Raw genomic sequence first — 53,943 nt, 5'->3', positions numbered from 1 at the left:
TGTCCAGTCCCGTTTGATCATAAACGCGTTTGACGAATAATTCAGGTCGCTTCTGCTGCCACTCCTTAAGCGCGAGGATGGGCGTTTTGCTGCCGATGGCGCGTTGCGGGATATGGTGGTTGTACAGCTTTAGATAGTTCTGCAAAGTGGCTTGCAGGTCGGCCCGGCTATCGAAACGGGTTTGCTGCAGTAGCTCATTGATACGACCATTGAAGCGCTCGACCATGCCGTTGGTTTGCGGGTGGCGCGGCGGTGCCAGGCGATGCTCGGCAGGAAGCGCCGCGCAAGCCACGTCGAAGGCGTGCTTGCCGCTGGGTTTCTTGTCTTTGGTAGTGAAGCGGTCGGTAAATTGCGAGCCGTTGTCGGTGAGGATCTTGCTGATCTTGATGGGCGAAGCCAGCTTGAGTCGACGCAGGAAATCGACGCTGCTGGTCTCGGTCATGTCGCCGTAGATGTGCATGAAGACCCAGCGCGTCGCGCGGTCGATGGCGACGAACAGATAGCGGCGTGAGGTCTCGTCCGGCATCTGCGGCAGATACTTGATGTCGATGTGAATGAAGTTTGGTTCGTAGTCCTTGAAGGTCTTCTTTGGCGCGATCGTTTCGCCCTCGGCCCTCGGGATCACATCCTCCAGCCGCGCCATGCCTTCGCGCTTGAGAAGACGGGCGATGCCAGAGCGGGAAACGTCGGCATTGATGTACTGCTTTGTGATGAACAGCAGATCGTCGAGCGGCAGATAGAGCGACTGGCGCAGTGCCAGGACGATGGCTTCCTGGGCCGCACTCAAGGTCGTATGCAGCGTGTGCGCACGGTGGGAGCGATCCTGTACATCATCGCGCCCCAGCCACTTCTGGGCCGTTGCCCGTGTGACGTTGAAGACCCTGGCCGCTTCCCTGGAAGAGAGGCCGGAATCCTTGATCTCCTGGCGAATTTTCGGGGTGGTACGGGCCTGCGGGTGAATGCGTGAACTCATGCTGCCAACTGCTCCTGGTGCGTTTGAATGCCGGGACTGCTGAACCCAGCAATCAACTCGCTCAGCATAGCTTTTGCACGGAACAAAGGCCAGCTGCGCCGAGGCACATGATCACACGAAACTAAACACATAGGCCTACCTCTTCCCTTCGGGGCAACAGCGGTTTATTGCTCGATTTGAGTAGCTGCCGGCCTGCGCCGGCGCGTGCCGGTTCCTCATTATGAGTACCTGGCGTAGGCGTCTGGCTTGAATAAAACCGCGAGCTGAGGCCCCAGATTGAAGCCCCGTAGGCCTACCTCTTCCCATCGGGGACACAGCTGTTATTGCTCGATTTGAGCAGCTGCCGGCCCGCGCCGGCGCGTTGCCGGTTCCTCATTATGAGTAGCTGGTGTAGGCGTCTGGCGTGGGTAAAACCGCGAGCCGAGGCCCCAGATTGTAGCCCCGTAGGCCGACCTCTTCCCTTCGGGGACACAGCTGTTTATTCTTCGATTTGAGTAGCTGCCGGCCAGCGCCCGCGCTGTTCAGGTTCCCAATTTTGAGTAGCTGCCTAGCGTGGATAAAACCGCGTGCCTGGCCCCAATCTTGCGCACCGCTGGCCTACCTCTTCCCCTAGGAGCACAGCTATTTATTCCTCGATTTCAGTAGCTGCTGACCAGCGCCGGCGCCGCGCCGGTTCCCAATTTTGAGTAGCTGACTAATGTGGGTAAAACCACGTGCCTCGCTCAGCTCGGCGCCTGGCTGCCCAGCCTCTCCCCTTGGGAGCGCAGCTGCTTATTCCTCGATTTGAGAAACCGCAGCCCTCCAGATGTGTCCGGTACGCCGCGTCCAGGCTACCCACCTATGGTCTCACAATGCGCTTGATGTTCGGAAAACGGCCGTTTGTTGGGCGATCGCTGCCTAGGGCGGTTTTGCCTATTCAAAGTCTTCCTCGGCCGTTAAAATAACTGTCAAGTTATCAAAGTCCAGCAAACGCACGTTTGTTGGACATTTTTGTGTCTGGAACGCGGAGATCGGCCAATGGGACAGCGCATCGGGTACGCCAGAGTCTCGACGGACGACCAGAACCTCGATTTGCAGCTCGACGCGTTGTACAAGGCTGGCATTTCCTACGACCGTCTCTACGCGGACAAAGCGAGCGGCAAGGAGGCAGAGCGCAAGGAGTTGGCAGCGTGCTTCAAGGCGCTGCGTGAAAGCGATACTCTCGTCGTGTGGCGGCTAGATCGCCTGGGTCGAAGCCTGCCGGATCTCGTGCGTATCGTCAGTGACTTAGAGCAGAAGGGGGTCAGCTTCGAGAGCCTGACGGAGAGGATCGAGACGCAGAGCGCGGCTGGCAAGTTGGTCTTTCACGTCTTCGCCGCTCTTGCTGAGTTCGAGCGTAACTTGATTCGGGAACGCACGCAGGCAGGTTTGGCCGCAGCACGTGCACGAGGCCGGGTTGGTGGTCGAAGGCCAAAGCTAGATAAGCAACAAATTAGAGAGATCAAACGGCTGATGTCTGACCTGACCATCCCGGTCAGTCAGATTGCTCAACGCTATAAAGTCTCACGGACAACCATTTACAAGGTGGCTCCTCGCAGCGCTGTACCGGCTAGTGAGGCTCAGTCGGACGCAAACGGGAAAAAGTCACAAAGGCAAGAAGTCGAATGAATGCAGTAGAAATTGAACAAGCCGTCACAGACCTTGCGGAACAGCCCTTTAACCCCGCAGAGTTCCCTTATGCCTTCCTTGAAGCCTTTGGCAACAAGGCGACTACCATCAAGCGCCTGCGCGCTGGTGCATCGAATAAGTCCGATCTGGGTGGCGTTCTACAGACCAGCAACATTCACATCCTGCCCTGCAGTGTGGGCCAGGTCACGACGACGCTCAAGGCCCTCAAGGAAAGCCCGGCCACTGTCAAGGGCAAGGCCAAGTTCGTGCTCGCCACCGACGGCGTGGACTTCGAAGCCGAAGACCTGACCAACGGCGAGACAGTGGTCTGCGCCTTCAAAGATTTTCCGGACCATTTCGGCTTCTTCCTGCCGCTGGCGGGCATCAGTATCGTCCGCCAGATCAGCGAAAACGCTTTCGACATCCGGGCCACCAGCCGCCTGAATCGCCTATACGTCGAACTGTTGAAAGACAATCCTGAATGGGGAAGTCCGGAGCGCCGCCACGACATGAATCACTTCATGGCAAGGCTAATCTTCTGCTTCTTTGCTGAAGACACGGACATCTTCAATGATAAGGCCCGCTTCACGGAAACCGTGGCAACGATGACGGAAAGGGATTCTTCGAACACGCATGAGGTAATTTCCACGCTTTTCCGCGCGATGGACACTGCAGGACAGAAACGCGATGCTGCCAACATACCCCGTTGGGCAGAAGCGTTCCCCTACGTGAACGGCCAACTGTTCACTGGTAGCGATACCGTGCCCCGGTTTAGCAAGATCGCCAGGTCGTACCTACTTCACGTCGGCGGATTGGATTGGACCAAGATTAATCCCGACATCTTCGGCTCGATGATTCAGGCCGTCGCCGACGACGAAGAACGTGGTGAATTAGGAATGCACTACACGAGCGTTCCCAACATCCTCAAAGTGCTGAACCCGTTGTTCCTTGACGACTTACGTGCAAAGCTAAAAGAAGCCGGAGAAAACCAACGCACACTGCTAAATCTGCGAAAGCGCATGGCAAGGATTCGAGTATTTGATCCTGCATGCGGTTCTGGCAACTTCCTTGTCATTGCCTACAAGGAAATGCGCGCCATTGAGTCGGAAATTAATAAGCGACGCGGTGAGCCCGATCGGGCAACTGAGATTCCATTGACGAACTTCCGCGGAATCGAGCTGCGTGACTTCCCGGCTGAAATTGCACGCCTCGCGTTGATCATTGCTGAGTACCAGTGCGATGTGTTGTATCGAGGCCAAAAGTTGGCCCTCTTAGAATTTTTGCCGCTGCGCCATGAGAACTGGATTACGTGCGGTAACGCGCTTCGCTTGGACTGGCTAACCATTTGCCCCCCAACCGGCAGTGCAGTTAAGGTCCTCAGCGATGACTTGTTCCAGACCCCACTCGAACAGATGCAGATTGATTTCGAGAACGAGGGTGGAGAGACATATATCTGTGGAAATCCCCCATATAGAGGGAGTAAATGGCAGGACCAAGAGCAGAAGTCAGATCTCGCCCACGCTTGGTCTGAGCATCCACACCTTGCTAAGACAACCGATTTCGTGTCGGGTTGGATCGCTGCGTACCTGAAATACGCCAAAGCAGTACCAGAAGCGATGGCGGCCTTTGTCACTACTAACAGCATATGTCAGGGGCAGCAGGCATCCGAAATATGGCCGGTTGTCACACACCAGGGTAGAGAGCTGCGATTCGCTCACACGCCGTTCACGTGGAAGAACCTTGCGGTTCATAATGCTGGTGTCACTGTAATCATCATTGGCCTAGGGCCGAGGTCATCGTCATCGAAATGCTTGTTTGGAGACGATGGTCTAGTGCGCGAGTGTGAAGTTATTGGGCCGTATCTCGTGCCAAATATGCCGGATGCGGTGACCAAAGCGAACCGGCCGTTAGGGCCACAGTCCATTATGCTGTTTGGTAACATGCCCAGGGACGGAGGGCACCTGTTCCTTACAACTGAGGAAGCACGTGAGCTCCGACAGAAATCTACTGCTGGAAGCTATGTTCGCCGATTTCTTGGCTCGGATGAACTGATCAACGGCAAGCTTCGATTCTGTTTGTGGATAGAAGACGAAGAAGTTGAGCGAGCCAAGAAAGACGCACTCATAGCCGACCGGCTAGTCCTTGTCGCCGATAACAGGAGTCGGTCTCCCGCGGAATCAACGCGCGCATTTGCGGACTTACCCCATCGCTTCGTTCAAATCGCGGGCACTGCAAAGAGATCAGCGATTGTAGTACCCCGGGTATCCTCTGAAAATCGCGATTATCTGCCGGTCGACTTAGTTTCTGCGGATTGCATTATTGGTGATAGGAACTTTGCCCTTTATGATGCGCCCCTCTGGAACTTGGCGCTAATTGCTTCCCGCCTTCATTGGGTATGGATCGGCACCGTTTGTGTCCGTATGCGCACTGACTTCTCGTACTCGAATACGTTGGGATGGAACACTTTTCCAGTGCCATTTCTAACGGAGAAGAACGAAAGTGATCTTATTCGATCCTCTGAAAACATACTTCTTGCGCGCGAAAGATATTTCCCTTGTACTATTGCTGAGCTTTACGACCAGAAAACCATGCCCGACGACTTGCGCGAAGTGCATCGGAAAAATGACGAACTGGTCGAAAGAATCTATTTCGGGAGGCGGATGAAGAATGATACGGATAGGTTGGAAAGTTTGTTCAGTTTGTATCGTAAGGTGGTCGCCAAATGACTTGCTTCGTACACAGTAATTCCGCTGGTACAACAACACTCTCTGAGATATCGCGGCTAAGGCAGGCGATCTTGGCAGACGACCTCTTTGGATGCTTCGCTTATGCGACTCAGTCGGGCTTCCGCGCATTTGAACTAAGCGTTGGGAAAGAGTTTTGGACAACAACCAAGTCGCGCTGGCTGTTCGGTATTGACTACGGTCGGACTGATCCACGGGCACTTCGAGAAATTGCGGAACGTCCCAATACGGAAGTGAAGATTTTCGACGGAACGTTTGTTGTGGCTCGTCCTGGATTTGCTCCGCGTCGCGATTTCCATGCGAAGGTCACGATGTTGTTGAATTCGAAGACAAAAGTTCAAGGGATTGTGCTCGGCTCCGGCAACTTTTCGAACAATGGACTTCGACGGAGTATTGAGGCAGGCTCGTCAATAATTGCTAAGAATAAAGCCGATATTGATCAGCACATTAAATCTGTACGTTCTGTGTTTGATGAGCTGTGGAAGAGTGCTTCTCCGTTAGACGCAGTTGCAGCGAGCTATGAAGAACGACTGGCGGATCTAATAGGTGAGCGCGATACGGCCAGACCGACTAAGGCGGCAGCCTCAACGAAAGGCTTCTGGATTGAGGCAGGCTACGTTACAAAGAATCGCGGACCTGATAAACCCGGGAATCAGATCTTTGCCCCTAATGGGTTCCGGAAATTCTTTGGTCTTAAGAAGAGCAAGGGCTCCTCAACCAATATTGGGGCGATCACCTTCACAACCGAAGTAGGGCCGAAGGTCACAAAGAACTATCGCGAGAATGACAACGGAATGGAAAAGATGACACTTCCAATGCCCGAAGAACATGGATTTGGTGTCTACGACGGCAAGGTATTGGTCTTTAAACAAGATGGTAAGGACTTTATGTTGACCGCTATGGAGCTTGAGGATTTCGAGCTTGTCTATGGTCATAGGATCTTGAATGTACAGAAAATGTCTGGTGGTAGACGTTTCGGGGGGCTGATCTAATCATGGTGTTTATTCCGTCCGTCTCAGTCTCCTATGCCCGAAATGGCAGCTCGACGAAGGCTAACGCTCTTGGTATGCGCCCAATGCAGGAGAGCGTCTACGAAAAGCGGGGTGAGCAGTACTTGCTTATTAAGTCGCCGCCCGCATCGGGTAAGAGCCGTGCCCTAATGTTCGTGGCACTCGACAAGCTGACGAATCAGGGCGTGAAGCAAGCGATTATTGTCGTGCCGGAAAAGTCAATCGGTGCCAGTTTCAACGACGAGCCGCTGTCGAAGTACGGCTTCTGGTCTGACTGGCATGTCGAACCCAAGTGGAACCTGTGCAACGCGCCGGGCAATGACGGCGGCGGCAAGGTCAAGTCACTGGGCGCGTTCCTCCAAGGCGACGACAAGGTGCTTGTCTGCACCCACGCCACCTTCCGTTTCGCGGTCGATGCCTATGGGGTAGAGGCGTTCGATGACCGCCTGATCGCAGTCGATGAGTTCCACCACGTTTCAGCCAATCCGGACAACAAGCTCGGCCTGCACTTAGGGCACTTCATCGCGCGTGGCAAGACGCACATCGTTGCCATGACTGGCTCCTACTTCCGGGGCGATGCGGAGGCCGTGCTCGCTCCGCAAGACGAATCGAAGTTCGATACCGTCACCTACACCTACTACGAACAGCTCAACGGCTACGAGTACCTCAAGCAGCTCGACATCGGATACTTCTTCTACAGTGGGTCTTATGTCGATGACATCCTCAATGTTCTTGATCCCGCCGCGAAGACCATCATTCACATCCCGAATGTCAATTCGCGTGAGAGTACGAAGGACAAAATGCGGGAAGTGGAGCACATCATCGAGGCGTTAGGCGAGTGGCAGGGCATCGACTCTGTTACCGGCTTCCAACGTGTCAAGTGCCCTGATGGCCGCGTACTGCGGATCGCCGATCTCGTCGATGACGATGCCGCCAAGCGCGACCGCGTGTCCGCCTCTCTCAAAGACCCGGCGCAGAAGAACAACCGCGACCATGTAGACATTATCATCGCGCTGGGCATGGCGAAGGAAGGCTTCGATTGGATTTGGTGCGAGCACGCGCTGACCGTGGGCTACCGAGCCAGTTTGACCGAGATCGTTCAAATCATCGGCCGTGCTACCCGTGACGCGCCGGGCAAAAAGCGCGCAAGGTTCACCAATCTGATCGCCGAGCCGAATGCGACCGAGGCAGCTGTCACCGAGGCCGTCAACGACACGTTGAAAGCCATCGCGGCGAGCCTGTTGATGGAGCAGGTTCTTGCCCCGCGTTTCGAGTTCAAGTCCAAGAATCCTGATAGCGGTTCGACGCCAGGCTTTAACTATGGCGAGGGCGACTATGACCCGGACCGCTGCAACATCGGTGTCAATCAGCAGACAGGGGCCTACCAGATCGAGATCAAGGGCCTTGCCGAGCCCAAGAGCAGGGAGGCAGCGCGAATTTGTCAGGAAGACCTGAACGAAGTCATCGCGGCCTTTGTTCAAGACAAGTCCACCATCGAGCGCGGCCTGTTCGATGAGGAATTGGTGCCCGAGGAGCTGACCCAGGTTCGCCTGGGCAAGATCATCAAGGACAAGTATCCTGAGCTGGATGCCGAAGATCAGGAGGCAGTTCGCCAGCATGCCATCGCCGCCCTCAACCTCACGCAGCAGGCCAAGCGGCTTGTCATAGAAGGCGAGAGTAACGGCTCGCCCAACACCGCCCTAATCGACGGCGTTCGCCGCTTTGTGATGGACGTGCGCGAGCTGGACATTGACCTTATCGACCGCATCAACCCCTTTGGCGAAGCCTATGCCATCCTCGCTAAGACAATGAGCGAGGAAAGCTTGAAGCAGGTCGCGGCGGCCATCTCGGCCAAACGCACCTCTATTACGCCTGAAGATGCCAAAGTGATCGCCAAGCGTGCGGTTGAGTTCAAACGCGAGCGTGGGCGGGCTCCATCGGTTACCTCACAGGATGCCTGGGAAAAGCATCTTGCTGAAGGTGCGGCAGCCTTTATGCGGTTCAGGGCGGAGGGACGCTATGAGTAACTCTGATCTCGACGACCTTGCGGCAGAGCTGGCCGAGTTCGCTCCGCCGGAGAAGAAAGAGGGCCGCCCGGCCATTGAAGAGCGTGTGATTTCTGGCTTCGAGGAAATCCAACGTTTCACGGAGCAGCATGGGTGTCCGCCGCAGCATGGCGAAGACCGCGAGATATTTGAGCGCCTATATGCAGTGCGACTCGACCGTCTACGCGCACTCCCGGATTGCCGCACCCTGCTTGAGCCACTGGACCATCAGGGTTTGCTTGCTGGGGCACCGATCATTGACTCTTCGATAAACGAAACTATCGATATCGACGATCTGGCTGCCGAACTAGCAGATGTTGTCGGCGCGGACGACATCACGGTTTTGCGCCATGTCCGTACTAGCGCGGAGAAGCGTGCTGCCGATGAGGTCGCGGATCGCAAGCCCTGCGAGGACTTCGAGACCTTCCGGCTCTTGTTCGAGCGCGTACAAGTGGAAGTCAAATCCGGTCTGCGTCAGTCCCAGCCCATCGAAGCGGGCCGCCGTGCAATTGAAGCGGGAGACTTTTTCGTTCTCGATGGTCTTACTCTCTACGTTGCCGAGGTCGGCGAGCCGTTGAAAACTACCGCCGGGGAAGTGGACCGTCGCCTGCGCCTCATCTTCTCCAATGGTACTGAGAGCAATCTGCTTCTACGCTCGCTTCAGCGCGCATTCTACGACGACCCCGCCGCACGGCGGCTTACTTCGCCCGAGAGCGGACAACTTTCCTTCGGCGGCGAGTTTGAGGCCGATGATGTCGAGAGCGGAACGATCTACGTCCTGCGCTCCTTGTCCGATAATCCGTATGTCGCGCAGCACCGCGACATTATCCACAAGGTGGGCGTGACCGGCGGGAGGGTTGAAACGCGCGTCGCCAACGCCGAAAACGAAGCGACCTATCTTCTCGCAAAGGTCGAGGTCGTTGCGACCTACAAGCTCGCAGGGATCAATCGTACCCGGATGGAAAACCTGTTCCACAGGTTGTTCGCCTCGGCGCGGTTAAACATCACTATCAACGATCGCTTCGGGCGTCCCGTGCAACCCGAGGAGTGGTTTCTTGTGCCGTTATTCGTCATAGACGAGGCGGTTGCGCGTATCAAGGATGGCAGCATCACCGGCTATATCTACGATCCTGCCTCTGCAAAGCTTGTAAAGGCATAGCTCGGTATTGGGCCCGTACTACAGGGTCGTGTTTTCTCGAAAGCTAAATTGAGTCGACATGGGAGTGGTGAGTGAAGGAGAGAATGTGGATGGTGCGAGGCGAAGGAGGCAGTCTTTATGACTCGTTTCGGGATCGTGGTGTCGCGGCGATTGGTTGGAGTAAGCTCGCCGCGCACGCCAAGCCCGGCATTGGGCGCAAACAGCTAATCGCACTGTATCAGTCCGCTGAGCCAGAAGCGAAAATTGGAACTGTCGTCTCAGGGGCATCCCAGGTCTGGCGCTTCGTGAACGAAATCCAAGATGGTGATTGGATCGTAACCTACTCCCCCGCCAACCGCTTATATTCAATCGGTAGGGTTCGCGGTCAGGCTGAACACCATCCTGAGTGGGCTGAACAAGGCCTGTCGCTTGCGCGCATGGTTCTATGGCAGGCGCACGAGTTGCCACGGGATAGCCTTAGCACAGGCAGCAAGAACAGCCTAGGATCCACGCTTACCGTATTCGAAGTCCCCTCAATTGCGGCGGCTGAGGTGATAGAAGCGCTGAAAGGAACGCCCTCAACATCGGTAAAAGAGGAGGCGGAAGAGTCCGTTCTTGATTCGTTGGCGGACATTGATGCTCAGGCCCTTGAACGAATCAAAGATCGCGTCAATGAGCTCGATTGGGATGAGATGCAGCAGTTAGTTGCTGGGATTCTCCGTGCTATGGGCTACAAAACTCAGGTCTCGCCGCCGGGCTCGGATCGCGGGAAAGACATCGTCGCCTCACCTGACGGTTTTGGTTTTGAACATCCCCGAATTGTGGTGGAAGTAAAGCATCGAAAAGGGCAGATGGGGAGCCAAGAAATCCGCAGTTTTTTAGGAGGTCGTCATAAAGATGACAGGGGGTTATACGTCAGCACCGGGGGGGGTTCAAAAGATGCTCAATATGAGGCCGATCGAGCATCAATACCTCTCGCTATGTGGACACTGGATCATCTTGTTCGAGCCTTGATCGAGCACTATCACGCGACTGATGCTGAGACAAAGCGGATCATTCCCTTAAAACGTTTGTATTGGCCCGTTTAAGTGCTTGCAACTACTAGGGATTGAAAAGAAATTTATGCTCGAAAGATTTTCCGGCGATAGTGGACGCCGACTTCGAATTGAGGCGTTAAAGGCACAAAAATTGGTAGCCGGCGATAATCAGCTTGCTGAGAGGCTTGCCGACATCGTCGAACTTATAGCTGTTCCGCCTGGTACATCCATCATCAAACAGGATGACCAAACAAATGATGTTTTCTTCATCTTGGTTGGTCGTTTCAGTGTCTGTGTCAACGGACGGGAAGTGGCGAACCGCACAGCGGGCGATCATGTGGGCGAGATGGGCGCGATCGAACCATCCCAGCGACGTGCTGCCACGATCTCAGCTACACATGATTCCTTGGTTGCTCGTATTAGTGAGGCAGAATTCGACGCTCTGGGACAGGTACACCCAGTGATGTACAAGACAGTGGCCAAAGAATTAGCTCGGCGCCTGTTGCAGCGGAATAATCTCGTTAAGGCTACGCACGAGAAAATCCGTGTGTTCATAATCTGCTCAGCAGAAGCCTTGCCAGTGGCACGCCTAATTCATAACGGACTTCAATACGATAAATTTGACGTAATCTTATGGAGCGAAGGTGTTTTTAAGGTTACGAACTACACGCTGCAAACGCTTGAGGATGAGGTTGACCAGTCTGACTTCGCGATAGCCGTTGCGCACGGCGACGACATCACGGAAGTGCGTGGAACAGAGTGGCCGACCCCTCGTGATAATGTGATCTTCGAATTAGGCTTGTTTATGGGGCGCTTGGGAAGGAAGCGTGCGATTCTCATGGAACCACGTGATGAAAAAGTTAAGCTGCCCAGCGACATGGCTGGGGTCACAACTATCGCATATCGGTATGTGCCAGGCAAGGATGAAGCTTCGCATATCGCACCTGCTGTGAACGCGCTTCGTAACCATATCAACTCACTTGGCCCGCAGTAGGTAAAAATCAATGGCGCTTAAAGACGATCTCACATCACAAATAGGGGCGATTTTCAAGAATAGTTGGAGCGAGACAAAGGGCCGTGTCGTGCCCGTTCCATCAGATGTTGGATTGGGCAATAAAGGGACATTGCTTGAGCAGGCGGTAGTCCTCTACGCGGATCTGGATGGCTCTACCAGCATGGTAGATACAATGAAGTGGCAGGCTGCCGCGGAGATTTATAAGACCTTCTTGCTATGTGCTGCTCGAATAATAAAATCAGAAAACGGCGATATTACTGCGTATGACGGCGACAGAATCATGGCAATATTTATTGGCGAGAACAAGCAAGACCGTGCTGCTAGGGCTGCCCTTAAGCTGCGCTGGGCGGAACTTCAAATAATAGAGCCGCAGATGAAGGTGGTGTACAAAAACTCGGAGTTTCGTATCAAGCATACCGTAGGCATCGACATAAGCGATCTCCGAGCGGTTCGAACCGGTGTGCGCGGGGACAATGACCTTGTGTGGGTGGGGCGAGCGGCAAACTACGCTGCCAAACTCACTACGTTGTCCAGTGACTATCCCACACGGATCACTAAGGCCTTATACGATGGCTTGTCTTCGTCGCTCCGGATATCAAACGGCAAGCCCATGTGGGAAGAGAGATTCTGGACGCCAATGAGTGACATGAAGATCTATCGTTCAAATTGGTGGTGGTCCTTCGCCTAAATACTGCTTCCAGCTCAGCGGTAGCTTGAATTAGGTGCTTGCGACAGATGTATACGCTTGAGCAACCATGCTTCGTCGGTGGTTCGGTACAGCTACAGTACACTCGTAACGATCTGTCGATTTATCTAAATTTCGCTAACTCATTGATTCGTTGTATACTATTGCCTTCACCAACCTGCGCTTACCTGACCTCGATTTACCTACGGACCTGGTTTTGCTGGCAAACTCATAATCCGTTGGTGCCCGGTTCGACTCCGGGGAGGCCTACCAAATACGGGATAAAGATCAGGCGATTAGCAGCGCGCTAATCGCCTTTTCTTACTGGACCTCAGCGATGTTCCCCCACCCCCACCTGCTCGCACATATCCACCACCGGACAACCCGAACACCTCGGCCGATTCCCCGTACAAATGTGCTTCCCGAACGGCACCAGCAAGCGATTGATATCGATCCAATACCGCTGCGGCAGCGTCGCTTCGAGCGCGGCCAGCGTTTTCTCGGGCGTCGGCGCCTGCACATAACCCCAGCGCCCGGTCACCCGATGCACGTGGATGTCGACACTGATGACGGGCGTTCCGCACGCGACGCCCAGCACCAGATTCGCGCACTTGGGACCGACGCCGGCGAACGACAGCAGCACGTCGCGGTCGCAGGGCAGCGTGGTGCCGAACCGTTCTTCCACGTCGCGTGCGATGGCCAGGATCTGATTGGCTTTGCGTTCATGAAACGTACTGGGGCTGATCAGGGCATCCAGTTCTTCCCAGGATAGCCGGCCGACGGCCGCCGGCGTGCGCGCGATGGCGAACAGCTTGCGCGACACCGGCAGCGTCACTTCGTCGTAGGTGCGGATCGAAATGATGCAGGCCAGGAGTTGCTCGAACGTGGCGGTATAGCCTTCGTCGGCCAATTGAAAGAGCGCCGCCTTGGGCCAGGGGGCGACCGCGTCCTCGATGCGTTCGAGGGCGATACCGATATCGAATGGACGCTTTTCCATGAGTCACCTCTGGCATCATCACCCAATGAAGCGCCCAGCATAAGCGGTTCGCATGCCGGCTTCCGTTCTGTGTCGCACAAGACAAGAATCCGGCGATAACGCGCATAACCTCGTTCGCCAGCTTGGACATACTGTGATTTTCCCGGACTTGAGGAGATTCGATGCCGACCTTCGCACGCGCGTCCTGGTGGCGCTTCCTGCCCAGCCAGCTCCTCGAAAAATTCACCATCCATTTTTTCGATGCCCGGCACGGCACGGACACGAGCACATTTGCCGATCTCGCCGGATTGGCCATCGCCAGCGAGAATAAACGGCATGGCGAGCGTTATCAGCCGTCGCCCGTGCATTCGCTGCGCCAGGTGCTCAGGCGGCTGGGAATCCGCCATGCCGATTTTTCCTTCGTCGACTTTGGTTCCGGCAAGGGGCGAACCCTGTTGATTGCCGGGGAGTTGCCGTTCAGGCGGGTGATCGGCGTCGAATTCAGCGAGGAATTGCATTGCAGGGCCGAGCAGAACATCGCACGCTATCGACGGCGAAAGGCCGGCGAGGTAACGGCGGTGCATGCGGACGCCACGCGGTTCGACCTGCCGCCGGGGGACCTGGTCCTGTATTTCTTCAATCCGTTCGCACACGCCGTATTGCAGCAGGTGCTCGCCAATATCGATGCCGCGCTGCGGGCGCAGCCGCGCAAGGTCATCCTCGTCTATTTATATTTGCCCGATGAAGCCTGGTTGGCACCGCTGCACGGGTTTTGCCTGCGGGAGTATTGGCATAAATACCATATTCTCGAGTACACGCCGGCATCTGCCTGTTGTCTTACGGCATAACGCCAAAACACAACACATGGAACGGAACCATGCCTTTGTCTTGCATGCCCCGAAATGGTGAGGTATCTTGCTATGCCTCAAGTAATCTTTACTCAGGTCATTATGTCGACCTCTACCCCAGAATCTTCGCTCCAGCCACTGGTCCGCCTCCTCGACCATGCCCGCCATGTGTTCGGCGGCTTGCTGGTGGTCACCATTGTATTGTTCTGCTGGCAGCATTTCGGCATGGAAAAAGTTGTCGAGCTGACTGGTGATCATTTCCCCGTGAACATCGAGGACGATCGCGGGGGTGGCGGCGCTTCCGTGGGGACGCTGGAGCGCAAGGGCCACGACCTGATCGTGCATTGCCGCATCGCCAGGAAGAGCGAGTGGCCTTATTGCAAGCTCACCTTCGACCTCACCAAGGGCGGGAGGGGCATCGACATGTCCCGTCTGGATTATCTGACCATCGACGGGAAGTATGCCGGACCGGGAACGTCGAGATTCGGCCTGGTTCTCGCCGATGCCGAGGACGGCTTGACCAAGCTCGACCAGTGGCAAACCTACAAGATCAACCAGATCGACGCCCTCGATCTGCCGCCGAACGGCCGTCTGCTCGTGCCGATGAAATGGTTTGGCGTGGCGCAATGGTGGAAAGACATGGTCAAGCCGACGATGGAGCACTCCGCCGTCGGACTCGATAACGTCGCGCGCGCCGAACTGATGCTCAGTGGCGGGGGCAAGGAAGGCGAACACGTGTTTACTTTGCACAGCCTGCGCTTGCACGGCAAGGTGATCAGCCGGGACGCCTTGCTGATGGGGCTGGTGGCCGCATGGGTGCTGTGCGTTGTCGTCTGGCTGACGATTCTCACGCTGTCGTTGCGCACCCAGCTCAAGGACAGCAAGGCGGCCATCGCGCTGCTCAGCGAGGTCAACAAGGCGCTGGAGCTCGAGGCGCGCGACCTGGCCGGGCAGGCCCACATCGATCCGCTCACGGGCGTGCTGAACCGGCAGGGCCTGCGTGCGGCGCTGATGAGCACGTCGAACCTGATGTCCGATCCGATGGCCGTGATCTTCATCGACATCGACCATTTCAAGTGCATCAACGATACGCATGGCCATGACGTCGGCGACGACGTCCTGCGCAAGTTCGCCAACGTCATCGCGGCCGGCATCCGCTCGTCCGACCGGCTCGTGCGCTGGGGCGGCGAGGAATTCCTGATCGTCTGTCCGATGACCAATGTGTACCAGGGGCAGATTCTTGCCGAAAACCTGCGCCATGCGCTGCACCGGCAGACGTGGCCTGTGGGCCTGGGCGTGACGGCATCGTTCGGCGTGGCCCAGCATCACGAGCGTGACGAGGTCGGCGTCGTCATCAAGCACGCCGACGAGGAGCTCTACCGCGCCAAGCAGGGCGGCCGCGACCGCGTGTGCGCCCATACGCCGATGGGCATGGTTGTTACCGCAGAGGCGGCCTGACGCATCACAGGGCGATCTCGGTCCCGAGCCGCTTGAGGAATTGCGCGATCCACTGCGGATGCGCGGGCCAGGCCGGGGCGGTCACGAGGTTGCCGTCCGTGACGGCCGCATCGACCGGGATGTCGGCATAGTCGCCGCCCGCCATGCGCACCTCGGGCGCGCAGGCAGGGTAGGCCGACACGCGCTTGCCGCGGATGACGTCGGCGGCCGCCAGCAGCTGGGCGCCGTGGCAGACGGCGGCGATCGGCTTGTCGGCGTGGGCAAAGCCCCGCACCAGCGCGATCACCTGCGGGTCCAGGCGCAGGTATTCGGGCGCGCGGCCGCCCGCGATGACGAGCGCGTCGTAATCGTTCGCGTTCGCCTCGGCGAAATCGGCGTTCAGCGCGAACTGGTGGCCGGGCTTTTCGGTATAGGTCTGGTCGCCTTCGAAATCGTGGATCGCGGTCTTGACCTTGTCGCCCTTCTTCTTGCCGGGGCAGACGGCGTGCACGGTGTGGCCCACCGCCTGCAGTGCCTGGAACGGCACCATGGTCTCGTAATCTTCCGCAAAATCACCAGTCAACAACAGGATCTTCTTCGCCGCCATCGCGTTCTCCTTGTAAGGGTTCCCCGGACTTGCCCCGACAAGATACCATCGTTTGGAACGCTGCGTGGCCGTGCGCCGATCGCGCCGCGCCGGACCGGCCGTCAGGCCGCCGGCACCCGTTCCTCGAGCATGCGCGCACGCAGGGCCGCCAGCGGCAGCGGGCGCGCCAGCAGATAGCCCTGCACGTAGTCGCAGCCGGCCTGGCGCAGCCACTCGAACTGCTCGGGTTCCTCGACGCCCTCGGCCACCACGGTCAGGTTGAAGCCGTGCGCGAGGGCGATCACGGCGCCGGCGATCGTCGTGCCGGACGTGGGCAGCAGGCGGACGAAGCTGCGGTCGATCTTGAGGTGGTTGATCGGGAAGGTCTGCAGGTAGGCGAGCGATGAATAGCCGGTGCCGAAGTCGTCGATCGACAGCCGCACGCCCAGCGCGCGCACGTTGTGCATGAAGTCGACGGCCACGTCCAGGTCTTCCATCAGCATGCTCTCGGTGAGCTCCAGCTCCAGGCGCTCCGGAGGCAGGCCCGTCGCGGCCAGCGTGTGCTCGACGACGCGGATGAAGTCCTTGTCGCGCAGCTGGCGTGCGGAGACGTTCACCGCCATGCTGAGCCAGGTGCCGGTCTGGCGGTACAGGGCGACGGCGTCCAGGCAGGCGCGTTCCAGCACCCATTTTCCGACTTCGACGATCAGTCCGGTCTCCTCGGCGACGGGAATGAATTCGGCCGGCGAGATATAGCCCTGCTCGGGATGCGGCCAGCGCAGCAGCGCTTCCACGCCGACCATCTTGCGCGAGCCGCAGGCGTATTGCGGCTGGTAGCACAGTTCCAGCAGGCCGGCCTCCAGGTGGCGGCGCAGGTCGCGGTCGAGGCGCGCGCGCCGCTGCGTGGCGAGGATCATCTCGCGTTCGAACACCGCCACGGTGTCGCGGCCGTTGGCCTTGGCGCGGTACAGGGCGGCGTCGGCGTTGCTGAGCAGTTCACTCATCGTGTGCGCGTCGTCCGGGAAGATGCAGGCGCCGATGCTCGCGGTGGGTATCACTTCCAGGCCTTCGACCTGCAGCGGTTGGCGCAGTCCGGCGACGATGCGCTGGCCCACGCGTTCCAGCTCGGCCGGATCGTCGAGCGGCGCGACGATGACGGCGAATTCGTCGCCGCCGATGCGGCCGATGCGGTAGCTGGGGCGCGCCGTCGCGCGCAGCACGCTGGCGACCTGGCGCAGCAGGCGGTCGCCGGCGGCGTGGCCGGCCGTGTCGTTGACGACCTTGAAGTTGTCGAGGTCGATCAGCAGGAGGCCCACGCGGCCGCCCATCTCGCCGTGCATGGCGAGTTCCAGCTCCAGTGCTTCATAGGTGCAGCGGCGGTTCGGCAGGTGGGTCACGGTATCCGTGTAGGCCAGGTGCTTGAGCTGGGATTCGGCGCGGTGCATGCGCGCCTTGGTGCGGCGCGTGAGCAGCGACGTCGTCACCAGCGCCCCCAGCGAGGCCAGGGCCAGCAGGGCGCCATAGCGCAGCAGGTCGTTGCGGATGCCGACCGTGTCGGCCGTGAGCACGACCCGGCCCAGCGCCATGCCGCGGTAGCGGATCGGCCGGGCCACCGAGAGCGGCGCGAACAGCGTCCAGTCGCGCAGCAGCGACGGCGCCTCTTCGACGGCGCCGTTGCGGTAGGCCGCGAATTCGACGTCCTGGCGGTCGTACACCGTGGCGGCGGCCAGGAACGAGGAGTGGCGGAACGAGCGCAGCATCTCGTGCGCCGCGTCCTCGTCATGGAACATCAGCGTCGCCGCCACGTTGTCGGCGATGATCGCCGCCTGCACCGTGAGGTCGTCGGTGAGATTGCGGCGCAGGGCGACGAACTGGTAGGCGAGCAGGATGCAGCAGGCGACGCCCAGTGCGGCGGCGGCGGCCAGCAGCTGGCCCACGCCGAACATGCGGCTCAGTTCTCCGGTGCGGCGCGCGGTCGTCGGCTTCATAGCACGTTCCGCGCGAGGCGCAGCAGGTGGGAACTGAAGCGCAGGCCGTTCCGCGCAGCCACCTGCGTGTCGATGTCGAAGCGGATGTGCTCATCGTCCTCGACGAGGGTGATGGCGGCGTTGCTGCCGGCGCCGTCGCGCACGACGAGCATCCCCGCGGCAGGCAGCGCCGGCGGCTGTGCCGTGCGCGCCAGCACGGCGATGTCGCAGTGCGGGGTGTTGGGATGCGCGAGGTCCGTCACGGTCCAGGACCGGCCGTTGACCGCCTTGCCGTTCAGGGCGTGCAGGCCGGCCCAGAGCGGGTTGTCGGGACTCGCGCAGACGACCAGCGGCGCTTTCGCGCTCCCGTCCGGCCAGGTCGTGAACATGGCGAAGTTGAAGATGTAGGCCGCCTTCAGGTCCAGGCCGTCGACCTGGGCGCGGCACGCGCCTGCCGCGAGGCCGAGGCCGGAGACGATCGCCAGGACGGAAAGGACGCGGATCATCGTCAGAACCGCCAATCCAGTTTCGCGGCCAGCGTCCGGCCCTCGCGCGCGAGCGTCGGCTGGACGAAGGCGGGGCCGGCCACGTCGGCATAGCGTTTGTCGAGGGCGTTGTACGCGCTCAGCGACAGCTCCGTGCGCGGCAGCAGCTGCAGCGCGGAGAGCGTGACGTTGGCCACGCAATAGCCGCCCGCCGCGCCCTGGTCGGCCAGGCGCTTGCCGCTGCACAGCAGTTCGGCGCCGATGCGGCCGCCGCGCCAGCCCAGCGGTGCCGTGAGGTTGGCCTTGGCCAGGTGGCGCGGCGAATCGATCATCGGTGCCCCGCCGGTGCCGCGCGCGAGCTGCCAGGAATAGCTGGCGCGCAGGCGCACGGGGCCGAAGTCGCGGTCGAGCGCCGCTTCGAGGCCGCGGGCGTCGGCATGGTCGATGTTGCGGAAGATGAGCAGGCCGCTGTCCGGGTCGTCCTGCTGGCTGATCAGGTCATCCACCTGGTAACGGAACAGCGACAGCGTCGCATGGCCGCCGCCCGCGAGCGTGTGTTCCAGCACCAGTTCGCGCGTCGCGACGCGCTCCGGCTGCAGGTCGGGATTGGGAAGCTGGCCTTCCGGGCCCGACGTGGCGTAGTACATCTCGTAGGCGTTCGGCGTGCGGAATGCGCTGCCCGCGATCAGCTTCACCGTGTCGGCGCGCGTCGCCTTGTAGACGACGGCCACGCGCGGGCTGAAGCGATGCGTGTCCGGGGTCTCGTGGTCGTCGAAGCGCACGCCGGCATTGACGAGGAAGCCGGCCGGCAGGCGGATCTCGTCTTCCACGAACACGGCGCTGCGGGAAGCGCTGTGATGGTCGTCCAGCTGCAGCGCATACGGCTGCACGTCGTAGTTGTACTGGTCGCGGCGCGCATCCCGCCCCAGTTCGGCGCCGAGCACGATCTTCTGGTGCGGCAGGTTCGTCAGCGTCGCGTTCACGCTCGCGCCGTACCAGCGTGCATGGGCGCCGTCGATGTTCAGGACGGGCACGCCCGTGTCGTCCGGATACCAGCCGGTGCCCACGTAATCGGCCTGGCCCGATTGCACCTGGGCCGCGAGGGCCAGCGCGGGCGCGACCTGGGCGTTCCATGTCAGCCCGATGCTCGTCTGGGTGTCGCGCGTGCGGTTCGGCGCTCCGAATACGGCTTCGAAGGACGCGGTCGGCACGCCCTTGGTGCGGGCCACGTGGCTGGCCGACAGCGTCACGCCGCCAAAGCTGCCCTTGACGAGGAAATTTTGCGCGCGGTCCCAGTCGAGGCGCCGGGCCACGCCGGCGTTGTTGTCGGGCGTGTCGAACTCCGGGAAATACAGGTCGCTGCCGGTGCGGTTGAAGGCGCTGGCGGACAGCAGCAGGTCGGCGCCGTTCTGCCCGTGCCAGCCGTAGCTGGTGCGCGCCTTGCGCTCGCCCTGGGTGCCGCCGGTGAACGAGCCCTGGAGGCCGGACAGGCCGCTGCCATCGCGCGTGACGATGTTGATCACGCCGAACAGGGCATTCGAGCCATACACCGCCGAGCCGGGACCGGGCACGAATTCGATGCGCTTGACCATGTCCATGTCGAGCAGGCCTTCGGTGCCGATGAGGGCCTGGTCGTACACCGCGTCGTTGATGCGCACGCCGTCGACCAGCAGCAGGAAGCGGCTGTTGTAGTCGCCCGGACGGAGGAAGCCGCGCGCGCCCAGGTAGGCGTAGTTGCGGTCGTTCGTCACGTACAGGCCGGGCAGCGTGGCCAGTGCGTCGGCCAGCGTGCGCCAGCCGAAGTCGCGGATGTCCGCGGCCGTGAGCACCACCGCCGACGACGGCGCATCGCTGATCGGCTGGGCGAATTTCGACGCGGCCGTCACGACCCGCATCTGCATCAGGTCCTCGAGCGGAATGGTGGTCAGTGCCCGGATGTCGTCGCCGGCCGCCGCGGACGCGCCCGTGCCTGCCCGCGCCGTGTGGGCGGCGTAGAGCAGGACAGTGCACACGATGACGGACTTGGCGGCGCGGCGCGGAATGCGTTTGGACATGACGTGACGAAGGCCAGCGGTAACGGCCCGTCTCTATTAAATTGTTTCAAATAATCACATATCAGTACTATAGAGAAACTTTTGTCCCATAGCACCTGAAGTTGCATCGAAAAGACAAATTTATATGTGTATGGTACGCATCATTCCATAATGCATTAAAAGAGGGAAGTTACACTCGCTTGCAATTGATACTGTTTCACTATTTCCACCTTCATGCATGAGCGTTACTCTGTACACATGTTTGTTACAACGATACCAAAGGGGAATACCATGCAACGCATCTCGACCCGTCTGACCGCCCGTGCTGCCCTGCTCGCGGCCTTCGCCGCCGCGCCGTTCGCGGCCCAGGCCGCGCCCGACCACCACGCGCACGCCCAGGCGGAATGCCGCAACTGCGGCACGGTCGTCTCGAACCACACGTACAAGCGCGAACCCGAGCGCGCCAGCGGCGTGGGCGGCGTGGGTGGTGCCGTCGTCGGCGGCCTGCTGGGCAACCAGGTCGGCAGTGGCCGCGGCCGTACTCTTGCCACGGTGGCGGGCGCGGTGGGCGGCGCCTATGCCGGCAACCGCATCGAGCGCAACGTGAAGGCCGAAACCTATACGGACGTGCGCGTGAAGATGGCGGTCGGCGGCTACCGCACCTTCACGGAGAAGGGTGCACCGCGTTACCATAACGGGGAACGCGTGCGCGTGCTGAATGGACGCCTGGTGCGCTGAGTCGTTCAGGTCGCAGGTGAATCCGCCGGGCGCACGTTCGCGATCACGAATCCGCTGGCCGGCAAGGTTGGCATGCGGCGCAGGCCGACCGTCAGGTCCTGCGGCGGCACGTCGTAGGCGATCTCGCCCGCGAACAGCTGCAGCGCCGATTTCACCAGGTCGCCCGTGACGCATTCGCCCGGGCAGCGGTGGCCGGAATAATGGTCGCCGCCGCCGTGCGGCACGAAGTCGAAGCCGCTGCTTTGCCGGCGCTCGAAACGCTCCGGCCGGAACATTTCCGGGTCGCCCCACAACGCCGGGTGGTGGTTCGTGCCGTACAGGTCGAACAGCACCCACGTCCCCTTTTTTACATGCAGCCCGTGCCAGTCGAAGCCGTGCAGGGCGCGTCCGCCCATCGCCGGGATGAACGGGTAAAAGCGGCGCACTTCCTGCACGAACCAGCCGAGGTAGTCGTCGTCGCCGGCGCCGATGCGCGCGCGGCAGTGCGGGTAGTCGTGCAGCGCCAGCAGCGCGAACGCGATGTAGCGCGCCACGGCCACCGTCGGGCGCAGCAGGTTGATGAGTTCCACGCCCGCGTGCTTGCGGCTCATGAGTTCCCCGTCGGCGTCGCGGTGGCGCGCGATCACGTTCAGCGGGCTGTCGAACGGCGGCTGCACCTGGCCGGCGCGCACCGCGTCGACCAGGGCGCGGGCCCATTGTTCGGTGCGGGTGCGCACGAGCAGCGCGCGCCAGTTGCGCGGGCCGGCCGATCCGGCGCCGGCGATCATCTGCGCGAATTCTTTCGTGCGCCGCGCCGCTTCCTCGGTACTGACGGGAATGCCCGCCCAGCGGCACACGGCGCGGCACAGCACGTCCTGCGCGGCGTCGTGCACGACCACGCGCGGCAACGAAGGCCAGCGCGCGAACTGCGTGCGCCACTCCGCCGCGGCCAGCCCCACGAGGCGTTGCCGCTCCAGCGGTCCGAACAGCGACATCAGCATCGCCTTGCGCTTGCGGTGCGCCTCGCCGTCCAGCGTCATCACGCTGCCGAAATCCTGCAGCAGGGCCAGCGTCGGCGCCGGCAGCGCGTGGCGGCGCGTGAAGCGGCCGGGCTGGTAAAACATGCGCGCCGCGTCCTCGCCGCGCACGCACAGCGCGCGGCGCAGCATCAGGCGAGCCGTGAACATGTCGCCGCCCAGGGCCGCGTGGCGCCGCGGCATGAACTCATAGCCTTCGGCGAGGAAGGCGAGGGACAGATCGAGGCCGGGCGCGCGCGGCGCGGCGGCGACGGCGTCGGTGTGGCGAGGATGGTCGGCCATGGTCAGTGCGGCACCGGCAGGAAGGCCGGGTCGGGCGTGTCCTGGCGGGCGCGCGGCAGGTAGATCGTGACGGTCGTTCCTTCGCCGGGCCGGCTCGCCAGCCGGATATGGCCGCCGCTCTGCTTGACGAAGCCGTGCGCCATCGACAAGCCAAGGCCGGTGCCCTTGCCCTCCGGCTTGGTCGTGAAGAACGGCTCGAAGGCGCGCTCCATCACCTCGGGCGGCATGCCGGCGCCCGCGTCGCTGACCGCGATGGTGACGAATTCGCCGGGACGGATGCCGGGATACGCCAGCTGGTCGGCCGCGGTGATCGTCATGTTGGCCAGCGCGATGGTAACGCCGCCGCCGCCATCCATGGCGTCGCGCGCATTGATCACGAGGTTCAGCAGCACGTTCTCCAGCTGGTTCGGATCGACGAGGACGTTCCACAGGTCGGGCGGAATCGCCATGTGGATCGCGACGCCGTCGCCGGCCGCGCGGTGCAGCAGGGCGTCCATGCGTTCGATGAGCTGGGCCAGGTTGACGACGCTCGGGTGCAGCGGCTGGCGGCGCGCGAAGGCGAGCAACTGGGCGGCCAGCTTCTTGCCGCGCTCCACGGCGTCGAGGATGTTCAGCAGGCGCTTGCGGCCATTGTCTTCGCTGCGCAGCATCAGCTGGACGTTGGCGCTGATGATGTGCAGGATGTTGTTGAAGTCGTGCGCCACGCCGCCCGTCAGCTTGCCGACCGCCTCCAGCTTCTGCGAGCGCAGCAGCAAGGCGCGCGCTTCCTCCAGGCGCTCCTGGCGCTGTTGTTCGCGTTCGGCCGCTTCCTTGCGCGGGCGGATGTCGCGCACGAACGCCGTCACGCCGTAGCCCTGCCTGGTCGCCAGCGGCGTGATCGCGATCTCCACCGGGATCTCCTGGCCCGCGCGCGTCAGCGCCGCCGCTTCCGTGGGGCCCGTCAAGCGCGTGCAGGCGCCGTTGCGGGCGAAATGGTCCAGGCAGGCGCGCCATTCGTCGCGTTGCGGCGCCGGTATCAAGAGTTCGAGCACGTTGCGCCCGACGGCTTCCCCTTCGCGCCAGCCGAACAACTGGCTGGCCTGCAGGTTCCAGTCCGTGATGCGGCCGTCGGGGGCGATGGCGATGAAGGCGTCGTAGGCGGTCTGCAGGATCAGGCGCACGCGTTCGCGCTCGGCGTCGATGCGGTCGCGCGAGGCGCGCAGTTCGACCGTCATCCCCTGCGCCAACTGCAGCGCGCGGCGCCGCTCGGAGGCCAGCAGCCACACGACCAGCGCCAGCAGCAGGCCGAGGCCGATGCCCGTCAGCGCGATCGCGAGCGTCGCGCGGCGGTCGAGCGACGCCTCGAAACCGGGGCCCGAATGCACGACGACGGTCCATGGCCGGCCGGCGCTGTCGACCGTCGTCTGGTAGCTCAGCATGGGGCGGTGGCCGCGGGGCGAAGCGCCGGGGGAGCGATAGAGCAGGGCGGCGGCGGTGGGCGCCATGCCGTCGTAGATCTCGATCTGGAGGTCGCCCGCGTGCTCGCCGCCGAGACCCTTCATCAGGTCGTTCATGCGGAATGGCGCGTACACCCAGCCGACGATGGCGGCGCGGCGGGCCGCGACCGTATCGGGCACGGGGCCAGGCCGCGCGGTGTCACGCCGATAGACGGGCACGTACATCAGGACGCCAAACTGTTCATCCCGTCCGCCCTCCTGCACCAGCACGACCTTGCCGGTGGCGGCGGCCCGTCCCGTGTCGCGCGCCGCCTCCATCGCCGCGCGCCGCACCGGTTCGCTGAACATGTCGTAGCCGAAGGCGCGCAGGTTGCGACCCGAAAAGGGTTCGATGCGGGTGATCGACGTGACGACGGGGCGCGGCCCGGGCGGCTTGATCGCGTAGTCGCGGAATCCCTCCGCGCGCATGGCCGCGACGTGGGCGTCCATGCGCCCGGGCGGGATGATGGCGGCGATGCCCAGCGCCTCGATGCCGGGGAAGCGGTCGTTCAGGTGCAGCAGGGTGTAGTAGTCGGCGAATTCGGCGCGTCCGACGTCGACCGAGCCGCGCAGGAAGCCGCCGGTGGCCAGCAGCACTTCCTCGTAGATGTCCATGCGCCGGTCGATGTTGGCGGCGAGATCGCGCGCCCGGAAATTGAAATCGCCGGCCAGTTCGCCAGCGGCCGTCCGCTGCGCGTTGCCGGCCACCATATAGGTCACGATCAGCGCGGCGAGGAATGCGAGCGCGGCCAGGAGAAAGGGGAGATGGGCTGGGCTGCGCGGCGAGGTGCGGTTGGGGGGCGCTGGGGCTGGATGCGGCATGACTGCTTTACGCGTACTCGACAAGGCGGTAGTGATATGGATCCGTTGCCGGCAAGGCAAGCGCGCCGTCCTGTACAGGATACGCATGGTTGGACGGGACGGGCGCACAACAGGGCGGCGCCGGCCGTGCTGCGGCTACAATGAGCGTTTTACGCCATGCCCATGCATTCCCATCTTTCCACCGACGCGAGCCTCTTGCAGCGCGTGCGCTGGGGCGCCGCGCTGGCCCTGGCCGCGCTCCTGCTGTGGGCCGCCCTCGCGCCGCTGCGCTATCCGACGCGCGAGCGCACCTTCGCCTTCCCGCCCGGCGCGGGCGTCGTGCCTGCCGAGGTGCGCCTGACACTGGGCGTGCGCGACGTCCTGCTGCTGCATAACCGCGACGCCGTCCCGCACGTGTTCGGCCAGGTGCGCGTACTGCCGGGCCACGTGCTGCGCCTGCCGTTCGAGCAGGCCGGCGATTATGCGTACGCCTGCGACGTGGCGCCCGGCCACGTCGTCACGGTGCGGGTGGGGAATCATCCGGACCCCGGCTGGGGGCGGCTGGGCTGGCGCCTGCGCGTCCTGGCCGAGGCCGTGCGCACGTTGCCGATCGAAGGACCGGCGGGCTGAGACGGGAGCAATCGTGCTCCGTCCCGCGCGGCGAATCTGTCATCATGCGCGCATGGCCACGATCACGTTACCCCTGTTCCCGCTGAGCACGGTCCTGTTCCCGGACGGCGTGCTGCCGTTGCAGATTTTCGAGGTGCGCTATCTCGACATGATCAGCCATTGCCTGACCGAGGACGAACCGTTCGGCGTCGTGCTCCTGACCCACGGCCAGGAAGTGCGCACCCCGCAGGGCCAGGAAAAATTCGCGACCGCGGGCACGCTGGCGTCCGTGCAGGACACGACGGCGTCCACGCCCGGCCTGCTGCAGGTCGTGTGCCGCGGCGGTGCGCGTTTCAACGTGCTGGACAGCGAGCGCCGCACCAACGGCCTGTGGATGGCCGAGGCCGAACTGCTGGAAGACGATCACGTCGTGCGCATCCCGTCCGACCTCAAGGGCGCGGCCGACGCGCTCGACCGGGTGCTGGCGTCCTTGCACGACGTGCCGCAAAGCCGCTGGCCGGTGCAGCCGCCGTTCCGCCTGGACGACTGCGGCTGGGTCGCCAACCGCTGGTGCGAGCTGCTGCCGCTGCCCAATCATCAGAAGCAGAGCATGCTGATGCTGGACAATCCGATGATCCGGCTGGAGCTGCTGCACGATGTGCTCGACGAGCATGGGCTCATCACGTCCTGAATCGCGTCCTGTCGGTGTTACGTATGTCTGATTTGCGTAGGGCGGGCACCCCGTGCCCGCCAGATGTACGCGTCACGGCAGCGCAATGGTGGGCTCGGGGAGCCCACCCTACGTTACGCTGCGACGCTGACGCTGCTGGCCGTGCCGCTATCGCTGCTGTTATCGGCATATGCCTTCAACAGTTGTAATGCATGCGCGAATTCGCGCATCGGGTCGTGTTCGTGATGGGTTTTCGGCGTGCCGTCGCCGCTGCTGCTGCTGCTGCTGCTGCTGCTGCTGCTGCCGGATTCGCTCGCCTGCTTCGTTTCGTACGCCGCCAGTTCGGCCGCGCTGACGGTGCCGTCGCCATTGGTGTCGGCCGCGTCGGTCGTGCCGCTCGTGCTGCTGGTGCCGCTGGTGCCGCCGGTCGCGCCGGCGCTGTCCGTGCCGCCGTCCGGGCCACCGGAACCGCCCGGCGGCGGGCCGGGCGGCGGACCATCCGGCCGCATGCCGGCGCCCCGGTTCACGCGCGCCGCGTCGAACTGGGCGCTCAGCTGGTCGGACAGCTTGGTCATCGCGTCCGTCAGTTCGCTTTTCGTGACCTTGCCGTCGCCGTCGCCGTCGAGGGCGCTGAAGGCGTCGTCGATGTCGGTCGATTGGGTGGAATCCGAGTCGCCCGCCGCCGACAGTGCGCTCTGCAGGTCGCTCTTTTCGATATACCCCTGGTTCTTCGTGTCGAGCTTGGAAAAGACGGAATCGGCCCAGTTCGACACACTGCCCGTATTGCTGCTGATGCTTGCGACCATGTTGAAATCCTTTGCCAGGCGAAATTGTTGACTGCATGAATTATCGGCCCGGCGCGGCCCGGCGCGCAGGCCCGGTGGTGTAAAGGCGGGTAAAGGAATGTAAAGAGCTCAGGATTAAATTATTGCAATCTACCGCCAAAAACGCGGATTTCATATACAGGGGGTACGATTTGAGGTAACCTTGTGCGCGATTTAGACTCTCTACGTCCGTGCGGCGCCGTGTGCGCTGACCAGGCAGCCAATTCGCCGCTCCCGGCCAAGCCGCGCGAGGCGCGTCCCGTCACCCCGGTTTTCCCGCGTTGGCCCTGCCAGGGCAGCAGCCCGGCCGTAGAACGCAACGATTCATTGCCCGAAAGAAAACATGTCTGAAACACCGACCACTATTGAAGCTGGCGGCGCACCGACCGTGCGCTTCTCCGATTTCGGCCTCGCGCCTGAGATCCAGCGCGCACTGTCGGATCAGGGCTATGTCCATCCGACCCCGATCCAGGCCCAGGCGATCCCCATCGTCCTGCAGGGCCGCGACGTCATGGGCGCGGCGCAGACCGGCACCGGCAAGACGGCCAGCTTCTCGCTGCCGATCATCCAGCTGCTGCTCCCGCACGCCAACACGAGCATGTCGCCCGCGCGCCATGCCGTGCGCGCGCTGGTGCTGACGCCGACGCGCGAACTGGCGATCCAGGTCGCCGAGAACGTCAAGGCCTACGCCCAGCACACGCCGCTGCGCTCCACCGTCGTCTTCGGCGGCATGGACATGAAGCCGCAGACCGAGATCCTGCGCCGCGGCGTCGAGATCGTCATCGCCACGCCGGGCCGCCTGCTCGACCACGTCGAGCAGAAGAACATCAGCCTGGCCCAGGTGCAGATGCTCGTGATGGACGAGGCCGACCGCATGCTCGACATGGGCTTCCTGCCCGACCTGCAGCGCATCATCAACCTGCTGCCGAAGAAGCGCCAGAACCTGATGTTCTCGGCGACGTTCTCGCCCGAGATCAAGAGGCTGGCCGCCAGTTTCCTGAACGAGCCGCTCCTGATCGAAGTCGCGCGCAGCAATGCCACCAATACCGCCATCACGCAGGTGCTGTACAAGGTCGACGAAGAGCAGAAGCGCAACGTCGTCGAGCACCTGATCCGGGCGCGCGACCTGAAGCAGGTGCTGGTGTTCTCGAATACCAAGATCGGCGCCTCGCGCCTGGCGCGCTACCTCGAGCAGGCCGGCATCAAGGCGTCCGCCATCCACGGCGACAAGACCCAGCAGGAACGCATCGCCGCGCTGGACGCCTTCAAGAACGGCGAGATCGACGTGCTCGTCGCGACCGACGTCGCGGCGCGCGGGCTCGACATCACCGACCTGCCGTGCGTGATCAACTACGACCTGCCGTACAACGCCGAGGATTATGTGCACCGCATCGGCCGCACCGGCCGCGCCGGCGCCACCGGCGATGCGCTGTCCGTGTTTTCGGACAAGGACGAGCGCCTGCTGGTCGACATCGAGAAGCTGATCAAGCAGACCATCACGCGCGGCGAGCTGACCGGCTTCACGCCGTCGCGCGGCGGCGAGCGCGGTCCCGATCGCACTGCCGACCGCCGCAGCGGACGCCGCGAGACGGACGCTCCGCGCGGCGAACGTCCGGAGCGCACGGAACGCGGCCCGCGCAGCATGGGCGCGCCGCGTCGCGACAAGGTCGATCCGTGGTTCCTCAAGCCCTACGAGCCGGCCGCGGCCCCGCGCAAGGACGCGGCCGCGGCACCGGCCGCATCGAGCAAGCCGAAGCCCAAGCTGGCCGCGCTGCTGGGCGGCTTGCCGAAGCAGTAGGGCGGGCGGTCTTCCGCCTGCGCGCGACGCCAGCATGCCGCAAACATCCGCGTGGGCACGGTGTGCCCACCCGACTATTTAGACTGCCCGCCCCAGCGCCGCTTTCACCTGCGCCAGCAAATCGCCATGCTTGTACGGCTTGGCGAGGACGTTCAGCCGCCGGCCCTTGCCACACTCCGGCAATTCATCCATATACCCCGTCGTGACGAGCACCGGCAGCCGCGGGCGCAGCTTGCGTGCCTCGTCGACGAGCTGCAGGCCGTTCATCCCGCCCGGCATGATCACGTCCGTGAACAGCAGGTCGACCCGCGCGCCCTGGCGCAGCAGGGTCAGCGCCTGCTCGCCGCTGGCGGCCGCCAGCACCGTGTAGCCGGCCATGCCCAGCACGCTCTCGGCCAGTTCGCGCACGTCGTCGTTGTCTTCGACGACGAGCACGCCGGGCCTGCTGTCCGCCGCGTCGTCCCTGGCCGGCGGGGCGGCGGCGTGATCCTGGCCGTTGCCGCCGGCGGCGTCCTGGGCATTGTCGGCCACGGGGAAGATCATGCGCACCGTGGTGCCCGCGCCCGGCCGGCTGTCGATTTCCAGGCGGCCTTGTGACTGCTGCACGAAGCCGTGCACCATCGCCAGGCCGAGGCCCGTGCCCGGTCCCTTGGTCGTGAAGAAGGGCTCGGTCGCACGGCGCAGGACCTCGGGCGGCATGCCGATGCCGTGGTCGATCACGCACAGGATGATGTACGTGCCGGGGTCCAGCCCATGCGCCTTGACGCGGTCCGCGCCGCGCACGATCGCCGTCGCGACGGTCACCTCGCCGCCGTCCGGGAGGGCGTCGCGCGCGTTGATCAGCACGTTCAGCAGGGCCATTTCGAGGTGCGTCGGGTCGAGGTGGCACAGCGGCAGGCCGGGACGCAGGTCGAGGCGCAGGTCGACCCTGTCGCCCAGCGTACGCACGAGCATGTCGGAGAATTCCACGACGAGGTGGTTGAGGTCGACGGGGACCGGTTCCAGGCGCTGCTTGCGCGCGAACGTCAGCAACTGCTGGGTGAGCCGCGCGGCACGCATGGACGCGCGCTGCGCCCGTTCCAGCGCATTGCGCGCCATGTCCGGCTTCTCCAGGCTGATCAGCGCGATTTCCAGGTTGCCGTTGATGACTTGCAGCAGATTGTTGAAGTCGTGCGCCATGCCGGCCGTCAGCTGGCCGATCGCCTCCATCTTCTGCGCCTGCAGATGGGATTCCTGGCTCTGGCGGCGCTCCGAGATGTCCATCTGCGACGCGAAGAAGTACAGCAGCTGGCCGTCCTGGTCGAAGATGGGGCCGATGAACAAGGCGTTCCAGAACGCGCTGCCGTCGGCCTTGTAATTCAGGATGTCGACGGCGACGGCGCGCTGTTCGGCGACGGCCTTGCGCACCTCGTCCACCGTGCGGCGGTCCGTCTGCGGGCCCTGCAGGAAGCGGCAGTTGCGACCGACGACGTCTTCGTGTTTGTAGTGCGTGAGGTCGAGGAAGGCGCCGTTGCAGAACACGATCGGGTTGTCCGGCCGGCGCGGGTCGGTGATGGTCATCGGCATGCGCGTCATTGCGACGGCGGCGAAGAAGATGTTGCCGCGGTCGTCCAGGCCGTCGCGCTTGATGTAGCTGGCCTGCCAGTGGTTGACGCCGGGCGTGCCCATCGGCTCGTAGGCATTGCCCTCGACCTCGCCGGCCGCGGGCACGCCGAAGCTCTGGCCGCCGCCTTGTTCGTCCACCGCCTTCTGGAGGTTTCCCTGTTTGTCCGGTTCCATCACCATCGTGCGATCCTTTCGCTTCAGCCGCCGAGGCCCGATGGTGCAAATTGTAGGGCGCACGCCTGCGCCGCACTGTTCGCGACCGCACTGACGCGGTTCGCCTGCGTCAGCGCGCCGGTGCGCAGACGGGATCGCCGTCCAGGTAGCGCCAGCCCCACGCGCAGCGGCAGGGTGGCCAATGCGGGACAGCCGAAGAAGTGCATACGGCGCCAGCCCGCGGGGTGCCGGCTCGGCGCCAGGTCGTCAACGGACCCCGTCGCGCGTCACGCGTCCGTGCCGGGCAGGGTGCGATACCACTTGCCGCCGATGACCGTGTCGACCACCTGGCGCGCGCTGCGGTCCCACGTCAGCCACGGCATGCCGGTGGAGGCGGGCGCCTTGCCGTCACGGTTCAGGGCGAGCCAGTCCTCGATCGCGCGCGCCAGGTCGGCGGGGGCCAGGCCGTCGAAGTAATACGCGTGTTCGCCCGCGACTTCGCGGAACACGGGCAGGCTGCGCGCGACGATCGGGATGCCGTGCTGCGCCGCCTCGATCAGCGGCAGGCCGAAGCCTTCGCCTTCGGACGCGGCCAGCAGCGCCGCCGAGCCGGCGTAGAGTTTCAGCAGCATCTCGTCCGAGATCCCGGCCAGCCAGAACATGCGCTTGCCCTTTTCCGGATGGTCGGCCATGCGCGCGGCCAGCTGCTCGACCATCCAGCCTTCCTTGCCGACGATGACGAGGTTGACGTCCACGCCCCGTTCCCACAATTGCTCGAACGCGGCCAGCGCCTGGGCCTGGCCCTTGCGCGGTTCGACCGTGCCGACCATCAGGAACGTGGGGCGCGCGGCGAGGGCGTCCAGGACGACGTGGGCGTCGGGCGGCATGCCGGTGCTCGGCGCGCTGGCGTCGATGTCGGCGCCCAGGTGGAACCAGCCCAGTTGCAGCGGCAGGCGCCGGCGCAGGCCCTGGCCGTCGTACCACGCCGCGAGTTCGTCCGCGACGGCGCGCGAGATGCAGATCACGCCGTCGGATACGGCGTGCACGGTGCGCAGGAAGTCGCCGAAATACTGTTCGGTCCCGAACGGGAACACGTCCGGGCGCAGCATCGGCAGCAGGTCGTACACGACGAAGTGGATATATACCCCGCGGTCGGCCATCGCGCGCAGCAGCGCCTCGTTCTGCGACGTGCCGTTCGTGAACAGGTCGAGGCCGAGGAACACGTCGCCGGGACGCAGGTCGACGGGCGCATCTTCCAGCGCCAGGCCGGCGCTGCCGGTCAGGCGCAGCGCGAACTGGCGCGCGTAGCGGTAGGCGTTGCCGCCGCCGTGGGAGAACACGGGTTCGATGCGAAAGCCCGGCGGCGGATCGTTCAGCATCGCCAGCAGGACGCTGCGCACGACGCGCTGGATGCCGGTCTTGAGGTCCGACTGCACGAGGGCCGAGACGTCGACCAGCAACTGGCGCGGCGCGACGGGCGCGCGGTTGAACGCGATGGCGGCGGCCAGCGGCGCCAGTTCGCTGTCCGGGCATACCGGCGCCGCGGTACGCACGACCTGGCGGTAATGCGCGTGGCTGCTCGTGCGCGTAAAGTGTTCGATCGCGTCGAAGACCATCCGGCCCACGCGCGCCGGCGCGTGCTCGGCGTCCATGTGGGCGCGGGCGCGCTGCCCCAGTTGCGCACGCGCGTCGGCATCGCCGTGCAGGCGGGTCAGCGCCCCGGCCAGTTCGGGCACCGTGAAGTCGTCGCGCAGCTTGACGAGCAGGGCGTCGTCGATCGAGGCCGTCGAGCCGTGTGCGTTGACGATGGTCGGCAGCGCGTACAGCAGGCAGTCGAGCACGGACGCCGACGTCTCGCCGCGCGTCGACGTGCGCAGCTGCACGGCGCAGTCGGCGGCGGCCAGGTAGTCCGCATACGCGGCGGCGTCGACGAAACCCGTGATGCGGATGCGTTCCCTGGCCGCGCCGGCGCCGGCCTTGCGCAGCAGCTCGCCGCCGTACGGGCTCGGATCGTTCTCGCCGACGAACACCAGTTTGCAGCGCGCGTCGAGCGCGAGCGGCGATGCGAGGAAGGCGTCCAGCAGTTCTTCGTTCAGCTTCGTGCGGCCCAGCATGCCGAACGTGCACACGAGGTAGTCGTCGTCGGCCAGGCCGAGGCGCGCGCGCGCGGCGGCGCGGGCGTCCGGACCGATGCTGCCTTCCGGCCGGCCGCGCAGCAGCGGGATCGTGCGCCAGTCCGCCGCCGTTTGTTCGCCGTACCAGTCGCGGGCGAGCGTCTTCGAAAAATCCGAGTGCACGATCACGCCGGCTGCCGCATCCAGCACGCCCTTGTTGACGGGGTACTTCCAGATGGCGGGATTGCGGCCGTTCTTCGCGTGGTCGAGCAGGCCGGAAAAGCCGTGCGATTCGTACAGCGCATGCAGGAACGCCTGCGGCAGGTAGCCTTCGTTTTCCAGGTTGTCCAGCACGCCCGAGAAAAAGAAGTCGTGCAGCACCACGATGCCGGGCACGTCGCGGATCAACTCGAACATGTGCTGGTGCGCGTGCGAATTGCCGAAGTGGTAGAGCACGCGGTCGAACAGGTGCGCGTTCTCGCGCAGCCAAGCGGGGCTGCGTTGCGGGAAGCCCGCCACGCGGGGATCGGTCACGCTGTCCTGGTCGACGACGAGGGCTATGTCGTAGTACTGCGCCAGTGCCGGCAGTAGTTCCGCGCTGTAGTCGGCGATGCCCGATTTCACGGGCGGCAGCGGCGACACATACGCCAGCTTGGGGCGGCCCTCCGGTGCCGGCGGCGGCGCGCTTTCCGCCGCGCCGGCGGCGATGCGGGTCCACAGCGCGCCGGCGCTTTCGGTGCCGGGCGCGGACACGACGTGCGCGAACGGCGCGCCCGGCATGGCGCGGGCGCGGCCGGCGCGGGCGAGTGTCAGCACGACGTCCGGCGCGAGGCCGGCGAAGGCGTGGATGCGCACCGCGGCGGCGTAACGCGGATTCGATGGAAAATCGAACACGCGCAGGCGCTCCTTGAATACCGCGCGCAGCGTTTCCACCGCCACGTGCGAGCGGTTCGACGCGGCCAGCCAGATCTCATGGCCGGCGGCGCCGTCGACCAGTTCCCGGGCCAGCAGCAGGGCCGCCGGCTCGATGCGGTCCTGGCCGTCGTCGAAGTCGATCACGATACGCATGGTTCAAGCGCCTGTGTGCTTGCGGGCGCGCTGCAGGTCGGCCAGCACGTTGCGGACCGAGACCGGCAGGCCCCTGAGTTCTTCGGGGACGTCGATGTTCACGACCGGATGCGGCAGGCTGCCCTTGACGGCCTGCAGTGCGCCGGACACGCGCCGGTTCAGCGCCGGATAGCGCAGCAGGAACGGGATCAGTGTGCGGCGTATGCGCTGGTTCTTGGTCACCCGCGTGAGCACGCGGCGCGCGAGGCCGGGCCGGCGCAGGCGGGCCACGAGGGTGCCTGCCATGCGCAGCGGCCGCGTCACCTTCCACGACGTGCTGCTCAAGGTCGCCGTCAGGCGCTGCTCGAGGTCGCGCGCCCACAGCGTGGCCTGCTGGCCGCTGGCGTGGGCCTGGGCGAGGTCGTGGCGCAGCTGCGCGACTTCGGCCAGCGCCTCCTGCTTTTCCAGCTCCAGGTTTTCGGCGAACTGCATCATGTCGTGCAGTTCGGCGCGCGTCGTGTCGGCCTGCTGCTGCGTCTCCTGCAGGGCCGTCGTCGCCGCCCGGTTCGCGGCCCAGGCCTTGTCCAGGTGGTGCGAGATGTAGTCGTCGAAGACGTTCGGCTGGATGCCGAAGCTGTCCATGAGTTCCGCGTGTTCCTCGGCGACATAATATCGGTTCAGGCCATCGAACCACGCGTAGCGGTAGCGCCGGTCCGTGACCAGGTGTTCCCAGCTGGCGTGGTTGGTTGCGCGGCTGTTCGGCAGGGTCGCCTCGATCACGAGGACCCACGGCCGCCAGCGCGTAAAGTCCATGCCGCGCAGGACTTCGCCTTCGAAGCCTTCGACGTCGATCTTCAGGAAGTGGACGTCGCCATGCACATGTTCCGCGCACACGTCGGCCAGGGTGAGCACGGGCACCGTCAGTTCGGCCACCGCGTGGCCTTCGGCGCGGTGCAGGTCGGCGACGGACCGCTCGGGCGAGGCCCAGCCGCGCACGGCCGGCACGTCGTACAAGGTGAGCGTGCCGGCCTCGCTGCCGGCGGCGACGGCCAGGTTGACGTCGCCGGGGCGCTGCGCGTCGAAGGCGGCGATGTGCGCCGGCAGCGGTTCGATGTTGATGCCGCGCCAGCCGGCGTCGTAGAAGGCCTTGGTGACCGAGTGCTCGACCGGATCGTTGGCGCCCACGTCGATGTAGAAGCCGTCCCGGACGTGGCCGAGCGCGCGCCACAGCAGCACGTCCTCGTTGTTCTGGGCGTAGGAGATGAATCTCATGTGCGTTGGATGTCGACGGCCGGGTCGAGCCAGGCCGAACCTTCGAAATACGGACGGCGCATGTTCACGACCGTGAACACGAGCGCCAGGTCGCGCCATTCATAGTTGTTGACGAGGTGGGTCTCGGTGCTGACGATGGCCGTCGCCACCGAATAGCTGCCCGGCCCGAGGTTCATCGGGAAGGCGAAGCGGTACACGACGGTCTCGAAGGCCGCCACGTCGTCCAGCGGCAGTTCCTTCAGGTGCGTGTTGGTGCCGTACATCGGCTGGCCGAGGCGGTCCTTGATCATGTAGCCGAGGACCATGCGCGGGATCGCGGCGCTCGTCTTCACCGTCACCTGCAGCGTGACGGGCGCGCCGACGTCGACGACTTCCACGCGCTCGCCCGCTTCATCCAGCAGGGCGATGTCGGCGACGGTCGCTTCGCCGGTGCCGGACACGGTCTGCACCTTGCCCGTGTCCGTCGCCTGCAGGCGCACGGTGGCGTTCTCGCGCTCGGCGATCAGGGCGTTGTAGTAGTCCATGATCTCTTCGGGCGCGCCTTCCTTCGCCAGGCGGCCGCCGTCCAGCAGCAGGGCGCGGTCGCACACGGACTGGATCGCCTGCTTGTCGTGCGAGACGAGCAGCAGCGTCGTGCCCTGCTCGCGGTAGCGGCGGATGCGGTCGAAGCTCTTGTGCTGGAAGTAGGCGTCGCCGACGGACAGGGCTTCGTCGACGATGAGGATGTCGGGCCGGCGCGCGGTCGCGACGGAGAACGCGACGCGCATCTGCATGCCGCTCGAGTACACGCGCACGGGCTGGTCCATGTAGTCGCCGATCTCGGCGAAGGCCTCGATGTCCGGCATCAGGCCAGTGATCTCTTCGACCGTCATGCCCAGCAGCTGGCCGGCCATGTAGACGTTCTGGCGGCCCGTGAAATCGGGATGGAACCCCATGCCCAGTTCCAGCAGCGCGGCCACGCGGCCTTCCATGTAGACGCTGCCCGTCGTGGGTTGCGTCGTACCGGTGATCAGTTTCAGGAGCGTGCTCTTGCCGGCGCCGTTGATGCCGATGAGGCCCACGGCTTCGCCCGGCGCGACGGCAAATTCGATCTCGCGCAGCACCCATTTCAGTTTGTGGCGCGGGCGGCCTGGGACGACCCATTCCGCCAGCCGCGACCAGCGCGTCGGGTACTGTTTATAGGCCTTGCCCAGGCCCTTGACGACGATCGCGCCCATCAGAGTTCATCCACCATCTCGCCGGCGCGGCGGCGAAACAGGCGCAGGCCGAACAGGCACAGCACCACGGCGAGCACGAACACGGGGAACAGGGCACGCCAGTCGGGCGCGGCGCCCTGCACGAGCACCGCCTGGTAGGCGCCTATGACGCGCGCCATCGGATTGAAGCCGAGCAGCGCACGCACGTCGGCCGGCAGGATCGTGGCCGGATACACGATCGGCGTGAGCCAGAACCAGAACTGCATGGCGATCGTGACGAACTGGCCGACGTCGCGGAAGAACACGTTCAGCACGCCGGCGATCATGCCGAGGCCGATCGCGAGCAGAACCTGCACCGCGAGCACGGGCAGAATGGAAAAATAGATCCAGCCGGGGAAGGTGCCCGAGGCGAGCAGGAAGACGGTGAACAGGCCGAAGATGATGGCGAAGTTGAGCGTCGCGGAGAGCACGACGATCAGCGGCAGGCAGATGCGGGGAAAGCTGACCTTCTTGATCAGGTTGGCCTGTTCGATGAACATGCCCTGGGCGCGCGCGACGATCTCGGCGAACAGGCCCCACGTGAGGACGCCCGCGCACAGCCAGATGCTGTAGGCGTAGTGCGCGCCGGCGGCCGCGCCGGGCAGCTTGCTGTGCATGACTTCCGCGAAGATCACGGTGTACACGACGATCATCGCGAGCGGCGACAGCAGGGACCACAGGGCGCCCAGCACCGCGTTGCTGTACTTCGACTGGAATTCGCGTTTGACGCTGCCCAGCACGAAGCCGCGGTAGGCCCAGAGGCCGCGCAGCATCAGCGGAGACATCATGGCGCGGTCCCGGCAGGCCGCGCCTTTGCAGAGTACGTGGGGTGGTTCTTCATAAGTGGCAAGGCCCAGTGAGCGCGAGATTATACTCTACGGTACCGCCACACGAATTAGCACAGTTGTAACGAAGTTTGGTCCGGATGTCACCGGTTCCGGGCCGTCCTCACACGCCGTGCGCCAGCTTCTTGAGGCCTTCCGGATCGCGGATGATCAACCGGTGCGCGTCCTTTTGCGCGATGCCCAGCTGGGTGAGCGTGAGCAGGGCACGCGTGACCGTCTCGCGGCTGGTGTTGACCATGTTCGCGATGTCCTGGTGGGTGGGCAGGTTCTCGACGACGATCGGGGCGCCCGGCTCCTGCGTCTGCTTCTGCATCTGCATCAGGTACGTATAGATGCGCTTGGCCGTGTTGTTGATGCTGAGCAGGGCGCGCAATTCGGAGTCGCGCTGGATCTTTTGCGCGAGGTGGGTGAGCATGTGCCGCGCCACCGACGGCGAGTGGGCGAACAGGTGCATGGCCGTGGGCGCCGGCAGGAAGCCGACCAGCACGTCCGTCATCGCGACCACCGAGGCCGAGCGCGTCGAATTATTGATCAGGGCGATTTCGCCGAAGAAGTCGCCCGGCGCGAGCATGCGCAGGCCGATCGCGCGGCCGTCCTCCGTCACGTCGATGACCTGCAGCTGGCCGGACAGCAGGAACATCAGGCCGTCGCCATGGCCGCCTTTCTGCAGCACGATGTCGCGCTTGTTGTACTGGCGGATGCGGATGTCCTGCTTGACGCGGATGATTTCCTCGTCGTTCAGCTCCGCCAGCAGCGGGATCTTGCGCAGGTGGACCTGGATCTGCCTTTCCTCGGCCGGGGGCGCAGCCGCGGGGACGGGATCCATGCGTTGCATTTCCTTCGTCGTGGACGTCATGGGCTTCATCTGGAAAACATGTGGATGCACTCGGCGCACAGTGCGGCCGTCGCGATGCCCGCGGCATTGGCGCCGATGTCGCGCCAGGAAAATCCGCGGTCGGGCACGAGCGCCTGCAGGCATTCGATCAGCCAGCCGCCGAGCAACAGGCCAAGGAGCCACATGGCCGCTTCGGTCCGGTCGTGCGCGATGCGCAGGGCTAACAGGCTCAGGCCGGCAAAGCTCGCGAAATGCAGCAATTTATCGTTGGGCAGCGAGGACGGCAGCCAGCGGTTCGGCACCAGGCAGCCGGCGGCGACTGCGACGCCCGCCACGCCCAGCAACAGCATATCCACAACCATCCGTTCCGCTATCCTCATTCCGACCAGCCATGATTGTATACGGTCGAGGTCGCAACAGGGCGCAATTCTCGCGCCGGTGCGGCATTTTCGCAGCTTAGCAGAGTGAAAAGGTCAGGCGCGTTCGCGTGGACGCGCGGGCACCGCTGGGCTCGCCGCACTGCCGGCGTGCCGGCGCAGCAGGCGCCGCACCGCGCGCAGGGCCGGGGCTTCCACCAGGTGCCAGCTGAGCACGGCCAGCACGCCCGTCACGAGAAGTCCCAGCGCCAGCAGCCGCCAGTGACCGAGCGGCGCGAAGGCGGTGCGCAGCATCAGCAGCACGGGCCAGTGATAGATATAGATGCCGTAAGAGTAATCGTGGCGCTGCAGATGGGCGGCGAAAGGCAGTCGGACGCTCCCGACGGCCAGCGCCAGCGTGCCAGCCACGAGCAGGATGCCGAACCACGTCAGCGGGCTCGGCGTCAAGGCGGCCGAACGTGTCCAATTGAGGCCGGCCAGCGCCAGCGCGCACGCGACGTGGCGCCAGCCGACGCGCAGGTCGCGCGCCAGCGTGTGCAGCAGCATGCCGGTCAGGAACAGCGACCACAATCGCGTCTCCCACACGTAGCCGCCGATCACGTCCGGGAACAGGTTCGCCGCCGCCAGCAGGAACAGCGCGGCACCGCGCATCCACGTGCGCAGCGGCAGCGCGGCGGCGAGGCCGACCAGCGCCACCACCACGTACATCCGGCCTTCCCAGTACAGGGTCCACAGCGGGCCGTTCAGTGGCTCGCCGCCCAGGACGCCGGGCAGCTTGAGTTCTTCCGGCGGGATGATGTAGTGCAGCCAGTGCAGCGTGGTGTTGCCGAAGATGTAGCGCCATGGTGCCGGCGCCAGCATGCCGCGCCAGCCGGTGCTCGAAAACAGGCCGACCGCGAGCGCCGTCGTCAACAGCAGGCACACGAACAGGCCGGGCACGATGCGCGCCGCGCGGCGCAGTGCATAGCGGCCCAGGTGCGGGTCGCGTTCCCAGCTCTGGCTGATGAAGATGCCGCTGATCAGGAAGAACACGCCGACGGCCAGCGCGCCGAGGTCGGTGTGCGGCGCCAGCAGCGGGCTCACGGGGTCGGACGCGCCGGGCCGCGCCGAATTCATCGGAAAGGCGTGAAAGACGACCACGAGCGTGGCGCATACGAGCCGGACGAGGTTGAAGCCGTTGTCGTGCGAGGCCGTGGCCTGTTCGAGGGTGCGTGCCGTCATGTCAGAAACCCTGCCATTGCCAGCTCAGCTGCAACTGGCGGTCTGTGTACTGGAAAATCGAAATGTTTTCGTGGTTGCGCACGATGCGTCCTTCCAGCTGCAGCGACTGGTTCTTGCCGAGCGCGTAGGTGAAGCTCGCGCGCCCGATGTCGGTCGACTGCGCGCGGATCTTGTCGATCAGGCCGGGAGAATAGGCTTCTTTCCCGGTCCAGTCCTGGTGCACATAGCCCAGCTCGGCGCTGGCGCGCTCGCCCAGGCGGCGCCGGTACAGCAGGTTCGCGTACCACCCGTCACGGTCGCCGCCGGGGCGCAGGGCCAGCGCATGATCGCGCTGCGCGCCGAGGCTGGCGCTGGCATACATCGTGTCGTTGCGGTGCGTGAACTGGGCGCGCAGCTCCGCGACGTTCGAATCGAAATTGGTCAGCGCCAGATACTGGTTGTACGTGAGGCTGCCGACTACGCTGAACTGGGTGCTGTTCGGCAGCGGCAGCGGCGGCCCGACGCGCACCTGCAACTGGGCCTGGTGCTGGTAGGGACGTCCGCCCAGCGTGATCATGCCGAGGGCGCCGCTGGTGCGCAGGCTCCAGCGGCGGAACCGCCACGGCGCCTCGACGCCGGCGAACAGCGAGGCGCTGTCGTAGGCGTGCAGGGTGTCGTAGTGGCGCAGCTGGAACTGGGCGAAGCCGACGACGCCGTTGGGCGTCAGTTCGCGCGTGGCGTCGCCGTTCAGGAACGTGTACTGGTCGTGCTTCGGGATGAAATCGCCGGTCAGGGTCTGCTCGTAGTGGCCTTCCGGGCCGTCGAACACATACGTGCGCGAGCTCGCGCCCTGGTTGACGTTCGACTCGATGCCGCGTCCGAGCCCGAGCAGCAGCGACGTCGTCGGATGCCAGTGCGCGCAGCCTTCCTCGCGGGCCTGGGCGATCAGTTCCAGCAGCGCACGCGACGGCTGGAAGCGGCTCTCGATCGTGGCGAACATGCGCTCGGCCTCGTCGCCGTGGCCGAGCGCGCACTGCGTCATGGCCAGGTCGAACCACGCGCCGGCGTGCAGCGGCTCCTGCTGGACCAGCTGCGCCAGCTCGCGCGACGCGTCGTTGCGGCGGCCTTCGGAGATCGATTGCAGGGCCTGCTGGTAGAGGTCGGGCTGGTCGCTGCCGTCGCCGGCCTGGGCGTGGACGGGCGCGGCCCACAGGCAGGCGATGAGGGCGGCCCGGGCCGCGCGGCCGAACGTCGTGCGCGTCATGCGGGCTGCCCGGGCGTGCCGGCCGGGGCGGCGGCGTGCGCGGCCCGGTCCAGCGTGTACAGGATGGTCGGGCGGCCCTTGCCGCGCAAGTGGCGTTCGCCCAGCAGCAGGAAACGGTGGCGGCAGGCGCGTTCGACCGCGCCGGCGCCGACGATCACGTCGTGCGGGAAATCGCGTGCGGCCTGTTCCAGGCGCGCGGCCGTGTTGACGCTGTCGCCCACGGCCGTGTAGATGCTGCGGAACGAGGTGCCGAAGTCGCCCGCCATCGCCGGGCCGCTCTCGATGCCGATGCGCACCCGCAGCGGGGGATGTCCCGCGCGCTGGCGCTCGGACGAGAGGAGCGCGACGCGCTCGAGGATCTCGCAGGCGGCATCCAGCGCCAGGTCGGTATGCTGCTCGAGCGGCAGCGGCGCGCCCCAGAACGCAACCAGGCCGTCGCCCGTGTACTTGTCGAGCGTGCCCTGCTGCGCCATCACGGGGCCGGTCAGGCAATCGAGGAATTCGCGCGTCAGGCGCGACGCGTCTTCCAGCGACAGGTTCTCGACCTGGCTCGTATAGCCTTCCATGTCGGCGACCATCGTCGTCACGTCCAGGTGGCGCGGCTGCAGGGCGTTGTCCAGGTCGCTACGCAGCAGTTGTTCGACGACTTTCGGCGCCACGTACTGGCGCAAGGTGTCGAGCAGGCGGCGCGACTTGCGCTGCGCCTGCTGCCACTGGTGCGGCACGGCCACGGCCAGCAGGAACAGATTGGTCGCCAGCGGACCGGTGGTCGCGAACACGGGATCGTGGCGGCTGGTGAAATAGGCGACCACGATCCACAGCAGCGACAGCACGCCCAGCAGGGCCACGCTGGCGATGGCCGGCAGGCGCGGAAAGGCGACGATGGCCAGCAGGGCGGACAGCAGTCCGAACGCGCAGGCGAACAGGCGTCCCGGCCATGGCGCCGGATTCGTGCCCTGTTGCCGGTCGAGCAGGTCGGACAGCACGGCCGCCTGCACGCCCAGTCCCGGACGGCTGCTGGCGTGCGGCGTCGCGACGCGGTCGCCGAGGCCCATCGACGACGAACCGACCAGCACGAGCCGGCCGCTGGCGCTGGCGGGATCGATGCGTTCGCCGAGGATGTCGGCGGCGCTGGTCACCGTCCATGCGTTCCAGTCGCGCTTGTAGGACAGGCGCATCAGGCCGGTGTCGTCCAGTGCCAGCGGCGGCTTGCCGCTGCAGCAATCGACCAGGGCCAGGGCCAATGCCGGATACTGCCGGCCGTCGAACGTGGTGACGAGCGGCACCCGGCGCAGCGCGCCGTCCGGATCGGGAATGAAACCGATGTTGCCGACGTGGGCCGCGCGCGCCAGGCCGGCGTGGTTGGCGAAATACCCGGTGGCCTCGATGCCGCCGCCGGGACGATACGCGGTGCTGGCGCCGGCGGGCACGCCGTTGCGCAGCGCCTGCGGGCGCAGGTGCGCGAAGTCGAAGTCGAACGCCTGGGCCAGCACCAGCGGGCCATGTTGCGCGAGCAGGGCGAGGCGGGTGTCGCCGGCCGCGTCGAGCGGTTCCGGCATCACGATGTCGAGTGCCACGCCCCGGGCGGCGTAGCGGGTCAGCAGGATCTCGACGAGATCGGCGATGCGCGCACGCGGCCAGGGCCACGGGCCGAGCTCGTTCAGGCTGGCTTCATCGATGTCGACGATGAGGATGCGCGGGTCGGGCGCGGTCGTCGATCGCAGGCGGATAAACGCGTCACGAAGCACCTCGTTGCCAAAAAACGACATCTGTGCGGATTGTCCCCATTGCGACCACAGCGTCAGGAAAACGGCCGCGACGGCGATAGCGACCCGCGCCAGCACGAGCGGGCTGCGGTCCGGACGGGGCGTGGAAGTGGAGATAAAGGGGTATTGCACCAGCTGCCTTGGATTCTGGAAACGGCGGTTGTTGGAGATAACTCTGAAGTATAACGTGTTGCGTATGCCCCCAAGTAACAAGTTGAAGCACTCCCGTATCGAACAATACGCCCGAGTTTGCTCTAAAATGTGATGGCCGTCACAGGAGAAGCGATTGCTGCTCCGGAATAATGGCAAATGAGGAAAAAGATCATGCTGCGCCACGCCACTTTCATCGCCATCACGACCATTGCTTGCATTGCGCAGGCCCGGGCAGCCGAGGCCGGCCGCGTCATATTTACCGCCGGCGTCACGCAGGTGGCCGAGCGGGCGGGCGCGGAAGGCATGGCGGTGCAGGAGGGCGACCTGCTGAGCACCGGCACGGACGGGTTCCTGTACGTCAAGACGCCGGACAACGGCCTGTTCATCCTGCGTCCGAGCACCCGGGCCCGGATCGCCGCTTACCATATCGACAAGGCCAATCCGGCCAACAGCCGCTTCAAGCTCGAGCTGCTCGCCGGTGTGGCGCGCAGCAAGTCGGGCGACGCGGTCAAGCTGGCGCGCCAGAATTTCCGTTTCAATACGCCGGTCGCGGCGATCGGCGTGCGCGGGACCGATTTCACCGTCTACCATGAGCACGACACGTCGCGCGTCGTCGTCTTCACCGGCGGCATCATCGTCAGCGGCTTCGGCGGCGGTTGCCGGCCGGAAGGCGGCGGCCCCTGCGAAGGCGCGGCCAGCCGCGAACTGACGGCGGCCCAGCGCGGCCTGCTGCTGCAGGTGAAGCGGGGCGAAACGGCGCCGCAGTTGCTGAGCGGAGCGACGGGGCCCGACCAGGTGTCGCCGCCGCGCAGCGACGAGCCGCTGGCCCCGGTCCTGGACGCCAAGAAGAGCGAATCGGTGGCCCAGATCGTGCCGCCGCCGGCGCAGCAGCCGGCGCCGCCGGTCGTGGTGGCGCCGCCGCCGGTGGTCGACGTCGATACCCCGCCGGCCAATCCGCGCGCCCTGCAGTGGGGACGCTGGGCGCCGCTGCTGGGCGAGCAGGCGACCGCCGGGCTCGTGGGGCCGGCCGGCGCCGAACGTATCCTGGGCGGTAATTTCGTGCTGTTCCGCACCGCGGGCGACGCCTATGTCGCGCCCGAGCGCGGCAGCGTGAGCTTCGCGCTGAAAGACGGGCAGGCCTATATCACCAACGACGACCCGACCAAGGCCGCGGTCGCGGGCGCGATGCAGAACGGCCAGCTGAACGTGGACTTCGGCACGCGCAGCTTCACGACGAACTTCGACCTGGTCGGCGGCGGCTCGACCTATAAACTGTACGCGCAGGGCGACGTCGCTTCGAACGGCCGCATCGGCAACAATCCGGGCCTGCACCCGGTGGCCAACAACATGAGCGTGGACGGATTCCTCAGCAATGCCGGCGGCGGCAGCGCCGGCTATATCTTCCGTTCGCGCCTGGACGATACGAGAACGGCAAACGGCGTCACCTATTGGACGCACTGACGCGCCTGAAATGCATATATAAATGGATGAGCAAACAAAAACCCCGGATTTCCGGGGTTTTTCTTTTGGAGTAAATGCCAATTCTCACGAATTGTTACCGATTGTAAGAAAAGCCGGATGGGAAAACGGGGCGGCCCATATCTTGTCCCGCCCGCCAATTTCAGGCGGAGCGGACAAAACTCCATCTTTGTCACTGGGGCGTTATCGTGATTGCATGTTTGCTCACTGCTTGCGTTTATTGTTTGACTTGTTAATAATAATCGACCAATTCGATTGATGGCTGATACAAGTTAGTGACAAAAAATCTTGGGTTTTGTGATGCCCATCACATTAACGTCACTATTCGCTCTGTCATCATTCGGACCGTTGGATTGCAGGGACATCCGAATCTGCAAATAATCTTGATTGAATTTCTTTAGGAGCTTTAGATGGGTGTTTATACCGAAGCAGTACAGCAGCTGTATGTTGCTTACTTTAACCGTCCGGCCGATGTCGCTGGCCTGACCTACTGGGAAGGCATTGTTGCAAATGCCAACGGCAGCACCGCTGCTGTGTCGGCCGCTTTTGCCGCTTCGGCTGAGTACAAGGCTGCCTACGCCAACATGGACGCCTACCACGTCGTCGCCCAGGTGTACCAGAACCTGTTCGGCCACGCTCCGGACCTGCCGGGTCTGAACTTCTGGGGCCAGGCTCTGCTCGCCGGCCAGATGACCGTCGACAACGTCGTGACCCAGATCGCCGCCGGCGCACTGGGCAGCGACATGACCGCCTACACCAACAAGGTTGCTGCTGCAACCGCGTTCACCGCAGCCCTGGACACCCCGGCTGAAGTGCTGGGTTACGACGGCGACGCCGCAAACGCAGCCGCCAAGACCTTCATCTCCAGCGTGACCGATGACGCTTCGCTGGCAGCCGCCATCGCGCCGGCTGCTCTGAACGCTACCGTGTCGGGCATCGTCGACATCCACAACGTCGGCCAGACGTTCACCCTGACCATTGGCCAGGACATCATCGTCGGTACGTCTGGCAATGACACCATCAATGCCACGCACATCACGCCGTCCACGGGCGCGCTCAACGCGTCGAACCTGACTTCGCTCGACAGCATTGATGGCGGCGCAGGCAAAGACGTCCTGAACCTGGACCTGACGGGCGGCTACAACAGCATCGTCGGCGCAACTATCAAGAACGTCGAAATCATCAACGTGACTGGCGCTAGCTCGGCTGTCGATGCATCGGTCTTCCAAGGCGCGACCAACGTCAATTTCGATGCCACCAGCACCCCGACCGTGACCGGCCTGGGCGCTGCAACGACCGTTGGCTTCACCGGCACTGCCGGTGATATCAACGTCGGTGCATTGGGCGCAGCGGCAAGTATTGCCCTGACCAATGTCGCTGAAACGGCGGCTCTGAACGTCGGCGGCACGAACCTGAACTCGGTCACCGTGTCCGGTACCCGTGCCGACAGCGACAGCAGCGGCTCCGTGGCTGCCCAGGCTCTGAATGTCACCGTCGGCAAGGATGTCCAGTCGCTGACCCTGAACACCAACCAGAAGAGCGTCCTGACCGTCGCTCAGAGCGCTGGTTCGACGAAGGCCTTCACGACCATCAACGCATCGGGTTCGACCGGCGGCGTGACCATCGACGGCACCAGCAACACCAGCCTGATCAACGTCACCACCGGCACCGGTAACGACACGATCACCCTTGCCGCCCTGACCTCGGCAGCCACCAGCTCGGCCGCTGCAGTCAACGCGACCGTGACGGCTGGCGACGGCAACGACACGATCGTCGTCAACAGCACCGGCGACGGCATGACCACGGTCGACGCCGGCGCAGGCAACGACAAGATCAGCGTGTCGGCCACCACCGGCCCGGTCACGGTCCTGGGCGGCGCAGGTAACGATACCGTCACCATCGACAAAGTCCTGGCAACCACCGACGTCATCAACGGCGGCGACGGCACCGACACGATCTCGTTCGCTGGCGCAGGCGCTCGCACCGCTGACGACTACATCGTGTTCAACAAGCTGGTCACCAACTTCGAAACCCTCAGCTTCTCGACCGCAGAAACCGGTCTGGACGCTTCGAAGCTGGCCGCTACCTACACGGGTATCGACCTGGCATCGGGCAGCATCGTCACCGGCGTGGGCACCCAGGCAATCACCGCCCACGGTGATGTCGACCTGACCGCTGCTGGCTACGTCGCTGGCAAGACTTTCGCCGGCACGCTGGGCGTGTCCGAGTCGGCTACCGGCTCCGTCGTCGTCAAGGCCGACATCCTGAACCTGGATGTCAAGGCTGCTGCCGCTGGCGACGTGACCGCGACCCTGTCGGGCGACGTGCGCACCGCCCACGTCACGCTGACCAACACCGTGGACAGCGCAAGCAACACGACCGCTGACCGCGTGGCTCACTTTGTCCTCGACAACACGTCGACCGACACCGCACTGGCTACCCTGACCCTGAGCGGTTCGGGCGATGCAACCGTGACCAACGCCGGCGGCAAGCTGGTGACCGTGGACGCATCGGGCCTGAACGGCACGTCGGCTGTGGCTGCCAACAATGGCGCAGCCCTGCACGGCCTGACCTACATGTCGAGCAACGCCGCTGCCGAGACCATCACGCTGGGCTCCGCTGTCGATACCATCACGCTGAGCAATTCGACCTACGGCGCGATGGACACCGTGACCGGCCTGAAGCTGGTCGCCAACAGCGATGCCACCGACGTGACGGCGGCTTCCGACGTCCTGCACGTGACGGCACTGGACGGCGTGGCAGTCAAGTTCACCACGACCCAGACCGACATCGACCTGGCACTGAAGGACGCGGCTGCTTCGACCAAGGGCGACAACCTGGTGTTCCAACTGGGCGGCGACACCTACGTCTTCCACGACGCAGGTACGCCTAACCAGATCGACGCGGCTGACACCGTCGTCAAGATCACCGGTACCGTGAATCTGGACACCCTGATCCTGTCGCTGGGTCACGCCGTCTAAGCAGTAACCCGCATCCGGACCCCGTGTCTCTTCCTTCGGGAAGTACGCGGCGCCTGGAAGCACAAGGCCAGGCTCCGCCTGGCCTTATATTTGGTGCCGGCCGACGGTTTGCCAAACGATGTTTCTGCAGCGCTGTCGAATGCGGGCCACGCCTGCTGAGTTTCAGCGCGGATGGGATGCGCATGGCGGGCGACCCGGTATTGAGAAGAAAGGCATGTCGATGACATGCCTTTTTTATTTGCACGCGTCCAACTTCGACACGCGCACCCTTCATCATTTAACAATCTCCCGGTGTTAGCATGCCGATTTGGACGGCATGGCGCTGACATGGTGGACTGGAGCGAAGGCTATATGGCCGAAATCGGCTACACGTTCGGTTACTATCCGGCGTTGAATCCTGCGCGGCTCAAGTTGGCCTTTCTGAATGCCGGCCATGCCTTTCCCGACGTGGGCACGGCCTGCGAGCTCGGGGCCGGGCAAGGTCTCAGCGTCAACATTCATGCCGCCCCGGCACACGGTAGTACGGCACCGACGTCAATCCGGCCCAGGCCGGTTTCTCGCAGGAACTCGCCACCGCAAGCTGCTTTGCGGCCGGCCTGTACGCCCAGCAGAGCGAAAGGCTGCTGCGCGACGGCAAGCGCATCGATTCACCGGAAGAGCAGGCGGCCGAGCTGCTTCTCCAGCCGACGCGTTCCTGACGAATCGCCTGCCGCTGTTGCAAGCCCTGCGCATCGCCACCTGAAGACCGCACGTCCCGTCATGACACTGGTGGTGTTGCTCGCCCGCATCGCTCAGTTGGAAAATATCGCTCGGGAGATTAACGTTCGGTTATAAAAATGTGATGTACGTCACATTATTCAGCGGTTTTGCGCGATAATGTGTCGCCCGCTCAGCTTAATTACTCTCAAGCATGAAGCGTGACCCTGGCGCGATCGCGCCGCATTCCCGGTGCTCCCAAACAAATGAAAAGCAAACTCTTTGACAAGAAAAACGAAATCGGACAGGTCCTGCTCATGTTCAAGAGCACGTTCTGGACGGTGGGGACGTTCAGCGCCATCAGCAACCTCCTGATGCTCGTGCCGTCCTTGTACATGCTGCAGGTCTACGATCGCGTGCTGCAGAGCCGCAACGAGATCACGCTGCTGATGCTGACCCTGCTGATGCTGGGCGCGTATCTGATCGTCGCCGGCCTGGAGTTGACCCGTTCCTTTGTCCTCGTGCGCGTCGGTGCCAAGCTCGACATGCAACTGAACAAGCGCGTCTATACGGCAGCGTTCGAGCAGAACCTCAAGAGCGCCGGCGGCAACGCGGGCCAGGCCCTGACCGACCTGACCACGCTGCGCCAGTTCTTGACCGGCAATGCGCTGTTCGCGTTCTTCGATGCGCCGTGGTTTCCGATCTACCTGATCGTCATCTTCCTGTTCGAACCGGAACTGGGGCTGTTCGCGCTCGGCGGCACCATCGTGCTGATCATATTGGCCGTCATCAACGACCGCGTCACGCGCCAGCCGCTGAAGGATGCCAACACCATGGCGATCGCATCGTCGGCCCTGGCGACCAACAACCTGCGCAACGCCGAGGTGATCGAATCGATGGGCATGCTGCCCAACCTGATGCAGCGCTGGTACAAGATGCACGGTAAATTCCTGCATCTGCAGGCCGAGGCCAGCGAGGCCGCCGGCAAGATTTCCGCCGTCACCAAGTTCGTGCAGCTGGCGCAGCAGTCGCTGGTGCTGGGCTTCGGCGCGCTGCTGGTGCTCGAGAACAAGATCACGGCCGGCATGATGATCGCCGCGTCGATCCTCGTCGGCCGCGCCCTGCAGCCGGTGCAGCAGTTGATCGGCGTGTGGAAGTCCTGGGGCAGCGTGCGCAGCGCCTACGAGCGCCTGACCGCGTTGCTGGAAACGAATCCGGCGCGCGAAGCCGGCATGCCGCTGCCGAAGCCGCAGGGCGCGCTGTCGGTCGAAGGCGTCACCGCCGCGCCGCCGGGCTCCCGGAATGCCGTCGTGCGCGGCCTGAGCTTCGCGATCGCCCCGGGCGACGTGCTGGGCGTGATCGGCCCGAGCGGCTCCGGCAAGTCGACGCTGGCGCGCCTGCTGGTCGGCGTGTGGCCGGCGATCGCCGGCAAGGTGCGCCTGGACGGCGCCGATATCTATGCCTGGAACAAGGGCGAGCTGGGACCGCACATCGGCTACCTGCCGCAGGACATCGAACTGTTCGGCGGTACCGTCAGCGAAAACATCGCCCGCTTCGGCGACATGGACCCGGAGAAGGTCGTGCAGGCGGCCAAGCGCGCCGGCGTGCACGACATGATCCTGCACATGCCGGACGGCTACGACACCCGCCTGGGGGATGGCGGCGCCGGCCTGTCCGGCGGCCAGAAACAGCGCCTGGGCCTGGCGCGCGCCATGTACGGCGACCCGGCGCTGATCGTGCTCGACGAACCGAATTCGAACCTCGACGACATCGGCGAACAAGCCCTCGTGATGGCCGTCCAGGACCTGCGCCAGCGCGGCAAGACCATCGTCCTGATCACGCATCGCACCAGCATCATCGGCGCGACGAACAAGCTGTTGTTGCTGCGCGATGGCGCCGCGCAGAAGTTCGGCCCGACGGCTGACGTGCTGGCGGCGCTGCAGCAGCAGGCCCAGGCCGCGCAGCAGGCTGCGCAGCAGGCCGCGGCGCGCCAGCCGGCTCCGGCACAACAACAGGCACAGGCCGCCGGCCAGGCGACCGCGGCCCAGGAAGGGAAGTAAATGAAACTCATTGAGAACAAGTCAAAAGCGACGGAAGTCATCGCGCATGACGTGACGCCGCTCGAAGTGAATACCGATGCCCGCCCGTACAGCCGGCTCGGCTGGCTGATCGTGCTGCTCGGCGTCGGCGGCTTCCTGTTGTGGGCGCTGACGGCGCCGCTCGACAAGGGCGTGCCGCTGTCCGGCACCGTGGCCAAGGAGTCGAACCGCAAGGCCGTGCAGTACCAGCAGGGCGGCACGATTCAGGAAATCCTCGTGAAGGACGGCGACGTCGTCAAGGCCGGCCAGACCGTCGTGCGCATGAACCCGGTCGTCGCGAAGTCGGCCTTCGAGATCACCGACAGCCAGTACCTGACCGCGCGTGCCACCGAGGCGCGCCTGGAAGCGGAGCGCGACGGCCGCAAGACGATCGCCTTCCCGCCCGACCTCGAACAGCGCAAGAGCGACCCGCGCGTGGCTGAGCTGATGACCCTGCAGAGCCAGCTGCTGATGTCGCGCACCAGCTCCCTGCAGAGCGAGCTCTCCGGCATGGACGAGAGCATCGCCGGCCTGAAGGTGCAGATCAAGGGCCTGGAAGAATCGCGCGACAGCACGAAGGAACAGATCAAGCTGCTGAAGGAGCAACTGGACGGCATGCGCGACCTGGCCAAGGAAGGCTATGTGGCCCGCAACCGCATGCTGGAGCTGGAACGCACCTATGCCCAGCTGCAGGGCGCGATCTCGGAAGACATCGGCAACATCGGGCGCTCGCGCAGCCAGGTGATCGAGCTCACGCTGCGCAAGTCGCAACGGACGCAGGACTACCAGAAGGAAGTGCGCACCCAGCTCGCCGATACCCAGAAGGAAGCCGAAGCCCTGGGCGCGCGCCTGGAGGCGCAGAAGTATGACCTCGCCAACGTCGAGGTCAAGGCGCCGGTCGCCGGCACCGTGGTCGGCCTGGCCGTGTTCACCAACGGCGGCGTCGTCAACCCGGGCTTCAAGATGATGGACATCGTGCCGTCCGACGATCCACTGATCATCGAAGGCCAGCTGCCGGTCAACCTGATCGACAAGGTGCACGACGGCCTGAAGGTCGAGCTGATCTTTGCCGCCTTCAATACCAACCGCACGCCGCATATCGAGGGCGAGGTGGAAACCGTATCGGCCGACCGCAGCGTCGACGAACGCACCGGCACGCCGTACTACAAGGTGCGCGTGAAGGTGACGCCGGCCGGCCAGAAGATGATCGCCGCCCACAAGCTGAACATCATCCCCGGCATGCCTGTGGAACTGTTCGTCAACACTGGCGAGCGCACGATGATGAACTACCTGCTCAAGCCGGTGTTCGATCGCGCCAAGTCGTCGATGTCGGAGGAATGATCCGCGATGGCGAAAGTGTCGATGAAAAAGAAGGCGCTGGCGCTGGCCGTGCTGCTGGCCGCCGGCGGCAACGCCGCGGCGATCAGCCTGCAGCAGGCCTACGAGGCCGCGCTGAAGAACGATCCGCAGTACCGGATGAATTTTTACGAGAACGAGTCGGCCAAGGAAAACCGCATCCTCGGGCGCTCGAACCTGCTGCCGCAGGTGTCGGCGAGCTATTCGGCCAGCCGCAACATCGCGGACGTCGAATTCATCTCGAGCAATCCGAAACTCGGGAACGAGTTGACGCACCCGCGCTACATCAGCCGCTCGTCGGCCGTGCAGGTGCGCCAGCCGATCCTCAACCTGGACGGCTGGATGCGCTATCGCCAGGGCAAGGTCCAGACCGAGCAGGGCGCCAGGCAGTTCGAGTCCGACACCGCCCAGGTGATCCTGCGCGTCGTCGGCGCCTATTCGGACGCCTTGTTCGCCGAAGACCAGGTCGCGCTGTCGAAAGTGCAGCGCGACATGTATCTGGAGCAGATGAAGGTCAACCGGCGCCTGTTCGAGAAAGGCGAGGGCACCAAGACCGACATGCTGGAAACCCAGGCGCGCCTGGATCTGGCCGAGGCCCAGCTGGTCGAGGCGCAGGACAACGCGACGGCGATGCGCGACACGCTCGCCGGCGTGATCGGCATGGACCCGGGCACGCTGGATCCGCTCGGGGCCAATTTCCACTTCCAGGACATGGCGCCAAAGTCGTTCGAGGACTGGCGCGTGGACGCGCTCGCGCACAATCCGCAACTGGCGGCGGCACGCCTGGCCGTCGAGAACGCGCGTCTGGAAATCCTGCGCGACAAGGCCGGGCATGCGCCGCGCGTCGACCTGATCGCCGCCTACAGCAAGGATGACGCCGCATCGCTGACCACGTATAACCAGAACACGGTCAACCGCACCATCGGCGTGCAGGTGAATATCCCGATCTATCAGGGCGGGGCGATCAATGCGACGACGCGCCAGGCGGCAGCGAACTGGAACCGTGCGCAGGCCGATTTCGACAACCACGCCAACCAGGTGGTGGTCGAATTGCGCAAGGCGTACGACCTCGTCCAGAACAGCACTGCCAAGATCAACGCCCTGGAGAAGGCCGTGGCTTCCGGGCGGGAGCTCATGAAAGCCACCGAGCAAAGCATCAAGGGCGGCGTGCGCATCAATCTCGACCTGCTGAACGCACAGCAGCAGCTGTACACGAGCCAGCGCGACCTTGCGCAGGCACGCTATATGTACCTGCTCGGCCTGCTTCGCATGCGCGCCGCCGCCGGCACGCTGGACGGCGGCGCCGTACGTGAAGTTGCCGCCTACTTCCACTGAATGTCCATCCCTCCGGCGGCGCCATGTACGGCGCCGCCGCTTCCTTTCGGCCCGACTTTTCCGCTGATTATTTCCATCATGTAAATTGCATCTAATTAACAATTTGCCTGAGTGCAGTAAGTAACCACTTCTCTAAAGAAACAGTATCCATGCGGAACATGGATGCGCACTGCTGGGTTGCTGGCGCCATCTATATTTTAGCTATTGTAGTATTTCCTCACATTTCGACATGGAGGTAATAATGGCAACTACGAACACAACGACCGTCGAGCAGTTGTATATCGCATACTTCAGCCGCCCGGCGGACCCCAACGGGCTGACCTATTGGGACAATGTGCTGGCGACCGATCCCAACGGGGTGCAGCAGATTTCCGCGGCCTTTGCCGGCTCGCAGGAGTACAAGGATACATATGCAGGCCTGGACAACCAGGGCGTCGTGCTGGCCGTGTACCAGAACCTGTTCGGCCGCGTCGGCGAGCAGGCCGGTGTCGATTACTGGACGAACGCGCTGAACAACCACACGATCACCGTCGACAACGCCGTGACCGCCATCGCCGCCGGCGCCCAGGGCAACGACAAGCTGGTCTACAACGGCCGCGTGGCCGTTGCCACGACGTTCACGGAGCACGTCGACACATCCGCCGAAATCGCGGCCTATTCGGGCACGGCGCCCAACCTGAAGGCCAAGGCCTTCATCGGCACGATCGTCGATCTGCAATCCTCGGCCTATGCCATCGACCCGGGCGTGATCGACGCCAAGATCGCCGACATCGTGGGCACCCCGACCGGCACTGACATACAGCACCACCTGGCCTGATCAACGTTGTGCCCGACGTTTCATATCGCATTCGCGATTGGGACAGTAGTGAACGAGGCTGGCGGGCGCGGCCGCTGCGACGTCCACGGCCTCCTCGATGCAACGGAAGGAGATGACGATGGCCGGGCTCAGCACCCAGATACAGGACTTGTACGTCGCGTATTTCGGCCGTCCGGCCGATTATTTCGGATTGCAGTACTGGACCGGGATCGCGGCCACGCCCAGCGGGTTCGCCGAGATGGTCCAGGCGTTCGCCACCTCCGCGGAATACCGGGGCATGGTGGGCGGCATGGACAACCGCGCGCTCGTCGACACCGTGTACGAGCACCTGTTCGGTCGCCCGGCGGAGACGGCCGGCATCGATTACTGGGCCGGCCTGCTGGACAGCAAGGTGATTTCCATCGCCGACGTCGTGACGTCGGTCGCCGGCGGCGCCCAGGGTCTCGACAGCGTCGTATTTCAGGACAAGGTCCAGACGGCGGACATCTTTACGGAC

Annotated in this window: 42 protein-coding genes (1 of these 42 running past the window's edge); 23 read left to right on the top strand and 19 right to left on the bottom strand. The window is 64.0% G+C overall.

The annotated features are described in order from the left end of the window. On the bottom strand, window positions 1–973 hold a 973-nt coding region (locus U9J41_RS15215), incomplete at its 3' end, for an IS481 family transposase (RefSeq protein WP_322403037.1). A gap of 1,017 nt (window positions 974–1,990) precedes the next feature. On the opposite strand from U9J41_RS15215, the gene U9J41_RS15210 reads away from it, so the two are divergent. The 8 genes from U9J41_RS15210 to U9J41_RS15175 all read left to right on the top strand — a co-directional run bounded on the left by U9J41_RS15210 (window position 1,991) and on the right by U9J41_RS15175 (window position 12,297). Then, window positions 1,991–2,620 carry a recombinase family protein gene (locus U9J41_RS15210; protein ID WP_322403036.1) on the top strand — a complete coding sequence of 210 codons (630 nt, stop codon included), beginning with the start codon at window positions 1,991–1,993 and terminating at the stop codon, window positions 2,618–2,620. After that, the gene (locus U9J41_RS15205; protein ID WP_322403035.1) at window positions 2,617–5,346 is read left to right on the top strand and encodes a class I SAM-dependent DNA methyltransferase; all 2,730 of its coding nucleotides are present in this window, start codon (window positions 2,617–2,619) and stop codon (window positions 5,344–5,346) included. Before U9J41_RS15210 ends, U9J41_RS15205 begins: the two co-directional genes overlap by 4 nt. 71 nt (window positions 5,347–5,417) lie before the next feature. Continuing rightward, complete coding sequence (locus U9J41_RS15200) at window positions 5,418–6,356, top strand: hypothetical protein (protein WP_322403034.1); 939 nt, start codon at window positions 5,418–5,420, stop codon at window positions 6,354–6,356. 2 nt (window positions 6,357–6,358) lie between these two features. Next, the gene (locus U9J41_RS15195; protein ID WP_322403033.1) at window positions 6,359–8,401 is read left to right on the top strand and encodes a DEAD/DEAH box helicase; all 2,043 of its coding nucleotides are present in this window, start codon (window positions 6,359–6,361) and stop codon (window positions 8,399–8,401) included. Then, window positions 8,394–9,578, top strand: a complete 1,185-nt coding sequence (locus tag U9J41_RS15190; protein ID WP_322403032.1) for a GIY-YIG nuclease family protein — start codon at window positions 8,394–8,396, stop codon at window positions 9,576–9,578. Before U9J41_RS15195 ends, U9J41_RS15190 begins: the two co-directional genes overlap by 8 nt. Before the next feature lie 83 nt (window positions 9,579–9,661). Then, window positions 9,662–10,645: a restriction endonuclease gene (locus U9J41_RS15185; RefSeq protein WP_322403039.1), complete on the top strand. Its 984-nt coding sequence runs from the start codon at window positions 9,662–9,664 to the stop codon at window positions 10,643–10,645. Between the two features lie 34 nt (window positions 10,646–10,679). Next, a complete protein-coding gene (locus U9J41_RS15180) occupies window positions 10,680–11,588 on the top strand; it encodes a TIR domain-containing protein (RefSeq protein WP_322403031.1) in 909 nt (302 codons plus the stop codon). 10 nt (window positions 11,589–11,598) lie between these two features. Further along, window positions 11,599–12,297, top strand: a complete 699-nt coding sequence (locus U9J41_RS15175) for an adenylate/guanylate cyclase domain-containing protein (protein ID WP_322403030.1) — start codon at window positions 11,599–11,601, stop codon at window positions 12,295–12,297. A 328-nt stretch (window positions 12,298–12,625) separates the two neighbouring features. On the opposite strand, the gene U9J41_RS15170 is transcribed toward U9J41_RS15175, so the two are convergent. Then, window positions 12,626–13,291, bottom strand: coding sequence for an endonuclease III domain-containing protein (locus tag U9J41_RS15170; RefSeq protein WP_322403029.1), 666 nt, complete (start codon window positions 13,289–13,291; stop codon window positions 12,626–12,628). Window positions 13,292–13,452: 161 nt separating this feature from the next. On the opposite strand from U9J41_RS15170, the gene U9J41_RS15165 reads away from it, so the two are divergent. Next, on the top strand, window positions 13,453–14,118 hold the full coding sequence (locus U9J41_RS15165; protein WP_322403028.1) for a class I SAM-dependent methyltransferase: 666 nt from the start codon (window positions 13,453–13,455) through the stop codon (window positions 14,116–14,118). A 102-nt stretch (window positions 14,119–14,220) separates the two neighbouring features. Further along, window positions 14,221–15,576: a GGDEF domain-containing protein gene (locus U9J41_RS15160; protein ID WP_322403027.1), complete on the top strand. Its 1,356-nt coding sequence runs from the start codon at window positions 14,221–14,223 to the stop codon at window positions 15,574–15,576. A gap of 4 nt (window positions 15,577–15,580) precedes the next feature. Here the strand turns inward: U9J41_RS15160 and U9J41_RS15155 are convergent, their stop codons facing one another. The 4 genes from U9J41_RS15155 to U9J41_RS15140 all read right to left on the bottom strand — a co-directional run bounded on the left by U9J41_RS15155 (window position 15,581) and on the right by U9J41_RS15140 (window position 20,647). Further along, window positions 15,581–16,162, bottom strand: coding sequence for a DJ-1/PfpI family protein (locus U9J41_RS15155; protein WP_322403026.1), 582 nt, complete (start codon window positions 16,160–16,162; stop codon window positions 15,581–15,583). 101 nt (window positions 16,163–16,263) lie between these two features. Further along, on the bottom strand, window positions 16,264–18,129 hold the full coding sequence (locus U9J41_RS15150; protein ID WP_322403025.1) for a putative bifunctional diguanylate cyclase/phosphodiesterase: 1,866 nt from the start codon (window positions 18,127–18,129) through the stop codon (window positions 16,264–16,266). Next, entirely contained in the window at window positions 18,126–18,614 is a 489-nt protein-coding gene (locus tag U9J41_RS15145; RefSeq protein WP_322403024.1) for a YfiR family protein, read from the bottom strand. The genes U9J41_RS15150 and U9J41_RS15145 overlap by 4 nt, the downstream gene beginning before the upstream one ends. A gap of 2 nt (window positions 18,615–18,616) precedes the next feature. After that, entirely contained in the window at window positions 18,617–20,647 is a 2,031-nt protein-coding gene (locus U9J41_RS15140) for a TonB-dependent receptor plug domain-containing protein (protein WP_322403023.1), read from the bottom strand. 270 nt (window positions 20,648–20,917) lie between these two features. Here U9J41_RS15140 and U9J41_RS15135 point away from each other — a divergent pair, with 270 nt between their 5' ends. Next, window positions 20,918–21,364, top strand: a complete 447-nt coding sequence (locus U9J41_RS15135; protein WP_322403022.1) for a glycine zipper 2TM domain-containing protein — start codon at window positions 20,918–20,920, stop codon at window positions 21,362–21,364. Window positions 21,365–21,369: 5 nt separating this feature from the next. On the opposite strand, the gene U9J41_RS15130 is transcribed toward U9J41_RS15135, so the two are convergent. After that, on the bottom strand, window positions 21,370–22,662 hold the full coding sequence (locus U9J41_RS15130; RefSeq protein WP_322403021.1) for a cytochrome P450: 1,293 nt from the start codon (window positions 22,660–22,662) through the stop codon (window positions 21,370–21,372). A 2-nt stretch (window positions 22,663–22,664) separates the two neighbouring features. After that, window positions 22,665–24,959 (bottom strand): CHASE domain-containing protein, encoded by a 2,295-nt coding sequence (locus U9J41_RS15125; RefSeq protein ID WP_322403020.1) that lies wholly within the window; start codon window positions 24,957–24,959, stop codon window positions 22,665–22,667. Window positions 24,960–25,121: 162 nt separating this feature from the next. Between U9J41_RS15125 and U9J41_RS15120 the strand changes: the two genes are divergently transcribed. Both U9J41_RS15120 and U9J41_RS15115 read left to right on the top strand, forming a co-directional pair. Continuing rightward, window positions 25,122–25,568 carry a cupredoxin domain-containing protein gene (locus U9J41_RS15120; protein WP_322403019.1) on the top strand — a complete coding sequence of 149 codons (447 nt, stop codon included), beginning with the start codon at window positions 25,122–25,124 and terminating at the stop codon, window positions 25,566–25,568. A 52-nt stretch (window positions 25,569–25,620) separates the two neighbouring features. Further along, window positions 25,621–26,238, top strand: a complete 618-nt coding sequence (locus tag U9J41_RS15115; protein ID WP_322403018.1) for an LON peptidase substrate-binding domain-containing protein — start codon at window positions 25,621–25,623, stop codon at window positions 26,236–26,238. Between the two features lie 113 nt (window positions 26,239–26,351). Here the strand turns inward: U9J41_RS15115 and U9J41_RS15110 are convergent, their stop codons facing one another. After that, on the bottom strand, window positions 26,352–27,023 hold the full coding sequence (locus U9J41_RS15110; RefSeq protein ID WP_322403017.1) for an EF-hand domain-containing protein: 672 nt from the start codon (window positions 27,021–27,023) through the stop codon (window positions 26,352–26,354). Window positions 27,024–27,384: 361 nt separating this feature from the next. Between U9J41_RS15110 and U9J41_RS15105 the strand changes: the two genes are divergently transcribed. Beyond that, on the top strand, window positions 27,385–28,839 hold the full coding sequence (locus U9J41_RS15105) for a DEAD/DEAH box helicase (RefSeq protein WP_322403016.1): 1,455 nt from the start codon (window positions 27,385–27,387) through the stop codon (window positions 28,837–28,839). A gap of 78 nt (window positions 28,840–28,917) precedes the next feature. Here the strand turns inward: U9J41_RS15105 and U9J41_RS15100 are convergent, their stop codons facing one another. The 10 genes from U9J41_RS15100 to U9J41_RS15055 form a co-directional block, all read right to left on the bottom strand. After that, window positions 28,918–30,618 carry a histidine kinase famiy protein gene (locus U9J41_RS15100; RefSeq protein ID WP_322403015.1) on the bottom strand — a complete coding sequence of 567 codons (1,701 nt, stop codon included), beginning with the start codon at window positions 30,616–30,618 and terminating at the stop codon, window positions 28,918–28,920. Window positions 30,619–30,884: 266 nt separating this feature from the next. After that, window positions 30,885–33,779, bottom strand: a complete 2,895-nt coding sequence (locus U9J41_RS15095) for a glycosyltransferase (protein ID WP_322403014.1) — start codon at window positions 33,777–33,779, stop codon at window positions 30,885–30,887. A gap of 3 nt (window positions 33,780–33,782) precedes the next feature. Next, entirely contained in the window at window positions 33,783–35,030 is a 1,248-nt protein-coding gene (locus U9J41_RS15090; RefSeq protein ID WP_322403013.1) for an FkbM family methyltransferase, read from the bottom strand. Beyond that, entirely contained in the window at window positions 35,027–36,247 is a 1,221-nt protein-coding gene (locus U9J41_RS15085) for an ABC transporter ATP-binding protein (protein WP_322403012.1), read from the bottom strand. Before U9J41_RS15085 ends, U9J41_RS15090 begins: the two co-directional genes overlap by 4 nt. Continuing rightward, a complete protein-coding gene (locus U9J41_RS15080; protein ID WP_322403011.1) occupies window positions 36,247–37,053 on the bottom strand; it encodes an ABC transporter permease in 807 nt (268 codons plus the stop codon). Before U9J41_RS15080 ends, U9J41_RS15085 begins: the two co-directional genes overlap by 1 nt. Before the next feature lie 160 nt (window positions 37,054–37,213). Continuing rightward, entirely contained in the window at window positions 37,214–37,936 is a 723-nt protein-coding gene (locus U9J41_RS15075; RefSeq protein WP_322403010.1) for a Crp/Fnr family transcriptional regulator, read from the bottom strand. A gap of 35 nt (window positions 37,937–37,971) precedes the next feature. After that, window positions 37,972–38,307, bottom strand: coding sequence for a VanZ family protein (locus U9J41_RS15070; protein WP_322403009.1), 336 nt, complete (start codon window positions 38,305–38,307; stop codon window positions 37,972–37,974). A 111-nt stretch (window positions 38,308–38,418) separates the two neighbouring features. Continuing rightward, entirely contained in the window at window positions 38,419–39,543 is a 1,125-nt protein-coding gene (locus U9J41_RS15065; protein WP_322403008.1) for an acyltransferase family protein, read from the bottom strand. A gap of 1 nt (window position 39,544) precedes the next feature. Beyond that, window positions 39,545–40,786 carry a tetratricopeptide repeat protein gene (locus tag U9J41_RS15060; RefSeq protein WP_322403007.1) on the bottom strand — a complete coding sequence of 414 codons (1,242 nt, stop codon included), beginning with the start codon at window positions 40,784–40,786 and terminating at the stop codon, window positions 39,545–39,547. Continuing rightward, window positions 40,783–42,684, bottom strand: coding sequence for a CHASE2 domain-containing protein (locus tag U9J41_RS15055; RefSeq protein WP_322403006.1), 1,902 nt, complete (start codon window positions 42,682–42,684; stop codon window positions 40,783–40,785). The genes U9J41_RS15060 and U9J41_RS15055 overlap by 4 nt, the downstream gene beginning before the upstream one ends. 177 nt (window positions 42,685–42,861) lie before the next feature. On the opposite strand from U9J41_RS15055, the gene U9J41_RS15050 reads away from it, so the two are divergent. The 9 genes from U9J41_RS15050 to U9J41_RS15010 form a co-directional block, all read left to right on the top strand. After that, the gene (locus tag U9J41_RS15050; RefSeq protein ID WP_322403005.1) at window positions 42,862–44,166 is read left to right on the top strand and encodes a FecR family protein; all 1,305 of its coding nucleotides are present in this window, start codon (window positions 42,862–42,864) and stop codon (window positions 44,164–44,166) included. A 22-nt stretch (window positions 44,167–44,188) separates the two neighbouring features. Continuing rightward, the gene (locus tag U9J41_RS15045; RefSeq protein WP_322403004.1) at window positions 44,189–44,443 is read left to right on the top strand and encodes a hypothetical protein; all 255 of its coding nucleotides are present in this window, start codon (window positions 44,189–44,191) and stop codon (window positions 44,441–44,443) included. A gap of 151 nt (window positions 44,444–44,594) precedes the next feature. Beyond that, entirely contained in the window at window positions 44,595–47,165 is a 2,571-nt protein-coding gene (locus U9J41_RS15040; protein ID WP_322403003.1) for a DUF4214 domain-containing protein, read from the top strand. A 327-nt stretch (window positions 47,166–47,492) separates the two neighbouring features. Then, a complete protein-coding gene (locus U9J41_RS15035) occupies window positions 47,493–47,999 on the top strand; it encodes a hypothetical protein (RefSeq protein ID WP_322403002.1) in 507 nt (168 codons plus the stop codon). Between the two features lie 179 nt (window positions 48,000–48,178). After that, window positions 48,179–49,921 (top strand): type I secretion system permease/ATPase, encoded by a 1,743-nt coding sequence (locus U9J41_RS15030; protein ID WP_322403001.1) that lies wholly within the window; start codon window positions 48,179–48,181, stop codon window positions 49,919–49,921. After that, complete coding sequence (locus U9J41_RS15025) at window positions 49,922–51,280, top strand: HlyD family type I secretion periplasmic adaptor subunit (protein ID WP_322403000.1); 1,359 nt, start codon at window positions 49,922–49,924, stop codon at window positions 51,278–51,280. It begins immediately after the preceding gene. Window positions 51,281–51,286: 6 nt separating this feature from the next. Beyond that, window positions 51,287–52,630 carry a TolC family outer membrane protein gene (locus tag U9J41_RS15020; RefSeq protein ID WP_322402999.1) on the top strand — a complete coding sequence of 448 codons (1,344 nt, stop codon included), beginning with the start codon at window positions 51,287–51,289 and terminating at the stop codon, window positions 52,628–52,630. A 229-nt stretch (window positions 52,631–52,859) separates the two neighbouring features. Next, on the top strand, window positions 52,860–53,447 hold the full coding sequence (locus U9J41_RS15015) for a DUF4214 domain-containing protein (protein WP_482194205.1): 588 nt from the start codon (window positions 52,860–52,862) through the stop codon (window positions 53,445–53,447). Between the two features lie 118 nt (window positions 53,448–53,565). Next, window positions 53,566–53,943: the 5' portion of a DUF4214 domain-containing protein gene (locus tag U9J41_RS15010; RefSeq protein ID WP_322402997.1), read on the top strand. Its footprint extends 213 nt past the window's final position; only the first 378 of its 591 coding nucleotides appear in the window; the start codon lies at window positions 53,566–53,568; the stop codon falls past the right edge of the window.

It is taken from the genome of Massilia luteola (assembly GCF_034420155.1).
GTDB classification, from domain to species: domain Bacteria; phylum Pseudomonadota; class Gammaproteobacteria; order Burkholderiales; family Burkholderiaceae_D; genus Telluria; species Telluria luteola.
This window is presented reverse-complemented; position numbering and strand designations above follow the sequence as displayed.

Bases quoted from the DNA above. Each gene is read 5' to 3' on its own strand.
- U9J41_RS15205 (WP_322403035.1), top strand. From the start codon at position 2,617: ATGAATGCAGTAGAAATTGAACAAGCCGTCACAGACCTTGCGGAACAG.
- U9J41_RS15050 (WP_322403005.1), top strand. From the start codon at position 42,862: ATGAGGAAAAAGATCATGCTGCGCCACGCCACTTTCATCGCCATCACG.
- U9J41_RS15100 (WP_322403015.1), bottom strand. From the start codon at position 30,618: ATGGAACCGGACAAACAGGGAAACCTCCAGAAGGCGGTGGACGAACAA.
- U9J41_RS15065 (WP_322403008.1), bottom strand. From the start codon at position 39,543: ATGACGGCACGCACCCTCGAACAGGCCACGGCCTCGCACGACAACGGC.
- U9J41_RS15150 (WP_322403025.1), bottom strand. From the start codon at position 18,129: ATGAAGCCGACGACCGCGCGCCGCACCGGAGAACTGAGCCGCATGTTC.
- U9J41_RS15020 (WP_322402999.1), top strand. From the start codon at position 51,287: ATGGCGAAAGTGTCGATGAAAAAGAAGGCGCTGGCGCTGGCCGTGCTG.
- U9J41_RS15160 (WP_322403027.1), top strand. From the start codon at position 14,221: ATGTCGACCTCTACCCCAGAATCTTCGCTCCAGCCACTGGTCCGCCTC.
- U9J41_RS15080 (WP_322403011.1), bottom strand. From the start codon at position 37,053: ATGATGTCTCCGCTGATGCTGCGCGGCCTCTGGGCCTACCGCGGCTTC.
- U9J41_RS15170 (WP_322403029.1), bottom strand. From the start codon at position 13,291: ATGGAAAAGCGTCCATTCGATATCGGTATCGCCCTCGAACGCATCGAG.
- U9J41_RS15195 (WP_322403033.1), top strand. From the start codon at position 6,359: ATGGTGTTTATTCCGTCCGTCTCAGTCTCCTATGCCCGAAATGGCAGC.
- U9J41_RS15165 (WP_322403028.1), top strand. From the start codon at position 13,453: ATGCCGACCTTCGCACGCGCGTCCTGGTGGCGCTTCCTGCCCAGCCAG.
- U9J41_RS15125 (WP_322403020.1), bottom strand. From the start codon at position 24,959: ATGCCGCATCCAGCCCCAGCGCCCCCCAACCGCACCTCGCCGCGCAGC.
- U9J41_RS15185 (WP_322403039.1), top strand. From the start codon at position 9,662: ATGTGGATGGTGCGAGGCGAAGGAGGCAGTCTTTATGACTCGTTTCGG.
- U9J41_RS15140 (WP_322403023.1), bottom strand. From the start codon at position 20,647: ATGTCCAAACGCATTCCGCGCCGCGCCGCCAAGTCCGTCATCGTGTGC.
- U9J41_RS15025 (WP_322403000.1), top strand. From the start codon at position 49,922: ATGAAACTCATTGAGAACAAGTCAAAAGCGACGGAAGTCATCGCGCAT.
- U9J41_RS15040 (WP_322403003.1), top strand. From the start codon at position 44,595: ATGGGTGTTTATACCGAAGCAGTACAGCAGCTGTATGTTGCTTACTTT.
- U9J41_RS15015 (WP_482194205.1), top strand. From the start codon at position 52,860: ATGGAGGTAATAATGGCAACTACGAACACAACGACCGTCGAGCAGTTG.
- U9J41_RS15130 (WP_322403021.1), bottom strand. From the start codon at position 22,662: ATGGCCGACCATCCTCGCCACACCGACGCCGTCGCCGCCGCGCCGCGC.
- U9J41_RS15190 (WP_322403032.1), top strand. From the start codon at position 8,394: ATGAGTAACTCTGATCTCGACGACCTTGCGGCAGAGCTGGCCGAGTTC.
- U9J41_RS15090 (WP_322403013.1), bottom strand. From the start codon at position 35,030: ATGAGATTCATCTCCTACGCCCAGAACAACGAGGACGTGCTGCTGTGG.
- U9J41_RS15110 (WP_322403017.1), bottom strand. From the start codon at position 27,023: ATGGTCGCAAGCATCAGCAGCAATACGGGCAGTGTGTCGAACTGGGCC.
- U9J41_RS15035 (WP_322403002.1), top strand. From the start codon at position 47,493: ATGGTGGACTGGAGCGAAGGCTATATGGCCGAAATCGGCTACACGTTC.
- U9J41_RS15135 (WP_322403022.1), top strand. From the start codon at position 20,918: ATGCAACGCATCTCGACCCGTCTGACCGCCCGTGCTGCCCTGCTCGCG.
- U9J41_RS15060 (WP_322403007.1), bottom strand. From the start codon at position 40,786: ATGACGCGCACGACGTTCGGCCGCGCGGCCCGGGCCGCCCTCATCGCC.
- U9J41_RS15075 (WP_322403010.1), bottom strand. From the start codon at position 37,936: ATGGATCCCGTCCCCGCGGCTGCGCCCCCGGCCGAGGAAAGGCAGATC.
- U9J41_RS15180 (WP_322403031.1), top strand. From the start codon at position 10,680: ATGCTCGAAAGATTTTCCGGCGATAGTGGACGCCGACTTCGAATTGAG.
- U9J41_RS15105 (WP_322403016.1), top strand. From the start codon at position 27,385: ATGTCTGAAACACCGACCACTATTGAAGCTGGCGGCGCACCGACCGTG.
- U9J41_RS15120 (WP_322403019.1), top strand. From the start codon at position 25,122: ATGCATTCCCATCTTTCCACCGACGCGAGCCTCTTGCAGCGCGTGCGC.
- U9J41_RS15175 (WP_322403030.1), top strand. From the start codon at position 11,599: ATGGCGCTTAAAGACGATCTCACATCACAAATAGGGGCGATTTTCAAG.
- U9J41_RS15085 (WP_322403012.1), bottom strand. From the start codon at position 36,247: ATGGGCGCGATCGTCGTCAAGGGCCTGGGCAAGGCCTATAAACAGTAC.
- U9J41_RS15030 (WP_322403001.1), top strand. From the start codon at position 48,179: ATGTTCAAGAGCACGTTCTGGACGGTGGGGACGTTCAGCGCCATCAGC.
- U9J41_RS15115 (WP_322403018.1), top strand. From the start codon at position 25,621: ATGGCCACGATCACGTTACCCCTGTTCCCGCTGAGCACGGTCCTGTTC.
- U9J41_RS15145 (WP_322403024.1), bottom strand. From the start codon at position 18,614: ATGATCCGCGTCCTTTCCGTCCTGGCGATCGTCTCCGGCCTCGGCCTC.
- U9J41_RS15210 (WP_322403036.1), top strand. From the start codon at position 1,991: ATGGGACAGCGCATCGGGTACGCCAGAGTCTCGACGGACGACCAGAAC.
- U9J41_RS15095 (WP_322403014.1), bottom strand. From the start codon at position 33,779: ATGCGTATCGTGATCGACTTCGACGACGGCCAGGACCGCATCGAGCCG.
- U9J41_RS15045 (WP_322403004.1), top strand. From the start codon at position 44,189: ATGGATGAGCAAACAAAAACCCCGGATTTCCGGGGTTTTTCTTTTGGA.
- U9J41_RS15155 (WP_322403026.1), bottom strand. From the start codon at position 16,162: ATGGCGGCGAAGAAGATCCTGTTGTTGACTGGTGATTTTGCGGAAGAT.
- U9J41_RS15070 (WP_322403009.1), bottom strand. From the start codon at position 38,307: ATGGTTGTGGATATGCTGTTGCTGGGCGTGGCGGGCGTCGCAGTCGCC.